The 47,910-nt window shown below is 39.6% G+C and carries 45 protein-coding genes, 1 tRNA gene, 1 pseudogene and 1 riboswitch; of the genes and pseudogenes, 5 read left to right on the top strand and 42 right to left on the bottom strand.

Features of this window, described 5'->3' with window-relative positions; genetic code table 11:
• The 9 genes from QZ413_RS02725 to purC all read right to left on the bottom strand — a co-directional run.
• Positions 1-157, bottom strand: a 157-nt coding sequence (locus QZ413_RS02725) for a phosphoribosylamine--glycine ligase N-terminal domain-containing protein (RefSeq protein ID WP_297076068.1), incomplete at its 3' end; no start/stop codon positions are given.
• Between the two features lie 12 nt (positions 158-169).
• On the bottom strand, positions 170-1,708 hold the full coding sequence (purH, locus tag QZ413_RS02720) for a bifunctional phosphoribosylaminoimidazolecarboxamide formyltransferase/IMP cyclohydrolase (RefSeq protein WP_297076063.1): 1,539 nt from the start codon (positions 1,706-1,708) through the stop codon (positions 170-172).
• Positions 1,705-2,280 (bottom strand): phosphoribosylglycinamide formyltransferase, encoded by a 576-nt coding sequence (purN, locus tag QZ413_RS02715; protein ID WP_297076061.1) that lies wholly within the window; start codon positions 2,278-2,280, stop codon positions 1,705-1,707. Before purN ends, purH begins: the two co-directional genes overlap by 4 nt.
• Positions 2,277-3,308, bottom strand: coding sequence for a phosphoribosylformylglycinamidine cyclo-ligase (gene purM, locus QZ413_RS02710; RefSeq protein ID WP_297076058.1), 1,032 nt, complete (start codon positions 3,306-3,308; stop codon positions 2,277-2,279). The genes purN and purM overlap by 4 nt, the downstream gene beginning before the upstream one ends.
• Positions 3,305-4,765: an amidophosphoribosyltransferase gene (gene purF / locus QZ413_RS02705; RefSeq protein WP_297076055.1), complete on the bottom strand. Its 1,461-nt coding sequence runs from the start codon at positions 4,763-4,765 to the stop codon at positions 3,305-3,307. The genes purM and purF overlap by 4 nt, the downstream gene beginning before the upstream one ends.
• A complete protein-coding gene (gene purL / locus QZ413_RS02700) occupies positions 4,738-6,963 on the bottom strand; it encodes a phosphoribosylformylglycinamidine synthase subunit PurL (protein WP_297076052.1) in 2,226 nt (741 codons plus the stop codon). The genes purF and purL overlap by 28 nt, the downstream gene beginning before the upstream one ends.
• On the bottom strand, positions 6,947-7,642 hold the full coding sequence (gene purQ / locus QZ413_RS02695; RefSeq protein ID WP_297076051.1) for a phosphoribosylformylglycinamidine synthase subunit PurQ: 696 nt from the start codon (positions 7,640-7,642) through the stop codon (positions 6,947-6,949). The genes purL and purQ overlap by 17 nt, the downstream gene beginning before the upstream one ends.
• Positions 7,639-7,899: a phosphoribosylformylglycinamidine synthase subunit PurS gene (gene purS / locus QZ413_RS02690; RefSeq protein WP_297076049.1), complete on the bottom strand. Its 261-nt coding sequence runs from the start codon at positions 7,897-7,899 to the stop codon at positions 7,639-7,641. Before purS ends, purQ begins: the two co-directional genes overlap by 4 nt.
• Entirely contained in the window at positions 7,886-8,623 is a 738-nt protein-coding gene (gene purC, locus QZ413_RS02685; protein WP_297076046.1) for a phosphoribosylaminoimidazolesuccinocarboxamide synthase, read from the bottom strand. Before purC ends, purS begins: the two co-directional genes overlap by 14 nt.
• Before the next feature lie 197 nt (positions 8,624-8,820).
• On the opposite strand from purC, the gene QZ413_RS02680 reads away from it, so the two are divergent.
• Positions 8,821-9,198: a hypothetical protein gene (locus QZ413_RS02680; protein ID WP_297076044.1), complete on the top strand. Its 378-nt coding sequence runs from the start codon at positions 8,821-8,823 to the stop codon at positions 9,196-9,198.
• A gap of 165 nt (positions 9,199-9,363) precedes the next feature.
• Here QZ413_RS02680 and QZ413_RS02675 read toward each other — a convergent pair whose 3' ends face one another.
• The 18 genes from QZ413_RS02675 to QZ413_RS02590 all read right to left on the bottom strand — a co-directional run bounded on the left by QZ413_RS02675 (position 9,364) and on the right by QZ413_RS02590 (position 26,903).
• Complete coding sequence (locus QZ413_RS02675; protein WP_297076042.1) at positions 9,364-10,107, bottom strand: YcjF family protein; 744 nt, start codon at positions 10,105-10,107, stop codon at positions 9,364-9,366.
• 12 nt (positions 10,108-10,119) lie between these two features.
• Positions 10,120-10,785, bottom strand: a complete 666-nt coding sequence (locus QZ413_RS02670) for an ABC transporter permease (RefSeq protein ID WP_297076040.1) — start codon at positions 10,783-10,785, stop codon at positions 10,120-10,122.
• Positions 10,786-11,709 (bottom strand): osmoprotectant ABC transporter substrate-binding protein, encoded by a 924-nt coding sequence (locus QZ413_RS02665; RefSeq protein WP_297076037.1) that lies wholly within the window; start codon positions 11,707-11,709, stop codon positions 10,786-10,788.
• Positions 11,710-11,711: 2 nt separating this feature from the next.
• Positions 11,712-12,344, bottom strand: coding sequence for an ABC transporter permease (locus tag QZ413_RS02660; protein WP_297076034.1), 633 nt, complete (start codon positions 12,342-12,344; stop codon positions 11,712-11,714).
• A 5-nt stretch (positions 12,345-12,349) separates the two neighbouring features.
• Positions 12,350-13,510, bottom strand: coding sequence for a betaine/proline/choline family ABC transporter ATP-binding protein (locus QZ413_RS02655; protein ID WP_297076031.1), 1,161 nt, complete (start codon positions 13,508-13,510; stop codon positions 12,350-12,352).
• Positions 13,511-13,631: 121 nt separating this feature from the next.
• On the bottom strand, positions 13,632-14,930 hold the full coding sequence (gene purB / locus QZ413_RS02650; protein ID WP_297076028.1) for an adenylosuccinate lyase: 1,299 nt from the start codon (positions 14,928-14,930) through the stop codon (positions 13,632-13,634).
• A 13-nt stretch (positions 14,931-14,943) separates the two neighbouring features.
• Positions 14,944-16,071 (bottom strand): 5-(carboxyamino)imidazole ribonucleotide synthase, encoded by a 1,128-nt coding sequence (gene purK / locus QZ413_RS02645; RefSeq protein WP_297076025.1) that lies wholly within the window; start codon positions 16,069-16,071, stop codon positions 14,944-14,946.
• A complete protein-coding gene (purE, locus tag QZ413_RS02640) occupies positions 16,055-16,540 on the bottom strand; it encodes a 5-(carboxyamino)imidazole ribonucleotide mutase (protein WP_297076023.1) in 486 nt (161 codons plus the stop codon). Before purE ends, purK begins: the two co-directional genes overlap by 17 nt.
• Before the next feature lie 45 nt (positions 16,541-16,585).
• Positions 16,586-17,890 carry a nucleobase:cation symporter-2 family protein gene (locus QZ413_RS02635; protein ID WP_297076021.1) on the bottom strand — a complete coding sequence of 435 codons (1,305 nt, stop codon included), beginning with the start codon at positions 17,888-17,890 and terminating at the stop codon, positions 16,586-16,588.
• Positions 17,887-18,471: a xanthine phosphoribosyltransferase gene (locus QZ413_RS02630; RefSeq protein ID WP_297076019.1), complete on the bottom strand. Its 585-nt coding sequence runs from the start codon at positions 18,469-18,471 to the stop codon at positions 17,887-17,889. The genes QZ413_RS02635 and QZ413_RS02630 overlap by 4 nt, the downstream gene beginning before the upstream one ends.
• Positions 18,472-18,580: 109 nt before the next feature.
• Positions 18,581-18,677, bottom strand: a riboswitch (purine riboswitch).
• Between the two features lie 60 nt (positions 18,678-18,737).
• The gene (locus tag QZ413_RS02625; protein WP_297076016.1) at positions 18,738-19,439 is read right to left on the bottom strand and encodes a hydrolase; all 702 of its coding nucleotides are present in this window, start codon (positions 19,437-19,439) and stop codon (positions 18,738-18,740) included.
• Between the two features lie 14 nt (positions 19,440-19,453).
• The gene (locus QZ413_RS02620; protein WP_297076015.1) at positions 19,454-20,056 is read right to left on the bottom strand and encodes a glycoside hydrolase family 73 protein; all 603 of its coding nucleotides are present in this window, start codon (positions 20,054-20,056) and stop codon (positions 19,454-19,456) included.
• A gap of 12 nt (positions 20,057-20,068) precedes the next feature.
• A complete protein-coding gene (locus QZ413_RS02615; protein WP_297076013.1) occupies positions 20,069-20,572 on the bottom strand; it encodes a hypothetical protein in 504 nt (167 codons plus the stop codon).
• Between the two features lie 15 nt (positions 20,573-20,587).
• Positions 20,588-21,553 (bottom strand): aromatic acid exporter family protein, encoded by a 966-nt coding sequence (locus QZ413_RS02610; RefSeq protein WP_297076011.1) that lies wholly within the window; start codon positions 21,551-21,553, stop codon positions 20,588-20,590.
• Positions 21,554-21,569: 16 nt separating this feature from the next.
• Positions 21,570-23,993, bottom strand: coding sequence for an FtsX-like permease family protein (locus tag QZ413_RS02605; RefSeq protein ID WP_297076009.1), 2,424 nt, complete (start codon positions 23,991-23,993; stop codon positions 21,570-21,572).
• A gap of 13 nt (positions 23,994-24,006) precedes the next feature.
• Positions 24,007-24,708, bottom strand: a complete 702-nt coding sequence (locus tag QZ413_RS02600; RefSeq protein WP_297076008.1) for an ABC transporter ATP-binding protein — start codon at positions 24,706-24,708, stop codon at positions 24,007-24,009.
• Between the two features lie 124 nt (positions 24,709-24,832).
• The gene (gene nagA / locus QZ413_RS02595; RefSeq protein ID WP_297076007.1) at positions 24,833-25,990 is read right to left on the bottom strand and encodes an N-acetylglucosamine-6-phosphate deacetylase; all 1,158 of its coding nucleotides are present in this window, start codon (positions 25,988-25,990) and stop codon (positions 24,833-24,835) included.
• Between the two features lie 58 nt (positions 25,991-26,048).
• Positions 26,049-26,903: a helix-turn-helix domain-containing protein gene (locus tag QZ413_RS02590; protein WP_297076004.1), complete on the bottom strand. Its 855-nt coding sequence runs from the start codon at positions 26,901-26,903 to the stop codon at positions 26,049-26,051.
• Between the two features lie 133 nt (positions 26,904-27,036).
• Here QZ413_RS02590 and QZ413_RS02585 point away from each other — a divergent pair, with 133 nt between their 5' ends.
• Entirely contained in the window at positions 27,037-27,219 is a 183-nt protein-coding gene (locus QZ413_RS02585) for a DUF2187 domain-containing protein (RefSeq protein WP_297076001.1), read from the top strand.
• A gap of 41 nt (positions 27,220-27,260) precedes the next feature.
• Here QZ413_RS02585 and QZ413_RS02580 read toward each other — a convergent pair whose 3' ends face one another.
• Positions 27,261-28,478 (bottom strand): pyridoxal phosphate-dependent aminotransferase, encoded by a 1,218-nt coding sequence (locus tag QZ413_RS02580; RefSeq protein ID WP_297075998.1) that lies wholly within the window; start codon positions 28,476-28,478, stop codon positions 27,261-27,263.
• Between the two features lie 181 nt (positions 28,479-28,659).
• Between QZ413_RS02580 and QZ413_RS02575 the strand changes: the two genes are divergently transcribed.
• A tRNA-Leu gene (locus QZ413_RS02575) sits at positions 28,660-28,741 on the top strand.
• 147 nt (positions 28,742-28,888) lie between these two features.
• On the top strand, positions 28,889-29,524 hold the full coding sequence (locus QZ413_RS02570; RefSeq protein ID WP_297075996.1) for a hypothetical protein: 636 nt from the start codon (positions 28,889-28,891) through the stop codon (positions 29,522-29,524).
• Between the two features lie 44 nt (positions 29,525-29,568).
• Here the strand turns inward: QZ413_RS02570 and QZ413_RS02565 are convergent, their stop codons facing one another.
• The 7 genes from QZ413_RS02565 to parE form a co-directional block, all read right to left on the bottom strand.
• Positions 29,569-30,378, bottom strand: a complete 810-nt coding sequence (locus QZ413_RS02565; protein WP_297075993.1) for a hypothetical protein — start codon at positions 30,376-30,378, stop codon at positions 29,569-29,571.
• A gap of 64 nt (positions 30,379-30,442) precedes the next feature.
• Positions 30,443-31,258, bottom strand: a complete 816-nt coding sequence (locus QZ413_RS02560; protein ID WP_297075990.1) for a DUF1803 domain-containing protein — start codon at positions 31,256-31,258, stop codon at positions 30,443-30,445.
• Positions 31,259-31,313: 55 nt separating this feature from the next.
• A complete protein-coding gene (locus QZ413_RS02555) occupies positions 31,314-32,240 on the bottom strand; it encodes a manganese-dependent inorganic pyrophosphatase (protein ID WP_297075988.1) in 927 nt (308 codons plus the stop codon).
• Between the two features lie 87 nt (positions 32,241-32,327).
• Positions 32,328-33,095, bottom strand: coding sequence for a pyruvate formate-lyase-activating protein (gene pflA, locus QZ413_RS02550; protein ID WP_297075986.1), 768 nt, complete (start codon positions 33,093-33,095; stop codon positions 32,328-32,330).
• A gap of 36 nt (positions 33,096-33,131) precedes the next feature.
• Positions 33,132-35,408: a formate C-acetyltransferase gene (gene pflB / locus QZ413_RS02545; protein WP_297075982.1), complete on the bottom strand. Its 2,277-nt coding sequence runs from the start codon at positions 35,406-35,408 to the stop codon at positions 33,132-33,134.
• 241 nt (positions 35,409-35,649) lie between these two features.
• Positions 35,650-38,091, bottom strand: coding sequence for a DNA topoisomerase IV subunit A (parC, locus tag QZ413_RS02540; protein WP_297075980.1), 2,442 nt, complete (start codon positions 38,089-38,091; stop codon positions 35,650-35,652).
• Between the two features lie 35 nt (positions 38,092-38,126).
• On the bottom strand, positions 38,127-40,097 hold the full coding sequence (gene parE, locus QZ413_RS02535; protein ID WP_297075978.1) for a DNA topoisomerase IV subunit B: 1,971 nt from the start codon (positions 40,095-40,097) through the stop codon (positions 38,127-38,129).
• A gap of 206 nt (positions 40,098-40,303) precedes the next feature.
• Here parE and plsY point away from each other — a divergent pair, with 206 nt between their 5' ends.
• Positions 40,304-40,936 (top strand): glycerol-3-phosphate 1-O-acyltransferase PlsY, encoded by a 633-nt coding sequence (gene plsY / locus QZ413_RS02530; protein ID WP_297075976.1) that lies wholly within the window; start codon positions 40,304-40,306, stop codon positions 40,934-40,936.
• Positions 40,937-40,979: 43 nt separating this feature from the next.
• Here the strand turns inward: plsY and QZ413_RS02525 are convergent, their stop codons facing one another.
• The 7 genes and pseudogenes from QZ413_RS02525 to QZ413_RS02495 all read right to left on the bottom strand — a co-directional run.
• The gene (locus QZ413_RS02525) at positions 40,980-41,855 is read right to left on the bottom strand and encodes an aldose 1-epimerase family protein (protein ID WP_297075974.1); all 876 of its coding nucleotides are present in this window, start codon (positions 41,853-41,855) and stop codon (positions 40,980-40,982) included.
• 15 nt (positions 41,856-41,870) lie between these two features.
• Positions 41,871-42,656, bottom strand: coding sequence for a GTP-sensing pleiotropic transcriptional regulator CodY (gene codY, locus QZ413_RS02520; RefSeq protein WP_297075971.1), 786 nt, complete (start codon positions 42,654-42,656; stop codon positions 41,871-41,873).
• 16 nt (positions 42,657-42,672) lie between these two features.
• Complete coding sequence (hslU, locus tag QZ413_RS02515) at positions 42,673-44,073, bottom strand: ATP-dependent protease ATPase subunit HslU (RefSeq protein ID WP_297076066.1); 1,401 nt, start codon at positions 44,071-44,073, stop codon at positions 42,673-42,675.
• 4 nt (positions 44,074-44,077) lie between these two features.
• Entirely contained in the window at positions 44,078-44,620 is a 543-nt protein-coding gene (gene hslV, locus QZ413_RS02510) for an ATP-dependent protease subunit HslV (protein WP_297075970.1), read from the bottom strand.
• 15 nt (positions 44,621-44,635) lie between these two features.
• Positions 44,636-45,535 (bottom strand): tyrosine recombinase XerC, encoded by a 900-nt coding sequence (gene xerC / locus QZ413_RS02505; RefSeq protein WP_297075968.1) that lies wholly within the window; start codon positions 45,533-45,535, stop codon positions 44,636-44,638.
• Between the two features lie 217 nt (positions 45,536-45,752).
• Entirely contained in the window at positions 45,753-47,003 is a 1,251-nt protein-coding gene (locus tag QZ413_RS02500; protein ID WP_297075965.1) for an aminoacyltransferase, read from the bottom strand.
• Between the two features lie 154 nt (positions 47,004-47,157).
• Positions 47,158-47,910, bottom strand: a pseudogene (locus QZ413_RS02495) (flotillin family protein); the annotation flags it as partial.

Here is a 47,910-nt window from a genome sequence, read left to right as displayed (position 1 = left end):
CAAAATCCATCGCATCAATTGCCACGACTTCGATCCCGGCTTCTGTCATTCCACAATTTCCCGGGCAACAATAGACAGTAGTGACTTGCTGATCTTGAAGTAGCGTTTTTGCAATTGCATGTTCTCGTCCACCTTGACCTACAACTAATACATTCATCGACTTCTCCTCTTAATGACGGAAATGACGAGAGTGGGTAAAGATCATCGTCACTCCATATTTATTGGCCATATCAATCGATTCTTGATCTTTGATGCTTCCTCCAGGTTGAATAATGGCTTTGATGCCATTTGTTGCAGCGACTTCTACGCTATCAGACATCGGGAAAAAAGCATCGCTTGCAAGCGCGATTGTTGTTTGATCCATTTTATCTTTCGCTTGATTCAACGCGATTTCTACAGATCCCACTCGGTTCATTTGTCCTGCTCCGATACCGACTGTTTGTGTGTGGTCAGCCAAAACGATCGCATTTGATTTCACGTGTTTTACCGTACGCCATGCAAATAATAAAGCCTCAATTTCTGCTTCTGAAGGATTGCGTTTGGTCACGACTTCCCAATCGGAGACTTCTGTTTTTTGTGCGTCCACTGCTTGTACAAGCATTCCACCACTTACAGAAGTATATTCCCAGGCCTCTGTTTTTTTCGTTTTCAATTCAATTTGGAGCAAACGAAGATTTTTTTTCTTTTCTAATAACGCTTGTGCTTCTGGGGTATAGCTTGGTGCTAAAATTACTTCTAAAAACAACTGACTCATCTGTTGTGCGACTTGGACATCCACTTCACGATTGCATGCAATGATTCCACCAAAGATTGAAACTGGATCCGCTGCATAGGCTTTTTCAAACGCTTCAGCTAACGTGTCGGCACTGCCCACACCACATGGATTCATATGCTTAACCGCCACGACTGTTGGTTTTTGGAATTCCTTAGCAATTTCTAAAGCAGCATCTGCATCTTTGATGTTGTTATAAGACAATGCTTTCCCGTGTAACTGTGTCGCTCCAGCAATCGTATCTTTTGTCGCTTGTTCTTGCACATAAAAAGCCGCTTCTTGATGAGGATTTTCACCATAACGTAACGGTTGCTTTTGAGTATAAGAAAGCACTAGTTTTTCAGGCAAATGTGCTTCTTGAGCGATAAAATAATTGGCGATCATCGCATCATAACTTGCAGTATGTTGAAACACTTTCATCGCTAAATTCCGGCGTGTTTGATAGCTTGGTTTGCCGATTTCGTTGATTTCACTAAGCACATGCGCATAATCTTTTTGATCTACCACGACGGTAACGTGCGCAAAATTTTTGGCTGCTGAACGCAACATGCTTGGACCACCGATATCGATTTGTTCGATTGCTTGCGCTTCGATCACATCAGGGTTGGCAATCGTTTTCGCAAAAGGATATAAATTCACCACTACGAGATCGATCGGTGTGATTTCATTTTCTGCTAAAGCTTCTACATGTGAGGCTTTGCTTAGATCTGCTAATAACCCAGCATGAATCATCGGATGCAATGTTTTTACTCGTCCATCTAACATCTCTTTGAATCCCGTTACCGCATCGATTTCAATCGTTTCCACTCCAGCCTGTTGCAACACAGCTCGAGTGCCTCCTGTGGAAATGATTTCAAAATCTGCTTGTCGTAAGGCTTTTGCAAAGTTCACAATCCCGGTTTTGTCTGATACGCTGATTAAAGCACGTTTTGTCATATCGTTTTCTCTCCTTTAAGTAAATCCTGAATAACTTTTGGATAATAGTGATGTTCAACTTCATGAATTTTTGTCGCAAACTGCGCAAGAGATTCGCCTTCATCTAAAGGTACTTGTTTTTGAAAAATGATCGGCCCAGTGTCCATCCCAGCATCTACATAATGGATCGTAATTCCAGAATAAGCGACTTTTTCTTCAAAGGCTCGTTCGATACTGTCTTTTCCAATAAATGCTGGCAATAAAGATGGATGAAGATTGATAATCTTATGCGTATAAGGTTGTAAGATGGTCTTACCAATCAAACGCATGTAACCAGCTAAGATGATCCAATCGATCGCGTGTTCATTCAAATAATAAAGGACCTGTTTTTCGTATTCTACTTTAGTGGCAAAATGACACGGCTCAATAACGTAATAAGGAACAGCTAAACGTTCCGCTCGTTCAACTACTTTAGCATTCGCTTTATCACAAATTAAGCAGCCGATTTCTGCTGGAAAGTCTTCTTCTAAGCTAGCCTTGACGATCTCTTCAAAATTCTGGCCATTTCCAGAAGCAAAAATAGCGATTTTCATAGCGTCTCCTCAAAAACTAGGTCGTGTTGGTGTTTTTCTTTTACAGAACCAATGACATAAAACGGAGTAGCACAAGTATTAAACTGCTCTGCTAACGTTTCGAATTGGTCTTTTGCAATGCACACAACCATCCCGATCCCCATATTAAAGACGTGAAACATCTCATTTTGCTCTAGGTTGCCTAACTGTTGGAGATAATCAAAAATTGGCAAGATCGGCCAACTTCCTAAAGTGATATGTGCTGCTAAATGCTCTGGTAGCATCCGGGGAATATTTTCATAAAAACCACCTCCGGTAATATGCGCTAAACCTTTGATTTGCTGGTGCGCTAAAGGTTCTGCTAACTGATCAACATATATCGTGGTCGGTGTCAACAATTCTTCTCCTAATGTATGCGTTAAAAAGGGTTGCGTATAGTCGATTTGATTCGTTTCTAAAATTGAACGAACTAGTGAATATCCATTTGAATGCACCCCACTAGAAGGCAAGCCAATCAATAGATCTCCAGCTTGAATATCAGATTTTGGCAAGAGCGCTTCTTTTTCAGCAACCCCTACACAAAAACCAGCTAAATCAAATTCATCTTCTGTGTAAAGACCAGGCATTTCTGCAGTCTCGCCACCAATCAACGCCATCTGACCGTTATGACATCCTTTAGCAATTCCTGAAACAATCGTAGCCGCTTGTGTAGGATCCAATTTTCCAACGGCTAGATAATCTAAGAAAAATAACGGACGTGCACCTTGTGCGATGACGTCATTGACACACATCGCCACACAATCAATCCCAATAGTATCGTAAGTAGCAAGTGCTTGTGCCACTAATAATTTTGTCCCCACGCCATCTGTCCCAGAAACCAAAACAGGTTGTTTGATGTGATAGGCACTTAAATCAAATAAGGCCCCAAAGTTTCCTAAACCACCCATTACACCTTTAATCTTGGTCTTATCGACGACATCTTTGATTTTTTCAACCGTTTCATATCCTGCTTTGATATCTACGCCTGATTTTAAATAGGCTTCACTCATTTTACCTCTCCTAACACGATTGGACGCAGTTGCGTTTTATTTTGTAAAAATTCCGCTTCATAATCATATAATGGTGTGGGATAGTCTCCATTGAAATACGCCATACACAACCCTTGATAAGGAGCGCTTACTGGTAGATTAATGGCCGCAATCAACCCTTCTTCACTTAAAAAGGCTAACGAATCTGCCCCAATTTTTTCAGTCATTTCGGCAAGCGTATAGTTCGCTGCGATCAACTCCTGTTGCGTTTGGATGTCGATTCCATAAAAACAAGGATATTTTAATGGCGGAGCAGCAATGCGCAAGTGGACTTCTTTTGCTCCGGCTTCTTTTAGTAACGAAACAATCCGTTGACTGGTCGTCCCTCGAACAATCGAGTCATCAACTAAGATCACGCGCTTGTTTTCCACTACTTTGCGAACTGCCGATAACTTCATCCGTACACCTTGTTCACGTAACGCTTGAGTTGGTTGGATAAACGTTCGGGCTACGTATTGGTTTTTGATCAAACCCAATTCATAAGGAATATTTGCTTCCTCAGCATAACCACTGGCAGCCGATAGTGAAGAATTCGGTACCCCAATGACCATATCCGCTTCGATATAGGCTTCTTTAGCTAATAATTTTCCCATCGTTTTTCTTGCTGTATGGACATTGACACCATAAATATTAGAATCTGGTCGGGCGAAATAGACAAATTCCATCGAACAAATCGACAATTGTGTTTGATTTGTGTATGAAAAAATTTCAATGCCATTATGATCGATCCACACAACTTCACCTGGCAATACATCACGATAAAATGTCGCTCCGATCGCATCTAAAGCGCACGTTTCTGAAGCAACCACAAACCCTTCGTTAGGCAGCACTCCAATCACCAAAGGACGAAATCCATTTGGATCCAGCGCTGCAATCAATGCTTGGTTCGTTAGTAACACGTAAGCAAATCCACCTTGTACTAGATTTAAAGCTTCTACAAGCTGTTCTCTCAAAGTCGGTTTTTGACTACGTCGAATCAAATGCGCCAAGATTTCCGTATCTGAATTCGAATGAAAAATGGCTCCTTCTGCTTCTAACATTCGATGCAGACTTTTGGCATTGGTCAAATTGCCATTATGTGCTAACGCCAATTGTTCATATTCAAATTGAAATAAAAATGGTTGAATATTTTCTAATCCCCGATTTCCAGAAGTCGCATAGCGTACATGTCCGATTGCAGCTTGCCCTGCTAGTTGTTCCATATACTGTTCATTCGAAAACACATCTGATAATAACCCTAAACCGCGATGGCCTACTAAATGACCATACTCATCTCGAGCAACGATCCCCGCACCTTCTTGTCCTCTGTGTTGTAGAGCATGTAGACCAAAGTACGTCATTCTAGCAGCATCTGGTGCATTAAATACACCAAACACCCCACATTCTTCATTTAAGCTTTTAGATTCAGTAATTTGCACAACGCACCCTCCCAGATTTCTAACATATCGTGTACTTGAAATTGGTAATGATTGGTTGGTGTTTTGATGTTCATGACCGGATCTTTTGTTACGGTTCCAATACATGTCGCACTTGTCTGTGCTAACGCCTCAAACTGAGCTTGCTGTGCCTTGTTCACACTGACGATAAACCGAGAAGGTGTTTCTGAAAACAACCAAGCATCTGTATAAGACCAATCAATCGTAAACCCTAATTGACTTTGCATGCTAGCTTCTGCTAGGGCAATCAACACCCCACCTTCTGCACAATCGTGCGCACTTGAGAGTAGCTGTTGATCGATCGCTTTTTTGACAATCTGCTGATGGGCGACTTCTTTGTCTAAATCAAATGCACCTAACGTCCCAAATTGACTTCCCGTCAACCATTTTTGCAGTTCACTACCGGCAAAAAAGGCGTCTGTATCGCCAATCACATAAATCAAGTCATCTGCTTCTTTGAACCATTGTGTTGTGGTCTGTGCGACGTCTTCAATCAATCCGACCATTCCAATAATTGGAGTAGGGTAGATCGCTTGACCGTTCGTTTCATTGTACAATGAAACATTACCTGAAATAACTGGTGTTTGAAGTGCTTTGCATGCTTGAGCAATTCCTTTTGCAGATTCTTGTAATTCATAAAAAACTTCAGGATTTTCTGGCGAACCATAATTTAAACAATCGGTGATCGCTAACGGAGTTGCACCACTTGCCACTAAATTACGTGCTGCCTCTGCTACAGCTAATTGACCGCCAACTTCAGGATCTAAATATAAGTAACGCGCATTGCAATCCATGGTCATCGCTAACGCTTTTGTAGTACCTTTGATCCGTACTACTGCTGCATCGCTTCCTGGTGTGACAACCGTATTCGTTAAGACTTGACTGTCATAGGTTTCAAAAATCGCACGTTTAGACGCGATCGTCGGTTGTGCTAATAAAGCAGTCAGTGTCTGTTCTACGTCGCAATCTAAAACACTATAAGGTGTCGCCTCCATTAATCGTGCAGGTTTTGTTGCAGGTAGTTGATATTCTGGTGCCTCATCTACTAAAGCAGAAACTGGGATATCTGCTACACAAACCCCTTGATGATACAAGCGATAGTCGTGATCATCTGATACATGACCAATTTCGACTGCTTCTAAATGATAACGTGAAAAAATCGCTTTTACAGTTTCTTCATGACCTTTGTTGACGCAAATCAACATCCGCTCTTGTGATTCAGAAAGCATCATTTCATAAGGTGTCATATTGGTCTCACGCTGTGGCACATCATCTAAATATAAGACTAAACCTGCATCAGCCTTTGAGGCCATCTCTGCACTAGAAGAAACGAGACCCGCAGCACCCATATCTTGGATCCCCACAATCGCTTCGCTATGATGATGGATCAGTTCTAAGCAAGCTTCTAATAATAGTTTTTCCATAAATGGATCCCCTACTTGGACAGCTGAACGATTTTGCTCTTTTTCATCAGTAAACTCTTCTGAAGCAAACGTTGCCCCATGGATACCATCACGTCCGGTTTTTGCTCCTACATAAAAAATCGGATTGCCGACACCTTTTGCTTGCCCTTTTTGGATCTGATCGTGTTCGATCAAGCCAACACACATCGCATTGACTAAAGGATTGCCTTCATAACACGCATCAAAAGCTACTTCACCACCTACTGTTGGAATCCCGATACAATTTCCGTACCCACTGATACCAGCGACTACTTGTTCTAATAGATACTTCGTACGTGGTGTCGTCAATTCACCAAAGCGCAACGAATCTAATAAAGCAATCGGGCGTGCTCCCATACTGAAAATATCACGAATGATTCCACCAACACCTGTTGCAGCTCCTTCATAAGGCTCGACTGCTGATGGATGATTGTGACTTTCGGCTTTAAACACGACCGCTAGACCATCACCGATATCTACGATTCCAGCTCCTTCACCTGGACCTTGCAAAACTTGCGGTCCTGTCGTTGGGAAGGTTTTTAAAATCGTTTTTGAATGTTTATATGAACAATGCTCACTCCACATTACGGAAAACAATCCGGTTTCGGTGTAGTTTGGTCGGCGATCAAGTAAACGACAAATGAGTTGATACTCTTCATCCGTTAATCCCCATTGTCGGTACCATTGCTTTTCAAAAATTTCATCCGCCGTATACTCGCGCTCAATTGTGCTTGGCATATTGACTCTCCTTTTGATTGGATTCATTTGGTGCTAATGATGTAAAGAAACGTTGACCATCGATAAACCCTAAAATCGCTTCTACCGCTCGTTCAGGATGGGGCATCATTCCCAGTACATTTTTTTCTTTGTTTGTCACACCTGCAATTTGCGCTACACTACCATTTACATCAGTCGTATAGGTAAATGCGATCTGATCATTATCTTTTAATTCAGCTAACGTTTCTTCATCACAGTAATAATTCCCCTCGCCATGCGCCACAGGTAAGGTAATGACTTCGTTCGGCTCATAGGCATTTGTAAACGGTGTGTCTACAGAAGTTACCGTTAACGTTACGGGTTTACAAATAAATTTTAACGAAGTGTTTTTTCTCAATGCGCCTGGAAGTAACCCTGCCTCAGTCAAAATTTGAAAGCCATTGCATGTACCAAAAACTAATTTTCCTTCTTTAGCAAATCGTGTGACTTCACTCATCACAGGTGCAAAACGTGCAATCGCACCACAACGCAAATGATCCCCATACGAAAAACCACCTGGTAAAAACACCGCATCAAAACCCGAAAGAGAAGTGGCTTCATAAGAAACAAGTGTTGCATCTAATTGCGGCTGTTGTTTGATCGCATGATACAAATCTTGATCACAATTTGATCCTGGAAAGACAATAACGGCAATCTTCACGCGTGCACCTCACTTAATGGTACGATTTCATATTCATACGTTTCCATTGTGTGATTGACAAGCAGTTGTTCACACAACGCTTCGATCATCGGTTCTAATTCACTTGCTAGCGAGTCAACAGTTACCTCAAAATATTTCCCCATGCGAACTTCGTTTACTTCCATAAATCCTAATTGATGACACGCTTGACAGATGGATTGTCCTTGAGGATCTAAAATTGATTCTTTATACGTTACATTTAATTTAATAAGATACATGATGAACGAGCTCCTTTGTCTGATTGATTCGTGCATAAACTTCTTGATACGCTTTTAACACGTCGCCTGTTTGTTTGCGATAAAGATCTTTGTCTAATGATGCACTCGTTTTAACGTCATGCAAACGACAAGTATCTGGTGAAATCTCATCACCTAAGATAATGTTTCCAGATGTGTCAAAGCCAAATTCTAATTTAAAATCGATTAAGTCTAAATCGAGTGTTGCAAAATAAGAAACCAATACTTGATTGATACGTAGAGCGAGTTGGCGTATGGTCGCCAGTTGATCTTTTGTGACTAATTTGAGATGGAAAATATGATCATCATTAATAAAGGGATCGTCCAAACGATCATTTTTATAATAATATTCAACGATTGGGGTCTGAAATGAAATGGGTTCTGTAAGTTGAAAACGAGTCATAAAACTCCCAGCACTAACATTACGAATTACGACTTCTAGCGGAATCATATCTAATTTTTCAACTAATTGTTCGGTTTTTGACGTTTTTTCAATAAAATGCGTTGGAATGTTTTGATCAGCAAGTTGCGTAAATAATGCACTCGTAATCGCATTGGTTAATTCACCTTTTCCTTGACACTGATCCTTTTGTTTACCATTCAAGGCGGTCAATTGATCTAAATACTCAACTAACACTTGATTTTCTAAGCTTGTTTGATAAATTTTTTTGGCTTTTCCTTCGTACAGTAACCCTGTATTTTCCATGCTACACCTCATTTAGATTTATTTTCCTGTTAGCCTGAATTCTACGCATCTTCTTTTTCATCGTCAACGAAATATTTACAATTATTTAAAAAACATTTGTTAACGTTCGTATTTTAAAAAAAATAACAAAAAAGATAACGTTTACATTTTTAGAATTTGGTGCTACACTACAAAAAAAGACTAAAGGAGTATGCATCATGGTGCCAGACAATCAATCTATCATCCAATTCCTCACTTATCTTTCTGCAAATACCCGGATGCGCATGCAAGAAGATCTGCAAGCGATTTTGGAGCTAGATCGTCTATCAAAGCTCAATACAGCTGCGATTATCAAATCGCATCGCTTTTCTTTTCGCCTAAAACGCACATCGCATTACCGGATCTTTCAATATACGAATGTCTGCAACAAAGAATTGATCATTAAAGTCAATTACACCAGACACTTTTTTAGCGAACAGATCAAAATCGATGCTTGGTTTGATTTTTCAGATGTAGATATCTCGTTTTTAGAAACTTTAGTGCACTATACCAAACAACTTCCACCTACACCGACTTATTTAATCTATGCCTCATAAAAAAGAAGCTGTGACAGAAGTGGGCAGCCCAAAAAAATAAGCCAAATCATTCCGACAATAGGTTCGCCTATTTTGGTAATGATTTGGCTTATTTTTCGAAGGAGTTACTTCTGGAACACCGTTTATTCTATAGAGGGTGTTCCAGACTTTTGTTACACCCTATTTTTATCCATTCTTTTTATGTTTGACTTGTTTAACCATTCCCATCAAAAAATCGAATTGCCCTTTAAAAGACATTGCTTGATCAAATAGATCTTGGCCATTAGCCAACATATTGACGGTAACCCAACCCATTACTTCAGTGATCGTCAACGCAACCGTTGCATTGATCGCGCCACCGGCTACAGTTCCGACACCTGGGACAAACTTCAACATATTCCCTACCACACTACGACCAAACCCGACAACCACAATTTCTTTCCCTACACTTTTGGCGATCCCTTCTGTCCAAGATTGACCAAAAACTTTATGCAAACGTGCCATCATCACTAATTGTACTGGAACCAATAAGGCAGCATCTGAAAATGGAATCGGCGAAAATCCGATAATTGCAGCACTCAATGCGGCAGCGTGGATAATTTGGTGGCTTTTCTTTTGCTGTTCTTTTGAAACATTTGTTAAAAACTCCCGAAAGATCGGTTCGTATTCGGCCTGTTGTTTCGCCACTAGTTTTTCAGCTTGCTGTTTAGTAGCAGCCAAACTATTTTGAATCACTGCAGCTGTCTTTTTAGGGAATTTTTTTAGCACCTCTTTAAAAAACGAATCAAATTCCGCTTCATCACTTGATTTCAGTAGCAGATCTTCTGAATGATCTACTTCTTGCTTTTGTTCAGCTACCGGCTTTTCTTCTTTGCTTAATGACTTGGTCGATGTTGAGGAACTTGTTTTTTTACGTTGATAAAATTTCATTTTGCTACTCCTTTATTTTTTTGTCACTACTGGATCTAAACGTTTTTCGATTTGGCCTAATACAAAATCAGAAATAATCGCCATTAACGCAGTAGGTAAAGCACCTGCTAAAATAATCGAGGCTCCATCTGTAGCATTCGTTCCACGAATGATAATATCACCTAGACCACCTGCTCCTACGAAAGCCCCGATAGCAGTAATTCCAATCGCAACGACTAGCGCATTTCGAATTCCTGCCATGATGACTGAAATCGCTAAGGGCAATTCGACCATGTATAGGCGTTGGAATGCCGTCATTCCCATGCCTTTGCCGACATCTAAAATGGCACGGTCAACTTGGACCATTCCCGTATACGTATTTTTGATAATCGGTAGCAATGAATATAAAAAGACGGTAATAATGACGACATTTACCCCTAAACCAAAGGCAATCATTAAAATTGAAATCATTGCCAAAGAAGGAACCGTTTGGATGATATTAGCCAAACGAATAATCCAATTTGCTAAACGACGTTTTTTAGAAATCAAGATCCCGATTGGAATCGCAACGATCGCTGCAAACAATACTCCGTAGATCGAAATCAAAAAATGGCGTAAAAATTGTTCAAAAACATATCCGCCATTTTCATTGAAATAATAGATAAATTGTTCGAAAACATTCATATTTTGTAGATCCATTTACTTGTCCTCCTCAAAATAGTCATGTTCTTTTAAGAAATTTTTTGCGACGATACTGGGTTCGACCAAGTTATTGTCGGCTTCATAATTGAGTTTTTGCATTTCTTCAGTAGAAATTTTGCCACCGAGTTTGTCAATAATCTGAACTAATTCTGGCATTTCTGCTACTAATTGATCGCTAATGACTGGCACTGCATCATAAGGCGGGAAGAATTTACGATCGTCTTCTAGCATCACTAGATCGTAACTAGCAATTCGACCATCCGTTGAATAACCAAGTACCACATCCATTTTCCCCGCAGCAACTGCATCGTAAACTAAGCCAATTTGCATCGGTAAAATCGTTTTAAACGAAAAGCCATACTCTTTTTGGAAGCCTTCATATCCATCTCCCTTACGTGTGATCCAAGAGGTATCGACACCAGCACTTAATTGATCGGCAACTTTTTTTAAGTCACTGACTGTTTTCAAATTATATTTTTCTGCTGTATCTTTACGAACTAAAAAGACATACGTATTGTCAAATCCATAAGGCGTTAGCCAAGTTTGATCAAACCGCTCTTTGAATTCTTTTTTCACCGTATCAAGTGCTTTTGTGGGATCTTTTAATGGATCTAGACCCAATGTTGTGGTCAAATCTGTCCCCGTGTAACGTGCGGCAGAAATCTGAGCATCTTGATTGATCATCGCTTGATGATTGATGGTAGTCGTGGCTAAATTATTAATGACAGTAGTCTTTTTATCTGTATAATGCTCAATCATTTCAGCCACCATACTTCCGAGTATTTGTGACTCCGACGTAATCCCACCTGTAATGGCAATCGTATCTTCTGATTGATTTGACGCTAATCCCGGAAATGAACAGGCACTAAATAAAAAACTCATCCCAATTAAGCTAAGCAACATTCCGATTCGTTTTTTCATCTCTACGCCCCCCTCAAAGCTTTTGGTGTAAAGAGGTGTTCTGCTCCACCTAGTAAAAAGTCCGCTAGCAAGGCAAGGATCGTAACAGGAATCGTTCCTGCTAAAATAAGATCTGGTTGATAATTATTTAGTCCGCTAAAAATCATATCGCCCAACCCACCAGCACCGATATAAGAAGCTAAAGTAGCCCAAGCAATCACATAAACTGCTGCCAAACGAATACCTGCCATAATTGTTGGCACTGCTAGTGGCAATTCTACTCGAAAAATCGATTCTAGATTTGTCATGCCCATCCCCTTAGCGACATCCTTATATTCTGGACTGACATTATTCATGCCAATGTATGTATTTCTTAAAATCGGAAGTAAGGAATAGATAAAGAGCGCAATGATCGCGGGAAATTTCCCCACACCAAACAAAGGAATCATCAAGGCGAGTAAGGCAAGTGAAGGAATCGTTTGTAAAGCACTCGTTACGGTAATTATAAGATTTGCTATTTTTTTCGAGCGTGTCAATGCAATGCCTACAGGTACGGCAATCACAATACCTAAAAATAGGGCAATCGCTGAGATGTATAGGTGTTCTAAACTTTTTTGGAGCATTTCCACTCCGTACTTATCAAAAAATTCTTTCATTCCCTTTACTCCTCTCCTTTTGCATCTAAAGCGGTACTGATGGTTTCTTCCTCGCCCCAAATCACATCATATACAAGATCAACCAACGAAGCTCTCGTTAAAATCCCGGTCAATTTGCGGTCATGATCCACGACAGGAACATATTTTATCCCACGTTTTAAAATTCGCTGCAAGGTATCACGTAATAGAGAATCTTGGCGCACATAAAATACTTTGGTATTCATCGCTTCTTCTACTGTTTTTTTCGTTTTGCGCAAGCGGTCAATCATTTCGACATCGATAAATCCAATTAAGGTATTGGCTTCATCCACTACAAGTAACGTATCCACACGCTTTTCTCGCATGACGCGTATCGCTTCTTGTAGTGATTTGTCACGAGTGATGGTAATTGGGGTTGCCAATTGCACTTCACCGATCGTTGTTGCATCTGGTCTAGCTTGTAATAAGCGGTCTTCACCGATCAATTCTTCGACAAATGAATTAGCAGGTGCTTGTAAAATATGTTCCGGTGTATCAAACTGTACCACTTTTCCTTCACTCATAATCGCAATCCGGTTGGCTAATTTTAATGCTTCGTCCATATCGTGGGTCACAAAAACGATTGTTTTGCCTAAGCGTTCTTGTAAATCTTTTACCAAATCCTGCAACGCATCACGTGTGATCGGATCTAGCGCACCAAAGGGTTCATCCATTAAAATAATATCTTGATCTGCAGCTAGTGCACGTACGACTCCGATCCGTTGTTGTTGTCCACCAGAAAGTTCTGCTGGATAACGATCGAGCATCTCACGTGGCAATTCGACGAGATCGATCATTTTTTCAGCCGTGCGGTCACGCTCTTCTTGACTTACTTTTAATAGTTTTTGGACCAAGGTAATGTTCTCACGAATCGTCATATGCGGCATCAAGCCAATACTTTGAATCACATAGCCGATTTTCCGACGTAGATCAACAGGATTTAGTTCTTCGATATTTTGACCATCAATCAAGATTTCGCCAGTAGTCGGCTCATTCATGCGATTGATCATGCGCATGCATGTCGTCTTGCCACTTCCACTCGTCCCGATAAAACAAATAAATTCCCCTTTATTAAACGATAAATTGACATCTTCGACTGCAACTTTCCCCCCTTTATAAATTTTTGACACATGCTTAAATTCAATCATCTTTACTTCCTCCTTTTCCCGTACTTCTTTATTTTATTATGCAAGAACTTTCGTCATTTTTCTACTTTAACGCTTTCAACTAAAAAAACAGCGAACCTTTAAAGAAAGGTTCACTGTTTTTTTATTCGCCTAAGCCTACACGTTCAAAAATCAAATCGACATTTTTCAAATGGTAGTTATAATCAAATGCGTCATCTAACTCTTCTTTAGATAACGTAGCCATAATTGTTTCATCTGCTTCCAATAATGGTCTAAATAAGCGTTGCTCATCCCAAGCTTGCGCTGTTTTTGGTTGAACCAAATCATAGGCTTCTTCACGTGTCATGCCATGATCGATCAACTTTAATAAGACACGTTGGCTATAGATCAAGCCAAAAGTCGCATCCATATTGCGACGCATATTTTCTGGGAATACCGTTAAATTCTCTACCAAACGCGCAAAGCGATTGAGCATATAGTCTAATAGAATCGTTGTATCCGGTAAAATAATCCGTTCCGCAGAAGAATGTGAGATATCACGCTCGTGCCACAATGGAACATTTTCATAAGCAGTTAAGACGTGCCCACGGATCACACGTGCAAGACCTGCCATATTTTCAGAGCCAATCGGATTGCGTTTATGTGGCATCGCCGAAGAGCCTTTTTGCCCTTTTGCAAAAAATTCTTCGACTTCACGAGTTTCAGACTTTTGCAACCCGCGAATCTCGGTTGCGAATTTTTCAATACTAGTGGCGATCAACCCCATCATCGCGACGTATTCTGCATGCAGATCACGTGGCAATACTTGCGTTGAGATTTCTTGAGCACGAATCCCTAGTTTTTCGCAGACATAACTTTCAACAAACGGTGGGATATTGGCAAAAGTTCCAACAGCTCCACTGATTTTTCCAGCTTCGACGCCTTTTGCTGCATGGTCAAAACGCTCGATGTTGCGTTTCATCTCGGAATACCACAATGCCAATTTCAACCCAAACGTAGTTGGTTCCGCATGCACGCCATGTGTGCGTCCCATCATGACTGTATGTTTATACGCTTTAGCCTTTTGACCGATCACCTCTGTCAAACGAACCAAGTCTTCTCTTAATAAATCATTGGCTTGTTTTAATAGATATCCGTAAGCGGTATCGACAACGTCTGTTGATGTCAATCCATAATGGATCCACTTGCGTTCTTCGCCAAGTGTTTCAGATACCGCACGTGTGAAGGCTACTACATCATGATGGGTTTGTGCTTCGATCTCTAAGATTCGTTTGCTATCAAATGACGCATGTTCACGAATTTTTTTGACATCATCTTTAGGAATCTCACCTAATTCTGCCCAAGCTTCATCGGCTAATATTTCCACTTCTAACCATGCATTGTAGCGATTTTCATCTGTCCAAATTTCCCCCATCTCAGGGCGTGTATAGCGTTCTAACATGTGTATCTCCTTTTTATTCCCAAATTTTTGTTTGTTTTACTTCTTCTAATGTCGACTCAACATCTTCAGTCGGAATGGTGATATGTCCCATTTTACGATAGATCTTGGCTTTGTCTTTTCCATAATAATGAAATTGCCAATGCGGTTTTTCAGGGATCATCGTATAGGATTTTTGCAGTTCAATCCCTAAAATATTGACCATAACGGCAGCAGTTGTTTGACGTACTGGAGCAAGTGGCCAACCACAAATCCCACGAATATGAGCGTCAAATTGACTCATCGTACACGCTTCGATTGTATAGTGTCCAGAATTATGCGGACGCGGTGCCAATTCATTGACATAAAGACTGCCAGAAGCCGTTAAAAACATTTCTACTGCTAATACACCGCGCAAATCAAGCGCTTGTGCCAATACCAACGCGATTCGTTTAGCCTCAGCAGCAACGTCTTCTGAAATTCTTGCTGGCGCGATCGTTTGGTATAAAATATTTTTACGATGCACGTTTTCGACTACAGGAAAAGTCGTATATTCACTCCCGTTACCGGCAACTAAAATTGATAATTCTTTTTCAAAAGGAATCCATGCTTCTAATTCACACGTTCCTTGGCGCAATAACGTCATCGCTTCAGAGACATCACTGCGACTTTTCAAGACCAATTGTCCTTTGCCGTCATATCCTCCACGCGTTTGTTTTAATACACAAGGATAACCTAAACTATCGATTGCATCTTGGATATCCGTTGGACTGATGATCGTAGCGTATGGGGCAATCACGATATTTTGTTCTTCTAAAAAGGCTTTTTCTAATAAACGATCTTGAGTAATCGCTAAGAGATCCGTCCCTTGAGGAATCGATGCATCTGCTGATAAATGATTCAATGCTTCTACACTTACATTCTCAAATTCATACGTCAACACATCACAGCGTTTAGCCAATTCACCCAACGCAAGTGTGTCTTCATAATCAGCGACAATATGCCAATCGGCAACTTGCGCTGCTGGACAGTCATTTGTTGGATCTAATACTCCTACTCTAAAGCCCATATTTTTGGCACTCATGGCCATCATTCTTCCAAGTTGTCCGCCACCGACGATTCCAATCGTCGCACCTGGCATCAATAGGTTACTCAAGTTGATCACTACTTTCTTCCACGATTTGCATCAATTCATTTCGATATGTTGCTAATTTTGCTTCCATATCTCTATCATATATGGAAACGATTTGTGCCGCAAGTAGTCCCGCATTAATTGCACCAGATTTTCCAATTGCAGTCGTCGCTACTGGGATCCCACCTGGCATCTGTACGATCGAAAGTAACGAATCCATTCCATTCAATGCTTGACTTTTCACTGGTACCCCAATCACTGGCACTGTAGTTTTCGCTGCAACCATTCCTGGTAAATGTGCTGCTCCTCCTGCACCCGCAATAATCACATCGTAGTGCTCACGAGCAGTATCTGCAAACGCATATAATTTGTCTGGCGTTCTATGCGCCGATACGACTGCTTTGTCATATGCAATACCAAATCGTTCTAATACTTCACAACTGTGCTTCATGGTTTCCCAATCCGACTTACTTCCCATAATCACTGCAACTTTTCGTTTCATCTCACTGACTCCTTTATTTTATCTAGCTCAAAAAAGCACATACGTCTAATTCGACGTATCTGCTATAGGCATTGATTTTTGTTTACGAGATTTTACTTGAAATAAACTATTTAAACAAACTGCACTAATACTGCTCATCACGATGCCATTGCTCGTAAACATTTGGATCGCTTCAGGAAAATGTGCAAATAAAGTCGGCATCATATTAAACCCTAAACCAAAACCTAGAGAGATTGCAACCGTCAATAAGTTCCGTTCATTTGAAAAATCGATATGATGCAACATTCTAAGGCCGGCCACTGCGACCATGCCAAACATCACTAGCATTCCTCCGCCTAATACAGGTTCTGGAATGACTTGGGCTACAGCACCTACTTTAGGAAATAAGCCCAATACGACCAATAGACCACCAGCGATCATGATCGGTTTACGCGAAGTGATCGCTGAAAGTTGAACAAGTCCGACATTTTGTGAAAAACCAGTATGCGGAAATGTATTGACGATGCCTCCTAATAAGATCGCCAATCCTTCTGTGCGATATCCACGTTCTAAATCTTTTGTTGTCAATTCTTTATCACTTAGTTCTGCTAAAGCAAAATAGACACCTGTCGACTCTACCATGCAAACTGTAACAATAATAATCATTAAAACGATGGGGATGACATGGAATGTGGGCAAACCAAAATAAAATACTTTAGGCAACTGAAACAGCGCAGCCTGTTGGATCGGTACAGTTGAAATCCCTGTTGTGACCATTGCAAACAGTGTTCCCCCAACTAGACCGATTAACACGGCGATCGAACGTAAAAACCCTTTACCAAATCCTTGAACCAGTAAAATCAGCACAATCGTAACAAAGGCTTGACTTAACGATACAAATGAACCAAAGTTTTCACCGTTTTGATTGCCACCACCCATTTTTTCAATAGCTACAGGAATCAACGTCAAGCCAATCGTCGTAATGACCGTCCCTGTCACGATCGGTGGAAACAAGCGTTTGATTTTTGAAAACGCACGTGCAAAGAACATTAAAAAGAAGCCAGCAGCAATAACTGCACCAAATACTGCGGGCAAGCCGTATTGTTGACCAATCAAAATCGCTGGTCCTACTCCTTGAATCGCACATCCCAACATCACTGGTAATCCAATCCCAAAAAAGCGACTGATTGTTACTTGAAGTAAAGTGGCGATCCCACACATTAAAATATCGATAGATAACAAATACGTCAAGGCTTCATTGGATAGGCCTAATCCAGTGCCAATCAATAACGGCACAGCAATCGCACCTGCGTACATTGCGAGTAAATGTTGAATCCCTACTAAAGAAGCCTGTGCATGACGTGTCTTCATTTTGTCTCATCCTCTACAAATTCAATTTTTTCTTGTTCTAAAGAGGCGATTCTCGCCAAAGAATAAACGGATAATCCTAAAGATTCTAATACGTGACGTCCTGGCTGGAAGGATTTTTCAATCAAAATCCCGATACCACAAACACTAGCTCCAGCTTGTTGGCACAACTCAGCTAATCCTTTTGCGGCTTGACCGTTAGCTAAAAAATCATCGACGATCAAGATACGATCTGATTGCTGTAAAAATTTTTTAGAGATCGAAATTTGGCTCGTTACTTGTTTCGTAAATGAATAGACTTCACTTGTGACTAATTCTTCATCCATCGTTAAACTTTTCGTTTTGCGGGCAAAAATCATCGGAACACCTAATGCTTGTGCTGTATAAACAGCCGGTGCAATACCAGAAGATTCTAGTGTGACGACTTTTGTAATGTGTTGTGCTTGAAATTTTCGGGCAAATTCTTGTCCAATTTTTGCCATTAATTCTGGATCAACTTGGTGTGTGATGAACGAATCCACTTTTAATACCCCTTGTGTCAATACGTTGCCATCTTGTAGAATTCGATCTTGTAATTCTTTCATACGAAACCCCTTTTAACTGTAGTAAGGTATTTTCCACTGCCAAACTTATGTTAGTCTCCGTCAATAAAAAAAGTGCACCTTTTTTGCTACGCAAAAAAGATACACTAAGACAGCGTACTTTTTTACTCATAGTCTGATATTTACGGTATCAGGTAGAAACTGTCGACCAATTACGACGATATATAAGTAAGGACTAATTATGAAAAACTCAAGTTTTATTATGCCGATTATTTTACAAAAAAACAAGCAAAAAAATAGGTAAAGACCTATTTTTTTGCTGAATGTTCGGAATCAAACTGTTCTTTTTCAGATTCACGGTATTTTTTCATTTTTGCACTAAACAATTCTCCATTGGTAGGAGGCGTATAGCTGATCGCATTGGCTCCAGCTTTGATTGTTGCCAATATTTCTTTTTCTGTCGGGCCGCCAGTCGCAATAATAGGCAATTCTGGATATTTTTCTCGAAAATAACGAACAGTATCTGCCGTGTCTTTTCCAGCACTGATGTTGATGATCTTCACACCAGCTGCTAATTTTTCTTCAATTTCACTATAGCGACTCGTCACGGTACTAATTACCGGAATATCAACGACTTTACAAACTGATTTCACCGTTTGAACAGGCGTTGGTGCATTGACCACAACACCTAAAGAGCCTTGGGCTTCTGCAAATAGACTCATATACACACAACGTTGGCCTTGAGTCAACCCTCCTCCAACACCAGAAAATACTGGGATATTTGCTGATTCAATGATACTTTTTGTAATTGCTGGATGAGGGGTAAACGGATAGACTGCAATCACCGCGTCTGCATTGGTGTTGTGGATTACGGCGATATCAGTTGAAAATAAAATCGATTTGATTTTTTTACCAAATAATCTGATCCCGCTTGCTTCTTTAATGACCTCAGGTACTTTGACGATGTCTTGACGTAATGCCGAACTGACTTCTGGAACAAATGCTTCCATTTGGATCACTTCCTCTAATCATATTGGTATAACGCATTTTCTTCGATAACAGTTTTGATTTTTTGCGCATAAGTAGGATCAGTTGCATAGCCTGCTTCTTGTAAAGCGTCCGCTGCTGCTTCATAATTTGTAGCCGTTAATACACCTTCATATTTTTGTGGATTCCAGGTTACTCCATTGACAAATAATAACGTGTGATCGTCCATAGAGGCTTCCCATGAATCATAAACACGAAACTCACCTTTAATCGTAATCCACTGCTCATTGACGAATTCTTGTGTATCTAACTTGATTTTTTTTTGATTCCCATATGCTTTGATCCCAAATAAATTATTGTATTTACTTGCAAGCTCGCTTTGGCCCCAATCGGATTCTAAAATCGCTTGCCCTAAAATAATACTAGGCAAGATACCATATCCTTCTTGTAATTCTTTTGCATGAGGAACTAGTGTCTCGATAAAGGCTTCGCGACTTACTGGTTCATTTGATTGTGTATGGGTTACGTATTCAAAGATGGGTGTCGTCAGTTGCTTTAAGGAAAAGACAAACGCGCCTAAAATGAGTACAAACCCAAGCAAAATCATTCTTTTTTGACGTTGCTGCTTCTTTTTCTTCATGATCCCTCTTTTTTAAATTTCTTCTAACCGCTCATTCATCCATTCGATCAAGGCTTGCGGCTCTCTTGTAATGGCTTTTTGCAAAACAGCCGGTACCCGAAAACTTAATACGTCATCAAAGCCCCACTCTCCATAAGCGACCGTTACTTTTAAATGCAACCACTGTTGGCCGTTTTGTTGCCGATCTTGTGGTAATAACTCTACCGATCCAAACCCATGTTGCAACCATTCTTGAGCAATTTTTAATTTCATTTTTCGATACTCTTCCATTGCAACAGTTCGTTTTTCTGGATAGATCACTGTTTGTCGGAGTACTTTTTGGACGACCATCCATTCATAGTCGCTAAATAAATTGACAATTTTTTGATTGAGTTCTGGTGAAAGATTCGTCAGGCCATCTTTCCATAATTGCCATTTTTCATCTGTAATCCCTAACGTGTTTGCCACAAATTCCTCTTCTGAAAGATATTTTTCCAAGATCGTTTGCGTTACGATATCTACATAAATCGAATGCATGTTTTTTTCCTCCTTTTACTTTCGCTTGACATCTTTGAATGTATCAAAAAATTCGGATTTAATTTCGATAAATCCTTTAAATGATTGTAAAAATTGAAATAATCGCGCTCTGTTTTCAAATTCACTACGGTCTTTTGGCAAGGGTTGTTGTTGATAGAAATGAAATAGTTGTTCCACTTTTTCAAGTAAGCGTGTGCCATCATTCCGCTCTGCAAACGTATTGGCAGTAAAAGCTAAAACCAATTTCAACTCTACTAATAAAGCAGGGTCGACTGTGATCGTCTGTTGCAAAGCTAACATGTCTTGTAGCATGCGAACTTGGGCGCTACGCATCAAAAAATATTCTTCAAAATAAATCGGCTCGTCGAAGAAATGATCTTCTTGATACAAACGTGCCTGTCGTTGTCCTTCATGCAATTTATTCATTAACACGGTACTATCTTGAACCAATTCGACAAGTTGGTTAGCATCTGGCCATGTCGATAAATCCGATAATAACTGACGAAATAAGGATTCTGTTGCTTGTTGTTGTTTCACCAATTCTTTTTGACGATCTGGCATATAAAGATTAAATAACACTGCCATTCCTGCTCCAATGCCCATCAACAAAAATTCGTTGACAATCAAAGACGGTGAAAAATGGGCTTCTGTCAAGTAATGCGTCACCAAAACCGAACTGACTACGATCCCTTCGGTTAACTTCAACTTTACAACAATCGGAATAAAAAGCAATAGATAAATCCCAAAGCCTATTGGCGAAAATCCAATCAACTCAAAAATGATAAAAGAGATCAATGTTGCAACGATTAATGATAAGAGTCGTTCAATCCCTGCGTGCAATGAATTTTTTTTTGTACCTGCCAAACTTAAAATAGCAATGACTCCTGCCGATGCGGCAAAATGCAGTCCTAATATGGATGCAAGATACATCGCAATCACACTGGCAATCGCTGTTTTGATCGTTCGTAATCCAATTCTCATCTAATTGACTCCTTTATCACTCATTGGCTTTTAGCGCATCAAGCATATTGATTTTTTTAAGCGCGCGATGCGTCGCCACACCTACTATTGCGACAAATAAATACGTCAAGCCAATAGCATAGACATAACTCATCGGATTAATCGTCGGTGAGAACATCGTTGTATCCATCTCGACAGTCTGAATGACATACCGATGCAACATCATCCCCAAGCCAGAACCTAAAGCCATTCCTACAGTAGCCAAAATGATATTTTCACGAACAATATAAAACGTTACTTCCCGATCAAAAAATCCTAAGACTTTAATTGTCGACAATTCACGTAACCGTTCGGCGACACTCATTGTGTTTAAACTATATAGTACAATAAAGGCCAATAGACCCGCTGAAATAATCAAGACCCACATCACGATCGTCAATACGCCTAAAGAACTTTCCAATTCCGCTTTTGTTTTGCTTAAATAACTTACATTGATCACGTCACTGTTCGTTTTCCACTCATCAGCCAATCGATCTTGTAAGGTGGTTGTTAGAGGGCTGTTAAACGTCATGAGCGCTGTCGTATAAACGGGTGTTTCTTTTGTCACTTCTTGGTAGTATTTGTTTGTCATATAAAGAGCATGCCCAACATAATTTTCCGTAATTCCAGCGATCGTTACAGTAAACTCTTGGTCGTCTGTTTGTTTAACAGTAAATGTATCTCCTTTTTTTAACGAGAATAATTTCGCTAATTTTTGGGTAATGATTGCGCCTTGATCAGTTAAGGTCAACTTGTTTTTTTGATCAGGTGAGATCAATCGGTAAAAGTTTGGTAATGCACCGTTAGTTTCTGGCACAATCACTGAAACCGATTGTTTTGACGCATCTGTACTCGTTGTTGTCACTTCTTCCATAAAAATCGGTAACACTTGTTTGACTTCTTTAGTTTGTTCCAACGTCTTCATTGTAGACGGGTTTTCTTGACTCAGTGTCACGACAGCTTCATAACGCCATAATTTATCAAATTGTAACGGAATCATTTCACTGATCGAATCTTTTAGTCCAAATCCCGTCAAAATCATCGCCGTACAACCTGCAATCCCTAAAATCGTCATCCACATCCGCGTTTTATAGCGAAACAAATTACGAAACATGACTTTATAAGTAAAGCTCAAGCGACGCCATAAAAACGTAATGCGTTCTAATAAAATCTTTTTCCCTGCTTTAGGGGATTTAGGACGCATCAAGACTGCTGGAACCTTTGTCAGTTCGACACGAACGACAAAAAAGGCGACCACGACGGTACAAAGAAGCGAAACGCCTGTAGCTAAAAGTACAAGATTGATTTGCCACGGTGTTTGGTAACCGATAATATCATATACCTGTCCATACGCTTCGATGATAATCCGCGGAAACAAATAAAAACCAATACCTAACCCCACGACGATACCACTGACACAAGCAAGCATGACGTACAGTAAAAATTTAGATGCAATCTCTAGCGGGCGATATCCTAAAGCAAAATATGTTCCAATTTCTAGACGCTTTTCCTCGACCATCCGGCTCACAGAAGTCAAACTGATCAACGCAGCGACAAAAAAGAAAATAACAGGAAATACGGTTGCCAAAGAAGCGATTCGATCGGCATTTTGATCATATTCTTCATATCCAGGTAGATCTGTTCGCGTCGTAATGAAAATGGGCTGTGAGAGAAAAGATTGACGCGCATCTTCTGGTAGTGCCTGTGCTTGTTTCATTAGAGCATTTTTATAGGCTGTTTCAATCGTTTGTTTCACTGCTGCTTTTTCTTTTTTTGTCGTGTGTGGATTAAAAGTCAAAGCCAATCGATTCGGAGTATTTGCTGTAAAATTTTCAGGTAAAGTGTACGCAAAATAAGTCAACGAACCGTTTTTTAACATAGTCGTTCCACGATTGTCTTTTGCTAAAAATTCAGGACTTAATACGTATCCGACAATTTTATAGTTCGTTTGGTTCAGCTCTTTTGATTGCTCAAAGGTGAGCGTATCCCCCAACTGATAGCCTGTGACCCCTTGTGCATTCGCATCGATCACGATTTCATCTTTTGCTTGTGGTAACTGTCCTTTTACAACGGTCAGTTTATTAAGAACTGGATCCTCATCATAAGAGAATAAACGAATGACGGCTTGTTGATCTTTTTGTGTCACATCTACTCTATCTTGTGTTTGAACTTTAGCCACGTCTGATTCTTCGTTGATCGTCTTCACTGTCGATTCATCTAAACCACTTGGCGCGTAGATGAACCAATCGGCTAGATCTGTCCGCGTGTAATAATCAGTTGCGGCTTGTTTCATATCCGGACCTGTAGCGCTGATGCCCACAAAAAAGGCAACACCTAATAAAATAATCGTCATCAGAGCGAAAAAGCGTCCGGGTGTCGACTTGATTTCACGTAAACTAGTTTTTAATAACGTTTTTTTCATCAGACCACCACCTCTACCATTCGATTTTCGCAACCGGTGTTGGATTTGGTTGATCGACGATACTCTTGACTTTTCCGTCATTCATACGAATCACGCGATCGGCCATCGGTGCAATCAAAGAATTATGTGTGATAATCACTACCGTCGTATTTTCTTGTCTAGCTGCTTGTTCGAGTAACATTAAAATCTGTTTTCCGGTTTCATAATCCAGTGCTCCTGTGGGTTCATCGCACAATAATAACTTTGGCTTTTTCGCTAATGCACGTGCAATTGTGACCCGCTGTTGCTCGCCTCCGGATAATTGAGCTGGAAAATTATGAATTCGATTTTTTAGCCCAACTTCTTGTAATGTTTGGGTGGCATCTTTCGCTTCTTTAACAATCTCTGTCGCCAGTTCAACATTTTCTAAAGCTGTTAAATTAGGAACTAAGTTATAAAACTGAAAAATAAACCCTACTGATTCTCGACGATAGCGAATCAATTCTTTTTTACTAAACTTCGCGATATCTTCTTGATCAACAATCACTTGACCGCTTGTTGGAGAATCCATACCACCTAAGATGTTTAGCACAGTCGATTTTCCAGCTCCACTAGGTCCTAAGATCACTGTCACGGCACCTTTTTCGATTGCAAAGGAAACTGCATCGTTTGCGGTTATCGTGGTTTCTCCCATTTGATAAATTTTTGATTCTTCAATCAATTCAATGTAGGCCACACAAACTCCCCCTTAATTTTATTCGTAAGCATAGTTTATCACAAAAATTACGAGGATTCGATTGATCTAAACGAAAGGAAAAAAAGAGTTGTTATCGCAACTATTTGCGACAACAACTAATTGACTAACCTAATTTACGCTCATAGCGTTTTTGTCCATCTAAATATGTCGCCTGAAGATTCATCTTTGCATCCAGTACAATAAAATCCGCCGCGCGATTTTTTTGAATCCGCCCACACACATCATCGATTTTACAACTGACCGCAGGCACATATGTCGCCATCATGACTGCTTCTTCTGGCGTGGCAAGATCCCAATTGACAACATTTTGAATGGCTTCTTTTAATTTTAAAATACTACCGGCTAAATTCCCGCTCTCAAGACGAACCGTACCATCTTGAACGATTACCGGAAATTCACCTAGTTCATACGCACCTTCTGGCATTCCACCAGCCATCATACAGTCTGTAATCAGCGCTACATGTTCTGGTCCGACTTTATCAATCAACAGACCACACGCCTCTTTATGAACATGATGACCATCACAGATCAATTCAGAAAAAACGTGGTCAAGCTGCATCAACGCCCCTACCATTCCTGGTTCGCGATGATTCAATCCTCGCATGCCATTAAATGCATGGACAAACACACTCGCTCCAGCATCGACTGCAGCTTTTGCTTGATCAAATGTCGCATCGCTATGGCCTAACGCCACCACAACATCTTGCTTTGTCACAGCTTCAACAAAGGCTTCAACCCCTTGACGTTCGGGAGCTAATGCGATTTTTTTAATCAAGCCATTAGCTGCCTGTTGCCATTTTTCAAATGTTTCAATGCTTGGATCATTGAAGTAAGCAGGATTTTGCGCTCCTTTGTGGACTTCATCAAAAAAAGGTCCTTCAAAATAAATTCCTGCAATCTTTGCACCAGTGACTTGCTCTTTTGCCTTGGAGATGGTGGCAGCAACTCGTGTCAAATGCTCTTCACTAGAAGTTAATGTCGTAGGTAAGAAGCTCGTTACCCCACATTCTAACAACGCCTCAGACATTACCTTAAGGCCTTCTAAATCATCATCCATCACATCGTGGTTTTTATAGCCATGAATATGGGTATCCACTAAACCGGGTGCGATCATGTATCCCGTATAATCAATCACTTGATGAGTTGAGGTGTCGATCATAGAAGAAAAATCGCCAAATTTTCCGTCACTTATTTCTAAATAGCCTGGACCTTTTGTACCAGAGGGATAAAAAAATTTGTCTGCATAAATGTATGTTTTCACGAATGCCACTCCTTTTTTGTATACTACTCCTTAAAAATACTCTCTTTTTCACGAAAAATCAAGAAAGGTCTACACCATTTTCATAATTTGTTAACGTTTTAATCGAATCAGCTGTTTTTGTCATCCAACGCGCTTTTTCAAAATTTCCCATTTTCTCATGTGATTCACTCGCAATATGCAATAGATCCTCGATATAGTAGTAGCTTAAGCGATCAAGTGACCATTTGATCCCTTGGATAGCTGTAGTGATACTTTTTTCATATTGCGCTTGCGTGCATAAAAAACGTGCATAATGATAAAACACTTTCGTCACTTCGAATGTCGACTGTTCGATGGGTAAGATTAATGCCAGTTCAACACTACGCTCTAAGCGTTTTTCAGCTTGTAAAAATCGATTCGTATCTGCATAGATCCGGCCGATAAATCCAATAATCTGCACTTCGATCGACGAAAAATGATCTTTTTTATTTTCAGAATACGTATAAGATAGACCGTGTCGTAAGCCTTGGATGGCAGTATCTGGTCGCTTTTTCACAAAATATTCAACGATGGCTGCATGATAGAAATACAATTGTAAATCCGTATCTAAATACAAACGGTCTAAAATCTCTGTTTCATCTAACATCTGATCCATTTCACGATATTTTTTATGAATGAGTAATTTATTTAGTGTAGTAAAAAATTGTTGGACTTCTAAAATTTGTGAAAATCTAGTGTACATTAGCTGGTCCATCGTAATCGCAAGTCTAACACATAGTTGTTGTAAGACAGCAACGTTTGGAATTTCTAAATTATTTTCGATTCGACTCAATACACTTTGAGAACAAATTCCTTGTGCAAGCATTTTTTGCGTCATTTTTTTCGACTTACGGATCTGCTTGATTTTATCCCCTAAACATTCTTGTAATGCCAAATGATCGGCCTCCTTAAAATATGCGAATTCGCATTTTATCTTTTTGAGTTTTTAGCTCATACTAACAAAAAAGAAAGCGTATCATTTTTTTAGCTTATGATCCTCTATCTATGTTAAAGGAAGTGTTATTTTTATGGAAAATCAAGTTCAAATCGCATTTACCTGGGAAAACGAAACGTTTCAAGGATTCATCGAAAAAGAGTATGAAAATTCATATTTGATCCATGTAAAAAATCCTAATAGTGAGTTAGTGGAAAAATATAATGGACGGATTGTGATCAGCAAAAAGAAATGTATAACAGATATTCTTTTATAAAGGAGAGAAAAAGTGGTTCGGGGGGAACCACTTTTTTCTCTCTATTTTTGCTGATAAGTGGATAAAAATTGGCGCAGAGCATGTGAGGTCGTTTTTAGATCCTCCATATTCGGTAAGTATACCAATCTAAAATGATCTGGTGCTTGCCAATTGAACCCGCCGCCGTGGACGAGTAAAATCTTATGTTCATGAAGAAAATCAAGAACAAATTGTTCATCATTTTTGATATTAAATCGCTTGATATCCATTTTAGGAAACATATAAAAGGCCGCTTTTGGTTTGACTGCAGATAAACCTGGGATATCATTGATTGCTTGATAGATGTATTCTCTTTGTTCGTAAATTCGACCACCTGGCAACAATAATTCATCTACACTTTGATAACCACCTAAGGCTGTTTGGACGATTTGTTGCGATAATACATTGGAGCATAGTCGCATCGAAGACAGCATATTTAATCCTTCAATATAATCACGGACACGCGTTTTATCTCCACTTAATACCATCCAACCTACACGAAAACCCGCAACACGATGCGATTTTGATAACCCACTAAACGTGACGACAAAGCGATCTGGTGCTAGTGTCGCAATCGGAATATGTTGATGGCCATCCATGACTAAACGATCATAGATTTCATCTGAAAAAATAATCAAATCAAACTCACGAGCAACGGTAATAATTTGTTCCAATATTTCTTTAGGATAAACTGCCCCAGTTGGATTATTTGGATTGATCAATACGATCGCTTTGGTTTTTGCCGTAACTTTTGCGCGGATATCTGCAATATCTGGATACCATTCACTTTCTTCGTCACAAATATAATGAACTGGCTTGCCACCAGCTAATGAAACAGAAGCTGTCCACAAAGGATAATCGGGCATTGGAACCAATACTTCATCACCATCATTACACAATCCTTGCATACTCATCGTAATCAATTCACTAACGCCGTTTCCGATATAGATATCATTGATCGAAACATTTGGAAATTTTTGAAGTTGGTAATACTGTTCGATCGCTTTTCTAGCTGAAAAAATCCCTTTTGAATCTGAGTACCCTTCTGAAGCACGTACATTCATAATGAGATCACGGACGATTTCGTTAGGCGCTTCAAAACCAAATGGCGCTGGATTTCCAGTATTTAATTTTAAAATACTCACGCCTTCTTCTTGCATTCGGTCAGCTTCTTCTAATACCGGACCGCGAACATCATAACTTACACCTTCTAATTTTGTTGATTTTTCAAATTTTCGCATAAACATCCTCTTTTCAAAAAAGAACTAGTTTTCTTAAACTTTAAGTCATTTGAAATAAAATTGCAATTTTAATTTTTAGAATTTACAAACTTTTTAGCTTCTGCCTATTTTTCACTAGTTTAACCAAAAAAAGATTGACATTTAAAAGTCAAATCGCTAAAATTTTTCTTGTACCCTATTTGCGGATGTGGCGGAATTGGCAGACGCGTACGCTTGAGGGGCGTATGGCTTCGGTCGTGTGGGTTCGAGTCCCATCGTCCGCATCAACCAGTCACTTGTGGCTGGTTTTTTTATTCAAGTTTTTTGTGCTTTTTTTCACTTTTTTAAGGAAATTTGGCGGAATCTTTGCTAAAATAATGATGTTGAGGTAATGAAAAAGAGACAAAATCGAAACGAAATGAGGAGATTTTATGACAATTAGTGGAATCATTTTAATCATCATTGGCATTATCGGCTTTCTACTTTTACAAAAAAAAGGAACTAGCGTAAAACTTATAACGGGCGCGATTGCCGTGATCGGAATTATTTTATTGATCATCGGGATGACTTCATCAACTAAATCAAGCGACGAAACTGCTTCGCCTTCTACTACATCGACATCTTCACAAGAATTAAAACAGTCTAAAGAAGACCAAGTGAAAAATAAAGCTAAATTAAAAGAAACCGTTCGGCTAGACGATCTTGAATTAGCGACCGAACAAGAAGATGCACAAAAAGAAGATAAGAGCACGTATGATGCAAAAACAAACTACGAAGAGTTAACGCAAACACCGAAAAAATATGAAGGGCAAAAAATCACATTAACAGGTGAAGTGATCCAAACCATTGAAGATGACGAAAAAGTCCAATATCGTTTAGCAGTTGACGGCGATTATGACAAAATGATCTTATTAGAGATTAAAAAATCCGAAGTATCGACTCCAGTTGCTGAAGAAGACAATGTGACTGTTTATGGGACGTTTTTAGGTATGGTATCGTATAATTCCACTCTAGGTGAAAAAATTTCCATTCCAGCGATGCACGTGCATATGTTAACGAAAAACTAAACAAACACCGGCTAAATTTCTTAGCCGGTGTTTGTTTTTGTACACTATTCAAAATGCTGATCAGAATTTTGTTCTGTTTGTCCTTGATTGATCAAGTTAGATAAATCACGATTCAAGACGCCTTTTTTCTTTTCTTTCGTTTTAAATGCCGCTTTGTATTGTCCTCTAGTCATCGCAACAGGTTCTTGTTTGTTGAAACGCCTCACACTAGGTTCTTCGGGCTTTTTCTCCACATAATCATTTGACTCTTCAAACAATAAATAATGCTCATCTGTTTTTTGAAAGCCTGCAAGCAAGGCCTTCGTTTCTAGCTCTTCCTTTGGTTGATCAGGAATCAATGATTTGGGTGTAAATGTCGGAACAAAAGGAGTATGTGGCTGTTGTTCTAAAGTAGCACTTGGTTCTTGCATGCCTTTCGTTTCAGAGGATCCAGCTGTTTCGACTGTGCTCACTGGTTGAGACGACACACGCGGCGCACGCGTATAGTTTCCAAACAATTTTACTTTACCTGTTTTCGTTTCTTCTCTTACTGGTTTTTTTCCGTAATCTGGTAATTGTTCACGGTGCTTTTTCAATTCATCTTGTTGCGCCAAACTATGGCCATAGCGTTTAGCGACCGATTTAGGGATATACGTCGTACGTCTTCTTGCACGCAATGTTTCACTTTCTGTAAAATCAACTTCCGCTGATGTCGTAGACGGTGTCGTATTTGTTGTTTGACTTTCAGTTAAAATCCAGGGCTCAGTTGAAGTAAACGGTTTTCTTGTCGCATTGCGTTGCAACTTCACTCCATCGGAATCAGAAAACGCGGGAAAACGCGTGTATTTACGTTCAATATTTGAAACATCTACCATTGCCTTCACTTCTTTCTCAAATATACTCTATGGAGCTATCTTAACATAAAACCCTCCCTACTCGCTATCGCTTTTGCTGTTCTGGTTTTATATCGATTACAATAAATGGATCCATCTGCGTCTTTTTCAGAATACTCGCTATGATTTGTCCTTTCACAATCGGAGGTAACGCGTGATACGTACTTTCTAGTTGTACATAAGTGTGATCAGTTTGATAAGCTTTGACCTCATACGGCACTTCAGGCGTAAGCAGATTCGTTTCGTGCAATGCTGTCAAAAAAATAGATGGCCGAATCTTACGTTGTCGTGCAACTTTTTCTAAAATCACTTGAACTTGATCTAAAAAATACTCCGGATCAACATCACCGATTGTTTGTGTAAGTTCTGGATAAAAACGCGCCTCTTGTTGGCCGATAGCTTGAAAATAATGCGGAAGTGTATTGGCCATTTGTTGTGTGCTATATGCATCAATGCCTAATTGACTCGTTTCAAGTGTGGCTGGATAACAAAAATCAAGTGTTTCAGGTAAAAATCCTATCCATTTTTGTTGCTGAAAATCTTTTGCTAAGGCATAGAGTTGAGCAGGTTCGATTGGTTTTGCCATAAGTTTTGCGACCCAGTCGTCTACAGTCGTTTGATTACTTTGTACCGCATCATACGTGATTGTTGTAAAATAACGACGATTTTCACGAATGATCAACTGCGCACGGATACATCGCTCTAATTTTTTTTCGAGTTTACTTGCAGGAAAGGCTTCTTTTAACTGCCTTAATGTCGGAGGTGTTTCTTGCTCTAGCAGATACGTCACCAGTTGTTTGTAAAATGGATCGGTAACGATTTGTTGTTCATTTGTCGTCAGATTCGCATAACCTAATTTCATTTCTTTCCCTCCAAAAAAAGACGTTTTTAGATTACTCTAAAAACGTCTTTTTATCTTATTGAAATGCTGCTGTTAATTGAGGTACAACTTGTTTTTTACGAGAAACAACCCCTGGTAAAAATGCACGATTATTCGTCAATTTCACCGCAAAGGCTTCTTCTACTGGCGCTGTTTGATCGCCAACCACTAAAATTTCAGAATTGTTTTCTAAAATATCGGTAACGACTAAAACAAAAAGATCATACCCTTTTTCTTCATTTAATACAGCCATTTCTTTTTCAAGTTCTACTTGACGTTCAAATAATTCAGGAATCGCTACTGTATTCACTTGCGCAACACGAACTGTTTTATCACTCATTGGGAAGCTTTTTGCATCTAGATCTAATAATACAGATACTGTTTTGTCTGCTAGGTTCGTTCCTGCTTTTAATAAATCTAAACCATATGCCTCTAGGTCCACTTCAGCGATTTGTGCCAATTCTTTTGCGGCAGCGATATCTTCTTTCGTACAAGTTGGTGACTTTAATAATAAGGTATCTGAAATAATTGCCGATAACATGATCCCAGCAATCGCTTTTGGAATCGTTACTTGATTTTCTTTAAACAATTTCAAAATAATCGTACTCGTACAACCTACAGGCTCAGCACGGTAATACAAAGGGTTTGCTGTTTCAAAATTAGCGATACGGTGATGATCGACTACAGCTAGGACCGTTACGTCTTTGATATCGGCAACACTTTGTTGGAATTCGTTATGATCGACTAACATGACTTGTTCGGTTTCATTAGCCGCTGTTTCAATCACGCGTGGTGCGCTTAGGCCAAAAGCATCTAACGCAAATTGAGTTTCTTCATTTGGTGTTCCTAGCGCTACGGCTTCCGTTTGTTGACCTAACTCATTTTGTAAATGTGAAAATGCAATCGCAGCTCCAATTGCATCGGTATCTGGATTTTGATGTCCGAAGACTAAAATAGTTGACATGTGATTCGCTCCTTTAGTTGAGTTTCCGCTTCTATCATAGCAAAAAAAAAGAGATAAGAAAATAACAAATTTCTTATCTCTTTTACTTTATCTTGTTTGATACCCCGTATAATCCGCAACATGTAACAGTTCTTTCGCATTTTCAACGCGGTCGTTTGTCGGTGGCTCAATGCCTTCTAACGGATATTTTAAGCCTAACTCATCCCATTTGAATTTTCCCATCGTATGATAAGGCAAGACTTCGACTTTATCGACATTACTTAGACCTTGAATAAAGTCATTTAATCGAATCAAAAACTCATCGTAGTCACTGCGAAATGGTACCAATACGTGGCGGATCCAAACAGGCTGGTTGATTTCAGATAAATAACGAGCCATATCTAAGATATTTTCATTTGATTGTGTCGTTAATTGTTTATGGGCTTCGTTATCGATTTGTTTGATATCAAATAAAATCAAATCGGTATACTGCATCAGTTCATTGAATTTACTAAAGAAAGGCTCTTCTCTAGTAAATGGTTTGCCACACGTATCTAATGTCGTATGGATTCCTTTTGCTTTGGCTTTTTTAAACAATTCGATCAAAAAGTCGACTTGTAATAGCGGTTCACCACCACTAACCGTGATCCCACCATCTTCGCCCCAGTAGGCTTGATACTTCAATGCTTCTGCTAATAACTCATCTGCGGTGTATTCTGTTGCCGTTTTCGCACCGATCTTCCAAGTATCCGGATTATGACAAAATTGACAACGCATCCGGCAACCTTGTGTGAAGATGACAAACCGAACTCCTGGGCCGTCAACGGTACCAAAATTTTCTGTTGAATGTATACTTCCCTTGATTGCCTGATCCATTGCAATTCCTCTTTTCTTTTGCTAGTCGCGTAATGATTATAGACGGTCGTGAGAGGTACGTGCGATTACGTCTGCTTGTTGTTCTGGTGTTAGATCGCGGAATTTCACGGCATAACCAGAAACACGAATCGTTAAGTTTGGATATTTTTCAGGATGTGCTTGCGCATCTAACAATAATTCATTTGTAAAGACGTTCACGTTGATATGGTAACCACCTTTATCAAAGTAGCCGTCTAAAACATTGCGTAAGTTGTTGATACGTGTCATATCATCTTTACCTAATCCATTAGGGTTGATTGTTTGTGTATTTGAAATACCATCTAGAGCATGTGAATATTCTAAACGTGCTGTAGAGTTCAATGAAGCCAACAACCCATGTTTTTCACCTAAGAATTTACCATCTTGATAACTTGGGTTTGCACCAGGTGCTAATGGTTGACCCGCACGACGTCCATCTGGTGTATTCCCAGTGGCTTTACCATAGACCACGTTTGATGTGATTGTAAGTAAAGAAGTCGTTGGTGTTGAATGACGATACGTATGTTGACGTTTGATCTGAGTCATGAAGTAATCCAAGATCCAGTTTGCCATTTGATCGGCTTCTGCATTGTCATTTCCGTATGTTGGGAATTCATTTTGTGGAATATAGTCTACTGCTAATCCTTCTTCATCACGGATGACTTTTACATTTCCGTGTTTGATGGCCATAATACTATCGGTCGCATGAGAGATACCTGCGATTCCTGTAGCGAATGTACGTTTTAAATCTGAGTCCATCAATGCTAATTGCGCTGCTTCATAAGCATACTTATCATGCATGTAATGGATCACATTTAATGTATTCACATACAATTCTGCTAACCAATCTAATGTTTGTTTGAAGCTTTCCATAAATTCGTCAAAGTCAATATTTTCACCAGTTAATGGACGATATTTTGGTCCTACTTGCATTTTCGTTTTTTCATCAACACAACCGTTGATCGCATACAATACGGCTTTCGCTAAGTTCGCACGAGCACCAAAGAATTGCATGTCTTTTCCAACAACTGTTGCCGATACGCAACATGCGATCGCGCAATCATCTGAACCCCATTTTTCACGTAATAAATCATCGTTTTCAAATTGGATCGATGAACTTTCTTTAGCAATACGTGCTGCAAATGTACGGAAACCTTCAGGTAAGTGTGAAGAGTACAATACAGTTAAGTTTGGTTCTGGTGATGGTCCCATGTTGATCAATGTGTGTAAGATACGGAAGTCATTTTTAGTGACCAATGAACGGCCATCGATTCCCATACCTGCAACACATAACGTTGCCCAAATTGGATATCCTGAGAACAATTGATTGTAATCTGGTGTACGGGCAAATTTCACCATACGTAGTTTCATGATCAAGTGATCGATCATTTCTTGTGCTTCAAATTCTGTGATCAACCCACGATCTAAATCACGTTGAATATAAATATCTAAGAATGCTGAGATACGTCCGATTGACATCGCTGCACCATTTTGTGATTTGATTGCACCTAGATAACCAAAGTATAGCCATTGGATCGCTTCTTGTGCATTTTCAGCTGGGCGTGAAATGTCAAAACCATAAGATGCTGCCATTGTTTTTAAGTCATTTAATGCGCGGTATTGTTCTGAAATTTCTTCACGTAAACGAATCACATCATCGGTCATTACTTTATTACCGCAATTTTCATGATCTTTTTTCTTTTGTTCCATTAAGAAGTCGATTCCGTATAAAGCCACACGACGATAGTCCCCAATAATACGACCACGACCATACGCATCAGGAAGACCTGTAATGATTTTATTTTTACGTGCTAAACGCATTTCTGGAGTGTAGGCATCAAATACTCCTTGGTTATGCGTTTTGCGCCAATCTGTAAAGATTTTCGTCATTTCAGGATCAACTTCGTACCCATTAGCGGTTAAGGCATTGTTGGCCATTTTGATTCCACCGAATGGTTGGAAAGCTTGTTTTAATGGTAGATCTGTTTGCAAACCAACGATTTTTTCTTCTTCTTTGATTAAGTAGCCTGGACCATGAGAAGTTAGCGTAGATGGAATGTTATTGTCCATATCGTACACGCCATTTTTTTGATGTTGTACTTCAAATAGTTCTTGTAATTTGTTCCATAATTTTTCAGTACTTGGCGCGATTGGTTCTAAAAATTGATCGTCGCCACGATATTCCGTGTAGTTTTTTTGGATAAAGTCACGTGTGTTGACCTCAACTTGCCATTCTCCACCTTTAAATCCGTCCCATGCTTTTGTTGTTTCTGTATTGGTCATTTCCATTGTCATCTACGGTTCCTCCTTTTGCGTTGCTACTGCAACAACTTTACAAAGATAGTATAACACATCACAATCTTTATGCAAGTGTTTTCAGTCTTTAAAATCCTATAAAATCAAGTATGTGACAAAAACGTTCGTAAACGCAATAAATATAAAGGTTTATTTTGTGAATTAAATCCTTATATTTTAAGAAAAAGTAAAACACATCTCCAATCTGTATTGATACAGATTGGAGATGTGTTTTAAAAAACTATAACAGCTCTTCGGTTTCTTGTACATAGACTTGCGTCACTAAGCCACCGTCTTTTTCATTTAGTACAAATGAGCCATTCGATTGTCGATCAGTAATCGGATAATGCAGTACCGACAGTTCCAGTTGTTCGCCTTTTTGATTGACAATTTGCAACTGAACTTCCCCTTCAGAAAGTGATATGACACGATGGGCTTGTTTTTTCAATTCTCTAAAGATCATCAAGCCACGTTGAGCACGGGCGGTAACTGGGATCTCTTGAGCAATCATTCGTTTTAGCGCCCCACGTTGAGTAATATAGGTGATAGCCGTTTGATCGAGTGGATCAATCAATAACACACCGACTACATAATCTTCAGCTTTTAAGTTGACCGCTTTGACTCCAGCAGCTTTAGCCCCTACGATTGGGATTTCTGCTATCGGATAACGTAAAGCAAATGCTTGATGTGTTGTTAAATAAACGTCTGTCTTCTCAGGTACGGTCTCAAAAACAGCGACTAATTCGTCAGCTGGATCTTTTAGTTTCATCATTACTTGCGAGCGCGTTTTATAGGTACGCCATGGTTCAAATTCAGTTTGCAGCGTTTGTTTCGTGTATCCTTGTTTCGTAAAGAACACAAATGTAGCGTCCTTAGAAAGCTTTTGGTAAGCAAATACTTTGAAAATCGTTTCATCGATCCCAAGATTGGTCAACATCTGTGAAATATGCTCCCCGACTTCTTTAAAACGCAATTCAGGAATCTCATGTACCGGACGATAAATGACATTTCCTTTATTGGTTACCAACAATAAATGGTCCAACGTATTGGCTTGTTGTTGATATACTACAAAGTCGCCTTCTTTCATACCTGTAGGTTCACCGTTTGAAGCACTATAAGAGCGTAAGCTACTGCGTTTGATATAGCCTTCATGCGTGATCGTCACCATCACATCTTCTTGAGCTACTAAGACTTGTGTGTCGATTGTGATTTCAGTGATTTCTTTTTCGATCGTAGTGAGACGTTTTGTTCCGTATTTTTTCTTGACTTCACGTAATTCTTGCTTCATCAATTTAAATAATTCATCTGGACGTTGAATGATTTTTTCGAGTTTCGCAATCGTAAGCGCCAATTCTTCTGCTTCCTTTTTTAATTGCGTGATATCGGTATTGGTTAGACGATATAATTGTAACGTTACGATAGCTTCAGCTTGCTCGCTTGTAAAAGCATGTAACATCACTAAATTATTTTTCGCATCTTTTTTGTCTTTACTTTGACGAATCGTTTCGATGACTTGATCTAAAATCGATAACGCTTTGATCAAGCCTTCAACAATATGCTGACGAGCCAACGCTTTTTGTAATTCATATTGACTACGTTTTAAGATCACCGATTGACGATGTTCGATGTAACTAGTCAACATTCGTTTGAGACCTACTTGTTGCGGACGCATATTGTCGATGGCTACCATATTGAAATTGTAGTTGATCTGTAGATCGGTATTTTTAAATAAATAATTTAAAATCCCTTGAGCATTGGCTTCTTTTTTTAGTTCGACAACGATCTGTAATCCAGTACGATCACTTTCGTCGCGCACTTCTGCAATGCCATCCACTTTTTTATTGATTCTAATTTCATCCATTTTCTTCACTAAAGTCGCTTTATTGACTTCATAAGGAATCTCAGAGATCACGATTTGCGATTTCCCACCTTTGATCTCTTGAATCTCAGTTTTTGAGCGTACGATCGCTTTTCCGCGACCGGTTTCGTATGCTTTTTTGATTTCATCGCTACCTTGCAAAATACCCCCTGTTGGAAAATCAGGTCCTGGAATAAATTGCATCAATTCTTCAACACTCGCTTCTTTGTGATCAATCAAATGAATCGTACCATCAATAATCTCACTTAAATTGTGTGTTGGAATCTCCGTAGCATATCCTGCTGAGATCCCAGTCGAGCCATTGACCAATAAATTCGGAAATTTGGCAGGCAAGACAGTTGGTTCTTTTTCAGTATCGTCAAAATTCCATACAAAATCAACGGTTTCTTTTTCGATATCTTTTAATAATTCCCCACTAACTTCAGACAGACGAGCTTCGGTGTACCGCATCGCAGCTGGTGGATCCCCATCCATACTCCCATTGTTTCCATGCATCTCAATCAAAACATTACGCAATTTCCAGTCTTGACTCATCCGCACCATCGCTTCATAAATACTACTGTCACCATGTGGATGATAGTTCCCCATGATATTTCCGACAGATTTAGCAGATTTACGAAAGCTTTTTTCATGTGTATTGCCATCTTGATTCATCGCAAATAAAATACGACGTTGTACCGGTTTTAATCCATCACGAATATCAGGTAATGCTCGTTCTTGGATAATATATTTTGAATAGCGACCAAAGCGGTCCCCCATTACTTCTTCTAATGTCAATTCCTGAATATTTTGATCGTGTTCCAAGAAATCAACTCCTATTCTTCAACTAAACTTCATTCTTATGCTTCGGAAATTTTTTCTTCCGTTGTTTCTAAAATACTACCTTCTTCTTCTAAGGTAAACTGAACATGTGCTTCGATCCATTTTCGACGTGGTTCGACTTTATCACCCATTAGCGTTGTGACACGACGTTCTGCTTGTGCAGCGTCTTCAATGCGCACGCGAATCAGCGTACGATGTTCAGGATCCATTGTCGTTTCCCATAATTGGTCAGCATTCATCTCTCCTAGCCCTTTATAGCGCTGGATCATATAGCCTTTTCCCATTTTTTTCGTTTGTGTCGCCAACTCATCGTCAGTCCAAGCATAGGCAATCTGTGCTTTTTTCCCGATTCCCTTTGAAATCTTATACAAAGGTGGCAACGCAATATACACCCGTCCTGCTTCGATCAATGGTTTCATGTAACGATAAAAGAACGTCAGCAAGAGCACTTGGATATGGGCTCCATCCGTATCTGCATCGGTCATAATGATCACTTTATCATAATTACAATCTTCAAGCTCAAATTCCGGACCAACACCTGCTCCGATCGTATAGATCATCGTATTGATTTCTTCATTTTTCAAAATATCTTGCATTTTTGCTTTTTCAGTGTTGATGACTTTCCCACGAAGCGGTAAGATTGCTTGAAATTTACGATCACGACCTTGTTTGGCTGAACCACCAGCAGAATCTCCTTCGACTAGGTACAACTCATTTTTCTTGGGATTTTTTGATTGTGCAGGTGTCAATTTACCTGAAAGCAACGATTCCCCTTTTTTCTTTTTCTTCCCATTACGACTATCTTCACGAGCTTTACGGGCTGCTTCACGGGCTTCACGGGCTTTGATCGCTTTTCTGACGATCGATTGGCTCATTTCGCTATTTTCTTGTAAATAAAAACCTAATTGATCCCCAACGATGGTATCCACGGCATTACGTGCAGCAGGTGTCCCTAATTTTTCTTTTGTTTGTCCTTCAAATTGCAACAAATGTTCCGGAACACGAATCGACAACACACTTGCCAGACCTTCACGAAAATCAGTTCCTTCTAGATTTTTATCTTTTTCTTTTAATAAACCCGCTTTTCGCGCATATTCATTGAACGATTTTGTCAAGGAAGCTTTTAAACCAGCTTCGTGTGTTCCGCCATCTTTTGTTCGAACATTGTTTACGAAAGATAGAATCGTTTCTGAAAAACCATCATTATATTGAAAGGAGACTTCGACTTCGATGCCTTCTTTTTCACCAGAAAAATAGACGATTGGTGTCAAAGCATCTTTTTCTTCATTTAAATACTCAACGAACTCTTTGATCCCTTCTTCATAATGAAATACTTCTTGAACGGTCTCTTCCTTTCGTTCGTCGGTTAGAGTGATTTTAACATCACGCAATAAAAATGCCGATTCGCGCAAACGTTCTGCTAATGTGTCATATGAAAATTTTGTCGTACTAAAGATTGAAGCATCAGGTAAAAAATGGACCGTCGTCCCATTTGGCTCCTTTGTTTTGCCAATTTCAACTAGCGTTCCTTCAGGTTTTCCACCATCAATAAACGTTTCTTGATATTTTATCCCATCACGAACGATCGTCACAGTAAGCCAAGAAGACAGCGCATTAACAACACTCGCTCCAACCCCATGTAACCCACCAGATGTTTTATAGCCACCTTGACCGAATTTCCCTCCAGCATGCAGTACTGTAAAAATAACTTGAACGGTAGGAATCCCAGAAGCATGCATCCCAACTGGCATCCCCCGTCCAAAATCTTGGATACTAATACTTTGATCGTGGTGGATCGTAACTCGAATCTCTTGACCATATCCTGAGAGCGCTTCGTCTACTGCATTGTCGACAATTTCATAGACTAAATGGTGCAACCCTCGATGATCGGTTGATCCAATATACATCCCTGGACGTTTTCTAACGGCCTCCAATCCTTCAAGGACTTGGATGGACGCATCATTATATTCATTGGATTTATTTACCAAATTGAACTCTCCTTTATGTAATTTTCTAAAATGTAAAACAATACTTCTCATACTCTATAGGAAAATCTCAAAAAAGAAAAGTGGCAAAACACTTTTTTTAGGATTTCGATACGATACTTATGATTTGATGAAAAATTTTATGAACAATTGTTGTTGTGGTGATTTCATGATAAAATTCTGCTAGGTTAATAAGAAAGTGGGATATTATGACAATTATTCTTTTATTCATAGGTGCATATCTTTTAGGTTCGATTCCTTCAGGAGTTTGGATCGGCCAACTATTTTTCCACAAAGACATTCGAAAATTCGGCAGCGGCAATATGGGAACGACCAATACGTTTCGTGTGTTAGGTCCAATCGCCGGAACGGTAGTCTTGTTTATGGATATTTTAAAAGGAACGCTTGCCACGTTACTTCCAAGTTTTTTTGATATTCATACCGTCAATCCGTTATGGTTTGGTGTATGTGCTATTTTAGGGCATACGTTTCCGATCTTTGCGAAATTTAAAGGTGGCAAAGCGGTCGCAACAAGCGCTGGGATGATCTTGGCGTACAATCCACTCTTTTTTACATATTCAACGGTCATTTTTCTCGTCTGTTTATATTGTACGAGTATGGTGAGTTTGACAAGCATGCTAGCTGCGGTACTGATTACCTTGTCCACGATCCTTTTGCCTTTATTGCACACACCGATTTTGCCTACATTTAATTGGCTGTTAACGTTGATTGCTTGTGGCGTAACTATCTTTATTTTTTATCGCCATAAAGCCAATATCGCCCGAATCAAAGCAGGAACTGAAAGTCGCATCGGCTTTGGTCTTCGTAAACAATCAAAATAAGCTTTTCACTCAATTAAGACGATTAATTGAGTGAAAAGCTTTTTTAAAATACAGTGATCGTATATGCTGCATCAAATACTTCATGTGCATCTAAACGCTCGATACCTAATTTTTGCGTAAATTCACCTGTCGCATCTACAACATCAGCGATTCCTGCCCAAGGCTCCAAACAGACAAAATTAGAGGCAACAGGTGCCGTCGACCAAACCCCAAAGTATGGAAAGTCTTTGTAGGATAACGTCACACCATGTTTGGATCTATCTGAACAAATCGAAAAAGCTGTTTTTCCTTTGGTTTCAAAAATCAATGCATCCTCTTTGAACAATCCGTGGGTCAAGTCGATTGCCGTATTGGTTTGACCCAGTGTTTTATGTTCAAGATCAATCAAATCGTGTTTAAGCGGCAAAAATGTCCGTGATTTTAAGGGTTCTGAGACCAAATAATAATCTTCAAACGACAAGCCAGGTTCTAGTGGAACATTAAAAGCTGGATGGCCCCCAATTGAAAAATATAGTGGCGCTTCGTCTGGATTACGGACTTGGTAGCGTACTTCTAGTGCATTGTCCGTTAGCGTATACAAGATCTCTAAACAAAACCCAAAAGGATAGACTGCGCGCGTCTCGTTTGTATCTACTAAGCGAAAGCGCGCAGTTGAGTTGGTCTGTTCGACCAACTCAAACTCTTGATCACGTGCAAATCCGTGGCGCGGTAGCGTGTACGTTTTTTGTGCTACTTGATACTGATTATTTTTTAATGTCCCTACGATTGGAAACAATACAGGAGCGTGGCGATTCCAATGTTTAGGATCCGCTTGCCACATATACTCGATTGCATTGAGTTTATCAACAAATTGTTGAATCTCTGCACCTAATGTCGCAATCGTTACTTGGTATTGTGCATTTTCTAACATTACCTTCATTTATTATCCCTCCAATTACGAACGAGCTAATTCTTCTTTGAAGCGTGGATTGAGCACTTTCAAATAGGTTCCCTTCATGCCCAGTGAACGAGACTCGATAATACCTGCAGATTCTAATTTACGCAAGGCATTGACGATCACTGAACGGGTAATGCCGATCTCATCGGCAATACTAGAAGCCGTCAAACGGCCTTCATCACCATCTAGTTCATCAAAAATGGCTTGAACTGCTTTTAATTCACTGTACGACAACGTACTGATCGCCATTTGTACAGATGTTGCACTGCGGATCTCTTCTTCGATCGAACGTGATTGTTGGTATAAAAATTGCATCCCTACTACTGTGGCACTGTATTCTGCTAGAACCAAATCTTCTTCGTTAAACGTCGTTTCCACACGAGATAAAATAATCGTTCCCAAACGTTCACCAGCGCCAAAAATAGGCACGACTGTCGTCAATCCATTAGGATACAATTCACGGCTTTCAATCGGAAAAGCAGTCATATCACTGCTAATTGGAATATTCGATTCTGTTTGCATCAACCGATCCACCATATCTGTGTAATTGTCGGGAAATTGTTTTTCTACTAGCATATTTTTCACTCGATCATTATTAAAATCGTGCTGTTCTGTAAACCCTAACAAGGTGCCATCACTACTGATAATATACGTATTGCTATCTAAGATCGAACCTAGACTTTGCGCCATTTGGTTATAAGGTAAATCCGCATGTACCCGAAATGTATTTTTTTGTTGCAATAATTCGTTGATACGACGTGTTTTATCTAACAGTCTTTCCATGGTTTTCCCCTCTCGCCTATAAAATATAACGGCTTAGATCTTCATCTTGTGCAATATCATTTAGTTTTTCATTTACATAGGCTTCAGTGATCGTAATTTCGGCCATTTGCATATCTGAAGCTTCAAACAATAGATCTTCTAAAAGTTTTTCTAAAATCGTATGCAAGCGACGTGCACCGATATTGTCTGTCTCTTGATTGACTTGATAGGCAATGTGAGCGATCCGTTCAATTGCTTCTAACGTAAAGGTAACCGCTACATCTTCTGTTGCTAACAAGGCCACATATTGTTTAATCAATGCGTTGTTTGGTTCAGTCAAAATTTTGACAAAATCTTCTGTCGTCAAATCATCTAGCTCCACACGAATTGGAAAACGACCTTGTAATTCGGGAATCAAATCGCTTGGTTTTGATAAATGAAATGCTCCCGATGCCACAAATAAAATATGATCAGTATTGATCACGCCATATTTCGTATTGACTTGTGACCCTTCTACAATCGGCAAGATATCTCGTTGCACACCTTCACGCGAAACTTCACCAGAATTGCTTTGTGATTTTGAAGTGATTTTATCGATCTCATCGATAAAAATAATTCCACTTGATTGCGCTAATTTAATCGCCGCACTATGGATATCCGCATCATTGACTAATTTTGCTGATTCTTCTTGGATCAATAATTCACGTGCTTCTTTTACGCTAAGTGTCCGTTCGATTTTTTTGCTTGGTTTTAGCGCACCTAATGTTTCATTTAGATCGATCCCCATTTGCTCTAATCCATTGTTCATTGCTGGAGCTTGTACTTTTGGTTCTTCGATTTTGATCGTCACTTCGCGATCATCTAACACGCCACGTTCTAGTTGTTCAAAGATCGCTTGACGATTCGAGCGAATTTCATCGGTCAATTCTTCTTTTGGTTCTTCTGTTTGCTGAGTTGCATTGAACATGCTCATCATTTGTTCGTAAGGATTTGAACTAGTCTGTTTTTGTTCTTTTTTGATTCCAGGAACTAATGCTTTGACTAAACGACGGTTCGCTTTTTTTGAAGCTTGCGCGTAGACACTATCATATTGTTCTTTTTTCACTAATTGGATCGCGTGTTCGACTAAATCACGGACCATAGATTCCACGTCACGACCAACGTATCCAACTTCTGTGAATTTCGTCGCTTCGACTTTTACAAAAGGTGCAGAGACGATTTTTGCTAATCGACGTGCGATTTCAGTCTTCCCAACACCAGTTGGTCCGATCATTAAAATATTTTTCGGTGTCACATCATGTTGCATTTGTTCATCTAGTTGCAAACGACGGTAACGGTTGCGTAATGCTACAGCTACAGATTTTTTCGCTTGGTGTTGACCAATGATATATTCATCTAAATCTTTGACGATTTCTTTTGGTGATTTGGCTTGATTCATCATATTAAAATTCCTCTACTATAATATTATGGTTGGTAAAGACGCAGATATCCGCTGCGATATTTAAAGCATTACGTGCAATCTCAGTGGCGCTTAACTCACCACCGTATTCTTTCATTGCGCGTGCTGCAGCCAATGCATAATTTCCACCTGATCCGATCGCTAAAATCCCGTCGTCAGGAGCAATGACTTCACCCGTTCCAGAAACAAGTAACATTTCCTTTTCGTTCATGACGATCAACATGGCTTCTAATTTTTGCATCGCTTGTTGGGTGCGCCATTCTTGTGCCAGTTCAACTGCTGCACGTTGCAAGTTTCCGTTATATTCATTTAGTTTTCCCTCAAATTTTTCTTCCAATGTGAAGGCATCTGCCACGCTTCCAGCAAATCCTACTACCACTTGATTGTTATAGATACGACGGACTTTTCTGGCAGTACCTTTCATGACGATTTGCTCGCCCATTGTGACTTGACCGTCTCCAGCCATTGCAAATTTGCCGTCTTTTTCAACGGCACAGATCGTTGTTGAATGAAATTCTGATTTCATAAATTGATACTCCTTTTATTTGGCACGTGGATGAAATTGACGATAGTTTTGTTGTAACGTCTCTTTGGTCACATGTGCATAGATTTGTGTAGTCGATAAATTACTATGGCCTAAAAGCTCTTGGACAGTACGCATATCCGCACCATTATTTAATAAGTGAGTGGCAAACGTATGCCGCAATTTATGTGGATGGATTTCACTATCTAAGTGACTTTTTTTTAATAACTGTGTCAAGATATAATCCACGCCAGCTGTAGTCAGTGCTTGACCACGATGATTTACAAAAAACGTGTCATGGACAGTGCGACTTTTTTCACATAGCGCGAGCCGGCCTTGATTCAAATACGTTTGCATCGCGAGTTTGGCATGATCATTAAATGGAACGATCCGCTCTTTATGGCCTTTTCCGATCACTTTCAAGACTTGCATCTGAAAATCGATTTGGTGTAGCGCAAGCGTCGCACATTCACTCACACGTAAGCCACAACCATATAAAACTTCTAGTAATGCACGATTACGTTGATCTAGTGGCGTTGAACCTGTGATACTATCAAATAGCTCCTGTACCTCATCTTCATAAAAAAAACGCGGCAGTTTCGGCTGCTTCTTTTTTAATTGGACATAGGTGAACGGATTTTCTGTGATCACTTCTTGGCGCAATAGGTACTGATAAAATGAGCGCAAACTGGCAATTTTTCGGCCGATACTATTGCGGCTGTAGCCATGTTCACTCAAACGGCTCAAATACAATCGCACATCGCGATAGTCAACTTTTGTATAGTCAACACAAGCAATTTCTTGTAAAAAAACTTGAAATTGTAAAAAGTCTTCGGTATATGCAGCTGTCGTTTTTTCTGAATAGCCTCGTTCGACCGTCAAATAACGACAAAATCGTCCAAACCAATCTTGATCCATCTACTTGCCTCATTTCTTGATTCCATCACGTTTGGTTACACTTACATTCCAAACGATGATTAAAATTTAGCACAGTCTTTTGAAAAAAACAAATAAATTGTCAGAATTTAACAAATTGTTCAAAAATCCTTTACAATTCTGAAAATTTACGAACGAACCTCTCATTTTTTCTTAAGAAAAAACCGTATGAACAGCTATAGCCATCCATACGGTTTGATTAATGACGAATGCGATTTAATATCCCTTTTAGCATTCGATAGGCTTGATACTTCATTGGTGAAACGACTTTTGTATAGACGCCAAAACGTTCTTCGACTTGTCCATTGAACGCATCTTTAAATTTCAATACACCATCAGAACCATCATAGACCCCTTCGATCCCATAAAAATTGTAACGTGGGATCTGACGAGTGATTGCTTCTTGCATCATATAGTCTTGAATCAAATAAGGTGCGTAGAATTTTTTATATTTTTCATACGTGCCACTAAATAAGTAGACAACCTCCGTGGGTTCGATTGCAAACAATGCACCAGCTAAGATGACTTCACCAGGTGCTTCTTTAGAAAAAGCCTCTGCTTCTTCAATTCGTACCTGAACTGTACGTAGTTCATCTTCAAATTCACGTTTTTGATTATTTTTTTTCCGACTTTTAGGATTGATGGTTAAAAAGTCATTGATCTCATCTAAGGTACTTTGGATTTCTTTAGCACGATGCACCAAGTTCTCTTTGTAAGTTTCAAAATTGATCTCCGCAACAACAAATTTTGCTTTTTGACCAAAGGCGTTAAAAAAGGCTTGGTAATACGCTAAACTTTTATCTGAAAAGCCACGGCGTTCACTTGTTTCTTCGGTTAATTTTTTAAACTTCGGTAGCTCTTCATAAGACAATTCACGTAAGACGATCCCATAATCTTTTGTTTTTTTCACACTATACTGAGCGGATTTAGTGTACGACGAGCGTAACGTATCGAGTGTGAGATCGGATAGGTCTTTAATAAAAAAAGGCTTACCATAGCTAATATAAGCATCTGAATCCATCGTATCGATCGTAAACCCTTGTTGTAGATAGGTTTTGTCATAATCGACTGGCGCTTCTTTTAACACTTCACCTTGGGTCGTTAACCAACGTTTTGCTTGATTCGGCGCGATCGTTAGTGTAAGTCCTTGATTCTTCTTTGTATAAGTAGTTAATTCGGCTAAAAAAGTTGCCAAGCAAGTCTGATCGTCTTCATTGACCATCAGTCCACCATTGATCAGATAGAGTTGACCAAAGCCTAGTTTCGTATGCGTCAATAAAGAAGACGCTACGATTGCACCTTGATCATCTTTTAACCCTACAAATTCACCGTACCAGCCATTTTGTTCTTGTACTTGTTTCATTTCGATTGTTTGTAAAAAATTTGCTTGCGTAAATTGCGCTTGATGCGCTTGAAATTCTTCGGGTGTTAATTTCATAAACGTATACATATAGGACAACTCCAATTTTCACTTTCTTTTCACAAATTTAGTTTATCGCTTGTTAGTGTATCACTCTTTCTTTCATTTGAAAAGTTGTGCTGTTAGAGTTTACTAAAATCTTCAAAAAAAGACTGTGACAGCGTTCTGCCACAGCCATCTTTGATTATTCCTTGGAAACTTCTTGATGCGATGAGTTTGCGGTTTGAACGGCTTCCACTAACTCACGATTTCCTTTTGTCGTAGCCATTGAGTCATTGATCAATGTGATCAAATCTAAACCGGTCGTTTCTTTGATGGTTTCAAATGTACGTGCAAGGCCGGCTTGTCCCATTTCATGCACACCATCCCCTTGACCAAAGCTGACAATCTTGTCGATATTGCTGATTGGTGCGTTTACTTCTTTGGCAATTTCTGGCAAGACTTTGATAAACTCGATCAAAATCCCTGCTTCGTTTAATTTTTGAAGTGCTAAGGCCATTTGTTCTTGTGTTTGCGCTTGCGCTTGTCCTACTTTGGTAATTTTTTGCGCTTCGGCTTCCCCGAGTTTCGTCACTTTTTCTGCTTCTGCTTGTGCGGCTAAACGCACTTTCTCGGCTTCTGCTTCGGCATGCGCAATTTCTTTGGCTTTTTCAGCTAAAGCACGTTGTTCGACAACATATTTTTCTGCTTCGGCTTGTTTACGTAGCGTGGCATTCAGTTCTTTTTCCGTCAATTCGGCCTGTTTACCTTGGATCTCAATATTTTTTTCTTGTTCAATCAAGTTGACTTTCATTTTTTCCACAACAGCGATTTGTTCCGCTTTTGCATCCGCAACTTCACGTTCTTGTTTATATTGCGCTTCTTTTAAAGCCATTTCTTTATTGGCTTCTGCAATTTCTGTGCGGCGACGGATCTCTTCTTGTTGGGCTAATTGTTC

Source organism: uncultured Enterococcus sp., from assembly GCF_913775425.1.
GTDB lineage: Bacteria > Bacillota > Bacilli > Lactobacillales > Enterococcaceae > Enterococcus_G.
This window is presented reverse-complemented; position numbering and strand designations above follow the sequence as displayed.

Bases quoted from the DNA above. Each gene is read 5' to 3' on its own strand.
- purM (WP_297076058.1), bottom strand. From the start codon at position 3,308: ATGAGTGAAGCCTATTTAAAATCAGGCGTAGATATCAAAGCAGGATAT.
- QZ413_RS02500 (WP_297075965.1), bottom strand. From the start codon at position 47,003: ATGTATACGTTTATGAAATTAACACCCGAAGAATTTCAAGCGCATCAA.
- pflA (WP_297075986.1), bottom strand. From the start codon at position 33,095: ATGGATCAGGCAATCAAGGGAAGTATACATTCAACAGAAAATTTTGGT.
- purH (WP_297076063.1), bottom strand. From the start codon at position 1,708: ATGACAAAACGTGCTTTAATCAGCGTATCAGACAAAACCGGGATTGTG.
- QZ413_RS02630 (WP_297076019.1), bottom strand. From the start codon at position 18,471: ATGAAAGAATTACAAGATCGAATTCTACAAGATGGCAACGTATTGACA.
- QZ413_RS02565 (WP_297075993.1), bottom strand. From the start codon at position 30,378: ATGGTAGATGTTTCAAATATTGAACGTAAATACACGCGTTTTCCCGCG.
- QZ413_RS02670 (WP_297076040.1), bottom strand. From the start codon at position 10,785: ATGGATCTACAAAATATGAATGTTTTCGAACAATTTATCTATTATTTC.
- QZ413_RS02580 (WP_297075998.1), bottom strand. From the start codon at position 28,478: ATGCGAAAATTTGAAAAATCAACAAAATTAGAAGGTGTAAGTTATGAT.
- QZ413_RS02585 (WP_297076001.1), top strand. From the start codon at position 27,037: ATGGAAAATCAAGTTCAAATCGCATTTACCTGGGAAAACGAAACGTTT.
- hslV (WP_297075970.1), bottom strand. From the start codon at position 44,620: ATGAAATCAGAATTTCATTCAACAACGATCTGTGCCGTTGAAAAAGAC.
- purC (WP_297076046.1), bottom strand. From the start codon at position 8,623: ATGGAAAATACAGGGTTACTGTACGAAGGAAAAGCCAAAAAAATTTAT.
- purN (WP_297076061.1), bottom strand. From the start codon at position 2,280: ATGAAAATCGCTATTTTTGCTTCTGGAAATGGCCAGAATTTTGAAGAG.
- QZ413_RS02560 (WP_297075990.1), bottom strand. From the start codon at position 31,258: ATGAAATTAGGTTATGCGAATCTGACGACAAATGAACAACAAATCGTT.
- pflB (WP_297075982.1), bottom strand. From the start codon at position 35,408: ATGACAATGGAAATGACCAATACAGAAACAACAAAAGCATGGGACGGA.
- codY (WP_297075971.1), bottom strand. From the start codon at position 42,656: ATGGAAAGACTGTTAGATAAAACACGTCGTATCAACGAATTATTGCAA.
- QZ413_RS02610 (WP_297076011.1), bottom strand. From the start codon at position 21,553: ATGAGAATTGGATTACGAACGATCAAAACAGCGATTGCCAGTGTGATT.
- QZ413_RS02665 (WP_297076037.1), bottom strand. From the start codon at position 11,709: ATGAAAAAACGAATCGGAATGTTGCTTAGCTTAATTGGGATGAGTTTT.
- QZ413_RS02625 (WP_297076016.1), bottom strand. From the start codon at position 19,439: ATGGAAGCATTTGTTCCAGAAGTCAGTTCGGCATTACGTCAAGACATC.
- QZ413_RS02570 (WP_297075996.1), top strand. From the start codon at position 28,889: ATGACAATTAGTGGAATCATTTTAATCATCATTGGCATTATCGGCTTT.
- QZ413_RS02655 (WP_297076031.1), bottom strand. From the start codon at position 13,510: ATGATTGAATTTAAGCATGTGTCAAAAATTTATAAAGGGGGGAAAGTT.
- purL (WP_297076052.1), bottom strand. From the start codon at position 6,963: ATGCCAAGCACAATTGAGCGCGAGTATACGGCGGATGAAATTTTTGAA.
- QZ413_RS02555 (WP_297075988.1), bottom strand. From the start codon at position 32,240: ATGTCAACTATTTTAGTCTTCGGACATCAAAATCCAGATACCGATGCA.
- QZ413_RS02615 (WP_297076013.1), bottom strand. From the start codon at position 20,572: ATGCATTCGATTTATGTAGATATCGTAACGCAAACGATCTTGGAAAAA.
- purB (WP_297076028.1), bottom strand. From the start codon at position 14,930: ATGTTAGAACGCTATACACGCCCTGAGATGGGGGAAATTTGGACAGAT.
- QZ413_RS02675 (WP_297076042.1), bottom strand. From the start codon at position 10,107: ATGAAATTTTATCAACGTAAAAAAACAAGTTCCTCAACATCGACCAAG.
- QZ413_RS02680 (WP_297076044.1), top strand. From the start codon at position 8,821: ATGGTGCCAGACAATCAATCTATCATCCAATTCCTCACTTATCTTTCT.
- QZ413_RS02605 (WP_297076009.1), bottom strand. From the start codon at position 23,993: ATGAAAAAAACGTTATTAAAAACTAGTTTACGTGAAATCAAGTCGACA.
- purE (WP_297076023.1), bottom strand. From the start codon at position 16,540: ATGAAACGAAAAGTTGCAGTGATTATGGGAAGTAAGTCGGATTGGGAA.
- QZ413_RS02620 (WP_297076015.1), bottom strand. From the start codon at position 20,056: ATGAAGAAAAAGAAGCAGCAACGTCAAAAAAGAATGATTTTGCTTGGG.
- QZ413_RS02635 (WP_297076021.1), bottom strand. From the start codon at position 17,890: ATGAAGACACGTCATGCACAGGCTTCTTTAGTAGGGATTCAACATTTA.
- QZ413_RS02525 (WP_297075974.1), bottom strand. From the start codon at position 41,855: ATGAAGGTAATGTTAGAAAATGCACAATACCAAGTAACGATTGCGACA.
- plsY (WP_297075976.1), top strand. From the start codon at position 40,304: ATGACAATTATTCTTTTATTCATAGGTGCATATCTTTTAGGTTCGATT.
- QZ413_RS02660 (WP_297076034.1), bottom strand. From the start codon at position 12,344: ATGAAAGAATTTTTTGATAAGTACGGAGTGGAAATGCTCCAAAAAAGT.
- purS (WP_297076049.1), bottom strand. From the start codon at position 7,899: ATGTATCTTATTAAATTAAATGTAACGTATAAAGAATCAATTTTAGAT.
- hslU (WP_297076066.1), bottom strand. From the start codon at position 44,073: ATGAATCAAGCCAAATCACCAAAAGAAATCGTCAAAGATTTAGATGAA.
- xerC (WP_297075968.1), bottom strand. From the start codon at position 45,535: ATGGATCAAGATTGGTTTGGACGATTTTGTCGTTATTTGACGGTCGAA.